The organism is Amycolatopsis thailandensis (genome assembly GCF_042723255.1).
Classification (GTDB): domain Bacteria; phylum Actinomycetota; class Actinomycetes; order Mycobacteriales; family Pseudonocardiaceae; genus Amycolatopsis; species Amycolatopsis thailandensis.
In genome coordinates this window covers 1-54,871 of sequence record NZ_JBHXJK010000028.1, presented here as the reverse complement: position 1 = coordinate 54,871, position 54,871 = coordinate 1, and the positions used below count along the sequence as shown (strand labels likewise).

The window sequence follows — 54,871 nt, the reverse complement described above, 5'->3', positions numbered from 1 at the left end:
CCATCATCACGAAGACCCGCGCCGTGTCGGTCGCGACGAGCCGTCCGGCCAGGCAGCAGGCGAACAGCCAGATGCTGGCGATCAGCAGTTCCGCGCGCAGACCGTGACGGCGGTACTGCTGGTAGAGGCCGTAGCCGAAGATCAGCCAGAAGAAGTGGAACGTGGTGAACAGTTCGACCTGGCCGGTGCCCTTGCCCGCGTTGAGCGCGAAGCGGATGTTGTCGAGCAGGCCGCTGTTGGACTGGCCCGCGCCGAAGCCGTAGTCGCCGCCGATGAGGTTCTGCGCCCAGATCCGGTAGCCGACGTAGATCCCGGCGGCGACCACGAACACGCCGATGCCCCCCAGGACATCGCGATCACGGAACGACCGGCCGCGCGTCCACGCGATCAGCGGGTACAGCGGAGCCAGCAGGAGCGTCGTCTCCTTGTTGATCGCGCCGAGCACGATGACGATCGCGAACGGGATCAGCTTGCGTTTGAGGATGAACCAGATCGCGAGCAGGTAGAGCAGGTTGTTGAGCGGGTCGACCAGCCACGGGTTGCTGAAGGCGTACGGCGCGTACCAGAACGTGCAGGCCAGCGCGACGGCGGCGAGCACCGACGTGAACAGCTGCAATTTCAGGTACGAGCGCAGGAATTCGAAGAAGACGATCACCGTGGCGAGCGTGACCACGAAGGTGAAGGCCACCCAGAGGACGTCGAGCGAGAGCCCGGTCAGCAGGTTGCCGCGGTGGATGATCCACGGGCTCAGCATCCGCAACGCGAAGGGGTTGTCCACGGCCGCGCCGGTCTGCTCCGACATGCGGTAGTAGTTCAGCGCGTCGCCCCAGGCCGCTTCATGCGGTTTGGGGAACTTCGGCATGAAGGAGATCAGATTGATCAGGGACACCGTGCCCAGCGCGAGGTAAGCCCAGAGGCGCTGAGCGCCGGGTCTTCCTCGCGGCATGAGCGTGATTTCGGTGGTCTCGTGCGTCACGAGCACATTTTAGGGCAGTGACCTGGGGTGATGACGTCAGCAGCCGCTTGTGACCTACGCGACCGTAGGTTGGTTACCCTACGGTAGCGTAACCTGGACGAATGGCCGAACTCGTTTACCCGCCCGTCATCATGGCGGCGAAGCTCATGTTCCGGGTGCTGGACAACCGCATCCGGGTGGAGGGGACCGAGCACATCCCGTCGACGGGCGGGGCGGTCATCGCCTGCAACCACGTCAGCTATCTCGACTTCATCTTCTGCGGGCTCGGCGCGCAGCCGGCGAAACGCCTGGTCAGGTTCATGGCGAAGAAGGAGATCTTCGGCAACCGGATCGCCGGGCCGCTCATGCGCGGTATGCACCACATCTCCGTCGATCGCGGCGCGGGGCTCGCGTCCTACCGCGAAGCCGTCGAGCGCCTGAAGGCCGGAGAGGTCGTCGGGGTGTTCCCCGAAGCCACGATCAGCCGGTCCTTCACCGTGAAGGACATCAAGTCCGGCGCCGTCCGGATGGCCGCCGAAGCCGGCGTCCCGGTCGTGCCGATGGCGCTGTGGGGCACGCAGCGGCTGTGGACCAAGGGCCGTCCGAAGGACCTCACGAAGCGCCACGTCCCGATCTCGATCCTCGTCGGCGAGCCGATGCACCCGAAGGCCGAGGAGGACGCCGAAGTCCTTTCGAAGGACCTTCGCGTGCGGATGTCCGCGCTCGTGGAGCGCGTCCAGGCGGACTACCCGGAGAAGCCCGGCTCCGACGACGAGCGCTGGTGGCTGCCCGCGCACCTCGGCGGAACCGCGCCGACGCCGGAAAAGGCCGCCGAGCTCGACCGCGAAGGCCGCTGATCACGCGAGTTCCGCCTCCAGACACGCGTGTTCCGCCTCTACGCACGCGAGTTCCGCCTGCAAGCACGCGAGACCCGTCCCCGGTCACCCTGACCGACGCGGGTCAGAACCAGCGTTCGAGCACCTGCGCGACGCCGTCCTCGGAGTTCGGCGCGGTCACCTCGTCTGCGACGTCCAGGACGTGACGGTGCGCGTTCGCCATCGCCACCCCGTGCCCGGCCCAGCCGAGCATCTCGATGTCGTTGGGCATGTCACCGAACGCGATCACCCGCCCGGCCGGCACCCCCAGCCGCTCGGCGACCTCGGCCAGCCCGGTCGCCTTCGTGATGCCGTGCGCGGAGACCTCGATCAGGCCGGAGTTCGTCGAGTAGGTGATGTCGACCGAACCTTCGAGCACCTCGCGTGCCGCCCGCGCCATCTCGTCCGAGGTCATCCCGCGCCTGCTGATCATCAGCTTGATCGCCGGATGCCCGAGCACCTCGGCCCGCGGCGCCTGCGTGCCCTCGTTGTCACCCCACGGGTTGTGGTAGTCCGGTTCGATCACGAAGTTGCGCATTTCCTCGTCGAGCGCGGACTCGCCGATCCGCTCGGCGGCGTACCGGCAGCCGGGAAGAGCGTGATCAAGAGCACTCACGGCGTCGTGCAGCAGCGTCGGCTCCAGCATGCCGTGGACGGCCACGATCCGGTCCGCCCCGATGTCGTACAGCACCGCGCCGTTCGCGCAGACCGCGTACCCGGTCAGGTCCAGCGGGTTCGCGATCGGGGCGATCCAGCGCGGCGGACGGCCGCTGACCAGCACGAAGGGGACTCCGTCCTCGGTGACCCGCCGGACGGTGCCGATCGTGCGTTCGGTCAGGGCCTCCATCGGGCCGAGCAGGGTTCCGTCGACGTCGGAGGCGATCAAGAGGGGTTTTTCCACTCGCGCATTGTCCCCGAAGATCCGCCCATCGGGCGAAGGGTCGGTCTGGACCAGTACCTTCCCCCGTGTGCGCGTAGGCATCGTGATCCTTCCGGAAGATCGTTGGTGGGCGGCCGAGCCGAAATGGCGGGCCGCCGAGGAATACGGCTTCGACCACGCTTGGACGTACGACCACCTCGGCTGGCGGAACCTCGTCGACGGCCCGTGGTTCAGTGCGATGCCAACGTTGACGGCGGCCGCCATGGTGACGTCGCGGATCAGACTGGGCACCTTCGTCGCGTCGCCGGTCGCGCGGCACCCGGTGCCGTTCACCCGCGAGCTGACCACCCTCGACGACATCTCCGACGGCCGGTTCGTCCTCGGCGTGGGCGCCGGCGTCCCGCACACCCACTACGACGCCGCCGTGCTCGACGGCCCCGAACTGTCGGCCAAGGAACGCACGGACCGCTTCACCGAGTTCGTCGAAGCGCTCGACGGGCTGCTGATGACCGACGGTTTCGACTTCGAGGGCGACTACTACCGGGCCAAGGGTGCCCGGAACCTGCCCGGCTGCGTGCAGCGGCCCCGGCTGCCGTTCCTGGTGGCCGCGAACGGCCCGCGCACGATGACGCTCGCCGCGCGGTTCGGCGCGGGCTGGGCCACCACCGGCATCAAGGCGGAGACCCAGGACGAGTGGTGGAAGGGCGTCGCGGAACTCGTGAAGACCTTCGACGAGCGGCTCGACGCCGTCGGCCGGGACAAGGCGGGCGTTCAGCGGTTCCTGAGCCTCGACTCGGCGCCCGTCTTCTCCCTCTCCAGTGTGGGCGCGTTCACCGACGCCGCCGGGCGGGCCGGTGAACTCGGGTTCACCGACATCGTCACGCACTGGCCGCGGTCCGGGGACTACTACGTCGGCCGCGAGTCGACGCTCGAAGAGGTCGTCAGCGACGTACTCCCGGTACTACAGGGCAGGAACGTCTAGGCCGATCGGGTGACATCGGCGGCTCCGCTCAACCAGGTCCGTTCAACGGTCGTCTGAGGGATGAGTACAGCGAGTGGGTGCGGCCCTTCAGCGGCTGCCCCTCATGGGTCACCCCGGGGGTGAATGGGGGACTGAGGCTCGCGTGGTCGCGGCAGGGGCAGTCCGCGACCACGCGAGCCTTGAACTTTCGGCCCGCGAGTCACGTCCCCAATCACGCGAGTGACGTGTCCGAGCACGTGAGTCACGTCTTCGAACCCGGCGATCGAGACGTTAGAGCTGTGGGCTGAGGCTCGACGGTGGTGTTTCGGGCGCGGTGGTGACGCGGCACGTCACTCGCGTGATCGAAGCCGGATCTCGCGTGATTGGAGCCGGATCTCGCGTGCTCAGCGGCGGAACACCCGAGTGCTGCATCCAGATACGCGAGGACGGTCAGAGCGGACCGGTGTTTACCTACCCACGCCTGAACTGGGCGAGAGTGGTGGCTCCGCGGCTGCCAGGGCGCGACGGTGAAGGAATTGGGACGTTGAACGTCCCAATTCCTACATCGTCGCCAGGGATGCCCGGTCTTGGACCTTGATCAACGGAGAATCCGGGACGTTCAACGTCCCGGATCCTCCACGCTCGCCAGCCCACACCAGTGGGTAGGCAAATACGCGTCCGCCAGAACCGTCCTCACCTCTCACGCGGCGAAGGGCGCTTTCACCGCGTCGCATGCGGGGAAAGCGCCCTTCAGCCCACGTCGACGGGTCAGGTCGTCTAGCGGGTCAGGGTGTAGATCGAAGCGCCCGCGTTGCCGAAGTCCTTCCGCAGGAAGTTCAGCCCGTCCAGATCCCGCAGCCCCGGCGCCGGCGGCTCGCCGATCTTGATCGGCGTGCTCCCGATCAGCACGTGCTTGATGTTCAGCCGCTTCACCGCGGCCTGCACCTCGGGGTCGGTGTCGTAGTCCCGGAAATGCAGCGCCAGGTACTTCGCGTCCGGCGGCGGCACACCGGGGTCGTAGTGCCCGGCGACCGGGTGGATGCCGGTGATCGCGTACAGCCAGGCCGTCCCGTCGAAGCGCTCGTTGAGCACCTTCTCGTCCGGGCCGATGTTCATCTTGGTCAGCTCGTTCATCGCGGCCAGTTCGTCGGCGCTGACCGGCGGCGTGACCTCGCCCTCGGGCCCGTTGTAGTACAGGAACGACACCGCGTGCGCGTTCGACTCGGTGTAGAAGCCTTTGGTCAGCACGGCCGACGCGGCCACGACGAACACGGCGGTCGCCAGCCCGAGCCGGGCGGGCAGCGCGGGACGGCTCTTCACCCAGGAGCGCCCGCTCGCCCACTTCGCGAACCAGCGTTGCAGCTCCGCCATCCCGTGCCCGGCCAGCAGGCAGAGCGGGATCGCGGCGAGCGCCATCAGGCGGTACCGGTCGTTCCACCACGGCCGCGACAGCGAGATCACCCACGGTTCCGCGCCGAACGAGGCGACCAGCACGAACAACCCCGAGAAGCCGATCGCGGAAAGCCCCACCCAGCGCATCCGGCCGAGCCGGAACAGGCTCAGGACACCGATCGCCAGCAGCACCGTCAGCCACACCTGCGGCGCGCTCAGCACCTGCCGGAAGGTCACCAGCAGCCCCAGCGACTTCAGCACCGGCAGCTGCGAGCCCCACGCGTAATAGGGGTATGAACCCGAAGTGAATTTCAGGGCGCCCAGGATGTGCGGCGCCGCGAGCAGCGCGCTCCCCGCCATCACCGGCACCATCTTGACGACGTCGCCGCCGATGACCCGCCAGCCGCCGCGGCCTTCCGGCACGCCGTCGAGCGGTTTGTGCCGCAGCGCGCGGTACCAGCGCTGCACCACCAGCGGGAAGGCGAACAGCAGCGCGCCGAACAGCGCCGACGAGTGCGCCGCCAGCAGCCCGACGGCGGTCAGCGCGAGCACGTAGCCGGTGTCCAGGCCCGGCCGCGCGAGGAACCGGGCCAGGGCGACCACGGCCAGCGGCGTCAGCACGATCCCGAGCGCGAACGGCAGCAGCCCGCTCGACACCGACTCGTACGCGCCGGTTGTGGCCGCGGCGGCCACCAGGGCCGTGCAGCCCGCGAACACCGCCCGCCCGCCGAGCTGGCGGATCAGGGCGACCATCGACAGCGCGAAGATCCCGGCGACCGGCATGGTGATGGCGTTCAGCGTGACCGGGATCGTCGTCCCCGAGATCGAGTACACGAGCGAGCCGACCAGGTGGTACGCGTTCGGATAGAACGAGCCGTCCGGGTACCAGTTGACGGTGCCCATGCCGGTCAGCGAGCCGTCGCCGGTCTCGGAGATGTAGCGGATGCCGTTCGCGTGGAACACGGTGTCCCAGCGCTGGAACACCGCCGTCGTCCCGCCGCGCGCCGAGAGCACCACGAGGATCGAGATGCCGACGGCCAGCGCGACACAGGCCGCGACGGCGTAGTGCGCACGCGGGTGCCACTTCGTCGGCGGATCTTCGGCGCCCGGCTTGATCCAGCCGCGGCTCTGCCCCAGCTTTCTGAGACCGAACCCGATCCCGGCGAGCACGGCCGTGACCGCCGCCACGGTCAGGGGGTTGTACGACACGCCAGCGAGTGCGAGCCACGGACCGGCCAGCCCGGTTACCGTGTAGGACAACAGCGGGGCCAGCCCGGCCAGGGCCCAGCCGCGCAGGCCCGCGGCCCGGCCGACGAGTCCGCCGGGGACCGCCAGCACGGCGAGGTACGTGATGGTCGCACCGAAATACGACCAGAAGGTGTCCGGAGTAGGCACTGCTTCCTAAATGTGTCTGTCGAAGGTGAAAACCGGTGCTCGGTGCAGGGCACGGAGGTGACCTGCGTACCCTCGACGCCCGTGAGCGCGCACACGAACCCCGACAAGATTACTGAAGCCGATTTCGCCGGCTACGACCTCATCGTGGTCGGGTCCGGATTCTTCGGGCTGACCGTGGCCGAACGGGCCGCGGCCGAGCTCGGCAAGAAGGTCCTCGTGCTGGAGCGGCGCCATCACATCGGTGGCAACGCCTACTCCGAAGCCGAGCCGGAGACCGGGATCGAGGTGCACCGTTACGGTGCGCACCTGTTCCACACCTCGAACAAGCGTGTGTGGGAGTACGTCAACCGCTTCACCGACTTCACGAACTACCAGCACCGGGTGTTCGGCAAGTACCAGGGCCAGGTCTACCCGCTGCCGATGAACCTGGCGCTGATCAACCAGTTCTTCGGCAAGTCCCACACGCCGGACGAGGCCCGCGAGCTGATCGCCAAGCAGTCGTCGGAGTTCGAGACCGCGAACGCGCAGAACCTCGAAGAGAAGGCGATCTCGCTGATCGGCCGCCCGCTGTACGAGGCGTTCATCCGCGGCTACACGGCCAAGCAGTGGGAGAACGACCCGAAGAACCTCGGCGCCGACATCATCACCCGGCTCCCGGTCCGCTACACCTTCGACAACCGGTACTTCAACGACACCTACGAGGGTCTGCCGGTCGACGGCTACACCGCGTGGCTCGAGAAGATGGCCGAGCACGAGAACATCGAGGTGCGGCTGAACGTCGACTACTTCGACGTCCGCGAGCACATCCCCGCCGGCACCCCGACCGTCTACACCGGGCCGCTGGACCGCTACTTCGGCTACTCCGAGGGCCGGTTCACCTGGCGCACGGTGGACTTCGAGTCCGAGGTCGTCGAGACCGGCGACTTCCAGGGAGCTTCGGTCGTCAACTACAACGACGAAGAAGTGCCCTACACCCGGATCATCGAGTTCCGGCACTTCCACCCGGAGCGCAAGCACTACCCGAACGACAAGACGGTCGTGTTCCGCGAGTACTCCCGCTTCGCCGGCGAGGCCGACGAGCCGTACTACCCGATCAACACCCCGGAGAACCGCGAGAAGCTCGAGGCCTACCGCGAGCTGGCGAAGGCCGAGGCCAAGGACAAGAACGTGCTGTTCGGCGGCCGTCTCGGTACCTACAAGTACCTCGACATGCACATGGCCATCGGCTCGGCGCTGTCCGCGTTCGACAACAAGATCGCGCCGCACCTGACCGATGGCGCGCCTCTTGACGGGTCCCTCGATGCTTGAGAAGGGCGCGCCCACGGGTGAAGTGGCCGTCCTGTCGAAGGTGCAGGGCGTCCTGAAGAGCGATGTCACGGTCAAGGCGGCGCGGGGTCTTTCGCACTTCGGCGAGCACAGCGCGGGATGGTTCGCGCTGGGGCTCGTCGGGGCCGCGGTGGACAAGAAGCGGCGCAAGGACTGGCTGGTCGCGGCGGCGGGCGTCGTCGGTGCGCACGCCGCCTCGATCGCGGTGAAACGCGTGGTCAGGCGGCCACGACCGGACCACGGAAGCGTCGAGGTCCTGGTCTCCACGCCGAGCAAGCTGAGCTTCCCGTCCTCGCACGCGACCTCGACTACGGCGGCGGCGGTGCTCTACTCCGGATTGACCGGGCGTAACCTGGTCCCGGCCCTGGTACCGCCGATGCTGGCCTCCCGGCTCGTGCTCGGCGTCCACTACCCGACCGACGTTCTGGCCGGAGCGGCCCTTGGGGGCGTAGTCGGCGGCTTGATACGTAGGAAGCTGAAGCGACGATGAGTGAAACGACCGAGAAGGCCGATTCCAAGCCTGACGACGTAGAACCCGTGGCCGAGGCCGCCGAACCGAAGAAGATCGCCGGCGGTCTCGTCGGCGGCATCATCAAGACGGCACGCCCGCGTCAATGGGTGAAGAACGTGCTGGTGTTCGCCGCGCCGTTCTTCGCCTTTTCGAAGTCGACGGACCGGACCGGCCTGCTGATCGCCGCGCTGATCGCCTTCGCGGCGTTCTCGCTGGTGGCCTCCTCGGTCTATCTCATCAACGACGCCGTCGACGTCGAGGCCGACAAGGCGCACCCGACCAAGCGGAACCGGCCGATCGCGGCCGGGATCGTGCCGGTCCCGGTGGCCTACGTCTCGGCGGTCGTGTTCTTCGCCCTCGGCCTCGGCATCTCGTTCTTCGCCAGCTGGCAGCTCGCGGTCGTGCTGGCGGTCTACGAAGCCGTCCAGCTCGGCTACTGCTTCGGGCTCAAGCACCAGCCGGTGGTCGATCTGGCCATCGTCGGCTCGGGCTTCCTGATGCGGTCGATCGCCGGTGGTGTGGCCGCCGGTATCGCGATGTCGCAGTGGTTCCTGCTGGTCACCGCGTTCGGCTCGCTGTTCATGGTGGCGGGCAAGCGCTACGCCGAGATCATGCTCTTCGAGCGCACCGGGGCGAAGATCCGGTCTTCGCTCAAGAAGTACTCGGCGAGCTACCTGCGGTTCGTCTGGGCGACGTCCGCGGCGATCCTGATCATGTCGTACTGCCTGTGGGCGTTCGAGATCCGCCAGGTCGAGCACGACTCGGTCTGGGCGGTCGTCTCGATGGTCCCGTTCGTGGTCGCGGTCCTGCGCTACGCCGTCGACGTCGACGGCGGCAACGCGGGCGAGCCCGAGGAGATCGCGCTCAAGGACCGCGTGCTCCAGGTGCTCGGCGCGAGCTGGGTCGTCACGCTGTTCCTGTCGTTCTACCTCTGATTCGACAGCTCGGACACAGCGCATCCACAGGTTGCGCACGCATCCTCGGTGGTGGGAGCGGGTAGGACACCTGCTCCCACCGACCTAGGAGCGAGAGATGAGCGACCCGCAGCGGCCGTCCGAAGACGAGGACAAGACGGTCGAGCAGCCCGCCGTCGGTGACGAGACAGCGAAGCCCGTCGAACCCCCTGCCGAAGCTCAGGCCGGGACGCCTGCCGCTGCCGGGCCTCCGCCCGGTTGGGTGCCCGCGCAGCAGGCTCCGCCGAAGAAGGGCGGTTTCCGGCGCTTCGCCGGGCACCGCGCGACACAACTGGTCGCGGTCGGCCTCCTCGGCTTCATCCTCGGCGGCGGCGTCATCGGCACCGCCGTCGGCCTGGCTTCCCGTGACGGCGACTGGCCCGGTTTCTCCCGTGAACACCGTGGTCAGGACGGTCCCGGCGCACACCGTGACTTCCATGGCGGCCCCGGTGACCGCGGCTGGCGTCACGACGGGAACCGATGATCATCCGTCCGTGGGACCGTCGCAGGTGACGAGTCCCACGGAGGGTAGATAACGGAATCATCACGGCAGCGTGTACCGTACTCGTGATGCGAAGCGCCTCCGCTGAACTGCCCCAGGCCTCCGGTGCGCTGCCGGGAGTCGCCGTCCTGACCCGCCCCTGGGTGCTGCCCGCCGGGGCGGCGGTCGCTTCGGCCCTGGTGTTCGTGCTGGTCAGCGGGCATTTGATCGACGACACGTACATCACGCTGTCGTACGCGAAGAACCTCGCCTTCCACGGCCATTGGGGCCTGATCGAGGACGGCACCGCCAACACCGCGACGTCGCCGCTGAACGTCCTCGTGCTGGCGCTGATCACGTTCATCGTCCGGGACGCCGTTTTCGCCGCCGGGATCGTCTTCGTCGCGAGCCAGGTGGCGCTCGTCCTCGGACTGCGCCGGATCGGCGCCGCGACCGGTCTCCCCGGCGGGTTCGCCCCGCTGGCGCTGGGCCTGCTGCTGGTGAACCCGCTGCTGCTGTCGTCGGTCGGCCTCGAAGTCGCCCTCGGCGCGGCGGCCGTCGTCTGGCTGATGGTGCTGCTGCACGAACGCCGTCCCGCCGCCGCGGGCGCGGTGATCGGCCTGATCGCGCTGATCCGGATCGACCTGCTGCTGATCGCGTTCGTGCTGTTCCTCGCGCGCCGCGAATTCTGGGTGGGCATCTGGCGGATGACGTTCGCCGCGCTCGCGGTGATGCTGCCGTGGTTCGGGTTCAGCTGGCTGACCCTGGGTTCGGCGGTGCCGGACACCCTGGTCATCAAGATCATGCAGCGCTCGTGGGGACCGTTCAGCTTCACCAACGGCCCGCTGCTGTACTGGCGCAACTTCCCGCTGGCGGCGACACTTTCCTTTCTGCCGCTCGTGATCGGCGGGCTCGCCGGTCTACTGTGGACGTTCCACTACCGGCGCGGTTCGGAGCGGGCGAAGCGCCTGGCGCCGTTCGCGACCCTCGCGATCGCCGGGGCGGCGCACTATCTGGCCTACTGCTGGCTGAACGTCCCGCCGTATCACTGGTACTACGCGCCGAGCATCGTCGGCGCGACGGTCTTCCTCGCCGCGGCCGCTTGCGCCGTCCCCGGCCGGGCCAGGCTCGGCGCGGGGATCCTCGCCGGCGCGTTCCTGCTCGTAAGTGCCTTCGCCTACGCCACTCCCGAGCTGCCGCGCCGGTTCGCGCCCATCACCAGTAACCACGCGGCGTCCGACGAGTACCGCCGGATCGGCTCGCAACTGGCCGAACTGACCCAGGGGCGCAAGGTGGAGAGCGCGGGCGAGGTCGGCGCGCTCGCCTACTCCTGCGACTGCGACATCGTCGACCAGTTCTCCGACCGCGGCTCGGTCGACCCGGCGATCACCGAGACGAAGAACCGCAGCAGCGAGCTCGGCAAGGCGCTGCTGGCGGCGAACTTCCGGTTCTTCGACCACAGCGTTCCGCCCGCGACCCCGGATCTGGTGCTGGCCACCACCCGCAAGACGCCGCCGGCGAACGCCCTCGCGACCTGGACGATCCACTCGCCTTGGATGGGCACCCAAAGCCTCTACCTGCTCTCGGCCCGCTAGCCCCCTTACGCATTTAGTCCTCTGAATGCGGTAGTTGGGTTCGCGAACTACCGCATTCAGAGGACTAAATGCGTGAGGTCAGCGGCGTGAGTGGGCGCGGTCGGCTCGCGTGACCGCCAGCAGGTCCCGCTGGTAGACCACGGACCCGTCGGCGAAGACGAACTGCAGCACCGGCCGCGGCGGGAAACTCCGCCCCAGGTACAGCGCGGTCACCGAACGCACGACCCCCGACGGCATCTCTTCGAAGGTCCGAAAAGGCTGGGCCGGATCCTCGCCCTCCAGCAGCTTCGCCGGGTACACGACGGCCAACCGCCGGTCGGACAGCGTCAGCCGCGCCTCACCCTTGCCCCCGGCGAGGTGGTCCGCGAGCCGCGCGGCTGTCTGCTCCGTCGAACGCGCGACGACCCAGTAGGCGATCGTCGGGTCGTCGGTCCAGTCGCCTTCGAGGACGTCCGGCGCGGGCAGCGGCCACCGCGTTTTCCCTGTCACCGCAGGGGTTTCCCGTGACGGCTCGTAGGGCAGCGTGAGCTTTCCGTCCAGCAGGAGACCCACGTGGCCGTGCGCGGGCGGGCAGCCGATGATCAGGCGTTCGCCGGGCGCGAGCCAGAACTGGTGCAGTTCCCGTTCGACGATCTCGTCGACGGACTTCGCGATCGGAAGGGTGTTCTCCATCAGTTCACCGTCACCGAATAGAGCCAAGCGAACTGCCGGGGATCGTCGCAGTCGAACAAGAAGTCCATCCCGGATCCGTCCACAAAGGACGCGCGCAGACACGGACGCTTCTTCTTGCCGTGTTCGGCGACCGCGAAACCGGCGATCCGATCGCGCGGGATCCCGGCGCGCGGCACCATCTCGTGCCGCGCGATCGGGACGCCCGCGGCGTTCTCGCCGTAGGTCTTCGTGGTCATGATCGCGGCGATGTCCTTGCCGAACCCGATCGCCTTCGACATGAACGACTTCTTCGAGGGCGTTTCCGGCGGCGGGACGACCTTCTCCAGCACGAGCAGCCGCGTGCTGGTCAACGCCCACAGCCGCGAAAGCGAACCGCTGGTGGACAGCTCCCGCACCGCCGCGTGCGCGATGCCGCCCTGCTCACCGAGGACGATGACCTGCGGCGACGGCGGATTCGACGCACCGCCGTCATCGCCACCGCCCAGCGCGGCGCTGACCATGTCCCCGGCGAAGTTCGCCGCGCCCGAGCCGAACTTCCCGAGCACGCTCTTCTTCGGGACACCCCAGGGATCGAGGCCGCGTACGTCGTAGTTCAGCGTGCGGCCGTACGCGGCCCACAGCAACCGTTCGCCCGGGTCCAGCGAAGGCAGGGCCTGCGACGCCGCCCCGAGCGGGTAGCCGAGATTCATTCTTCGATCGTGAACCCTCTGTCGGTCGCCGCGCGGCGCTCTTCCTCGGACGACGAATCCTGCGACTCGTTGTAGCCGGCCTTGACGCCTTGCTCGACGCCCAGCTCCGTCAGGTTACCGGCACTGCCGCGGAAAGCGGCCTTTCCGACGCTGGTCGTCCCGCTCATGCCCATCGCCCGGAGCCCGGCCTCGGTGAGGTTCGTGGTGAGCGCGTCCGAGCCCTCGCCGCCGACGCCGAACCGGTCCGCGAACTTGTTGGCCGTCTTCGAGGCCCCCGTCGTCGGGTTGGCCTTCGTGACGATCTTCGCGAGGGGGTTCTTGTCGATCTGGTCGGCCAGCCGCTTCTGCAGCCAGTTGCCGTCACGCAGGCCCTCGGCGCGCTCGACGACCTTCTTGAGCGGCCCGTTGCGGAGCATCTTCAGGATGTCTTCGAGCTTGTCGATCAACGGCTTGAGCTTGCCGAGCAGCTGCTTGACCTTCATCCCGAGCCGACCGCCCGTCACCGCGACCTGCCCCGCCGTGGCGGCGCCCGCCGCGCCGACCGAGGCGCCCGCCGTGATCCACGAGGCGGCCAGCGCGGCCAGCCACTCGATGATCAGGCCCATCACCAGTTCCTGGATGATGTCGATGACGATCTCGACGAACGCGTCGAACAGGTCGGCGGCGATCTCCAGGATCTGCTGCAATCCGCGGACGTCGTTCGCGAACGCCTTGGCGCCGCCCGAGAACTCGGTCATCTGGCCGCGGAACGCGTCGCCCGCTTGGCCCTTCCAGGCCTCCTTGGTGCCGTCGGCGCGCTTCTGCTCGTGCTCGGCGACGCCGTCGAGCCACTTGGCCGTCTGCTCCCAGCCCTTGGCGGTGCTGCGCATCTGCTCGGGGTCGCCGATCGCGGGCTCCAGCACCAGCTCGACCAGCGGACTGATCACGATCCCGATCAGGAAGCCGAGTCCGTTGTCCAAAAAGGACTGCCCAGGGCTCATCACGAGCTGGAGCTGTTCCATCCGCGCGTGCACGGCCGCGATCGCGACGTCCGGCGGGCTGCTCGCCCTGGCGACGTCCGAGGACGTGCTGACCCACGAGCTGCCGTAGCCGCCGTTCTGCTCCCAGAAGCCTTTACGGCCCGAGTCGCCCGCGCTGTTGAGGTCGCTCAGGCTGCCGGGGCCGCTGCCGCCGTCGTCCAGCCCGGCGCCGAGCCCGGTGATGACCTCGGCGGTGCCCTGGTTGTGCTCGAGGTAGGTCTTCGCCGCGGTGGTGGTCTTGTCGGCGATCTGGTCCATGAAGGACTTCGCCTGCTCGGCGAGGTCCTGACATTCCTGGAGACCCTCGAAGTACTTGAACGCCATCAGCTCGCCGAGCGGGCCGAAGCAGTCGTCGGAGACCCTGGCCTGCTCCAGCAGGCTCGCGAGGCTGCCGAAGTTCCCCGAGGCCTCTTTGGACCCCGTGGAGTGCGCGGTGAGCGCTTCCGTCTGGACACCGAAGCCGGTCATGAGTCCCTCCGCAGGATCGGGCCGCCGAAGTCTTCGTCGTCGCTGGGTGCCGGACGCGAGGGACGCTGGGTGCGGACAGGCTGCTGCTGAACGGGCGCGGCGGGTCCGGCGAGGGTTTCCGCGGGCGGGGGAGCACTCGGCCCGAGCGGTTCGACGTGGGCGTTGAACGCCTCTTTGAACTGCTCCGCGCGATCGCCGAGGATCGGCTGGACGGTCTGCTGCATCGCGGCCGCGGCCTGCTGCGTGGCTTCCCTGATCGCGTTCAGGATGTCCTGCTGCAGCGCGGTGTGCGTGCGGTTCATCGCCTTGGGGGACAGCTGGAGTCCCAGCAGCGCGCCGGACGGGGCGACGGTCACCGTCACCGAGCCGTCGGCGTTGCGCGCGGATCCGCGCAGCCCGGCGATCTTGTCCTTCAGTTCCGCTGCTTTGGCGGCCTGCTCCTGAAACGACCGGATGGCCGCGTCGAGCTTGGCTTCCTGGTCAGCCATCGATTCCTCTCAACCCGGGGACGGATTTTCTCCGTGCCCGGGTGAGACGAATCCAGGTGTGAGCTCGTTCCCTAGATCGGGAGTTTCCGGAAGATCGGCCGGGGGATGTGCCGCAGGGCGGACATGACCAGGCGGAACGGTGCGGGCGACCACACCAGTTCCTTGCCGGCCCGCGAGGCGGCCACCGAGGTCTCGGCGACCTGCTCGGCGTCGACCGTCAGCGGGGCGTCCTTCATGCCTTCGGTCATCTTGGTCCGGACCTGGCCCGAGCGGACGACGGTGATCTGCACGCCGAACTCCGCCAGCGCCTCGCCGAGGCCCAGGTAGAAGCCGTCGAAACCGGCCTTGGAGGAGCCGTAGACGAAGTTCGACCGGCGGACCCGCTCACCGGCGACCGACGACAGGGCGATGACCTTGCCGTGGCCCTGCTTCTTCAGCTTGTCCGCCAGCGCGACACCCACCGAAACCGCGGCCGTGTAGTTCACGGTCGCCGCCTCGACGGCCTTCGCGTGGTCCTGCCACAGCTCTTCCTGGTCGCCGAGCAGGCCGAACGCGACGACGGTGACGTCGATGTCGCCGCCCTCGAACGCCTTGTCCAGCACGGTGGGGTGCGAGTCCAGGGCCTTGGCGTCGAAGTCCACGGTGGCCACTTCGGCGCCCTTGTCCTTCAGGCGCTGCGCGGCCGCGTCGAGCCGGGGGGACTGACGTCCGGCCAGCACGACCCGGAGGGGGCGCTCGGCCAGGTACTTCTCCGCGATCGCGAGCGCGATGTCGGAGGTGCCGCCGAGCAGCAGCAGGGACTGGGGGTTGCCCACAGCGTCGATCACAGTTCCAACCTTCGGGACATGTCAGAGGCGAAAACGCCTTCGGGGTCAACGGAAGCGCGGACCTTGCGCCATTCCTCGAGACGCGGGTACATCTTCGCGAAGTTCTCCGCGGAGGTGCGCGAGTCCTTCGCCGTGTACAGACGGCCGCCGAGCGCGAGCACGTCTTCGTCGAGCTCCTGGCAGAACCGGCTCAGCCCGTCCTTGATCGGGAAGTCGAGGCAGACCATCCAGCCGGGGTGCGGGAACGACAGCGGCGCCGGGTTGCCCTCGCCCATCTGCTTGAACACGTTGAGGAACGACACGTGCCCGGAGTCCGCGACCTTCTGGATGATCCGGCGCAGCGGCTCGTGCGCGTTCAGCGGCGTGCTGAACTGGTACTGGAGGAAACCCTTGGAGCCGTAGGCGCGGTTCCACTCGCCGAACAGGTCGAGCGGGTGGTAGAAGGCGGTCAGGCTTTGGATCTGATCGCGCGCGTTCTTCGCGGTCTTGCGGTAGTACAGCTCGCCGATCGCGGAGAACGACAGCTTGTTCGCCAGCCCGTTCGGGAACACGTCCGGCAGGGTCGCCAGCGTGCCCGGGTTGAACTTGAGCGGGTCCGCCCGCAGCTTGGGCGGCAGTTCGTCCAGCTTGGCGAGCGAGCCGCGCTGGAAGGCCGCACGGCCGAGCTTCGCACCCCGGGAGATCGAGTCGAACCAGCCGGACGAGTACGTGTAGTTGTCCTCGGAACCGTCGGTGACCAGCGCCAACGTCTCGTCGAGGTTCGCCGTGCGCTGGATGTCGGCCTTGAAGTAGGCCGTCTCCGTCTTGGTCATCCGGATCTTGGCCCGGACGATGATGCCGGTCAGGCCGATGCCCGCCACGGTCGCCCAGAACAGCTCCGCGTCGGGGCCGTCCGGCGTGATCGTGCGCACCTGCCCGTCGGCGGTGACCAGGTCCAGCGACACCACGTGGTTGCCGAAGCTGCCGGCCGAGTGGTGGTTCTTGCCGTGGATGTCGTTGGCGATCGCGCCGCCGATGGTCACCTGGCGGGTGCCCGGCAGCACCGGGACCCACAGGCCGTACGGCAGCCCCTCGCGCATCAGCTTGTCGAGGCTGACCCCGGCGTCGAGGTCGACGATGCCGGAGTCCGGGTCGATCGAGTGGATGCGGTCCAGCGCGGTCATGTCGACGACCAGGCCGCCCGCGTTCTGCGCCGGGTCGCCGTAGGACCGGCCGAGACCACGCGCGATGACCCCGCGTTCCCCGGCCTGGGTCACCGCCTTGGCGATGGCCTCCACGTCGGGGGTGCTCAGGACGTCCGCGATGCTCGGCGACGTCCTTGCCCAGCCCATGAGCGACTGCCGCTGTGTCTTGGGTGCTTGGGTCACGCCGACCAGGGTAACCACGCCGAACACTGCCCGGAACGTGACCCTGAAGTGCTCGCTTCTACACTTTGCGCATCAGCCCCAGCAGTTTATGAGGTAGAGCAGTGGTGGCGACCGACCCGAAAGCCGGTGCGACGGCAGCAGAGCCGTCCTCCCCTGGGCTGCTCGGGCAGCTCATCCGCTTCGGCCTCATCGGCGGCTTCTGCGCCTTGGTCGATTTCGGCGTCTACCAGGGGCTCCGTGCCCTCGGAATGGACGCGACGCCGTGGGTGGACATCGCCCGCGCGATCAGCTTCATCGTGGGCACCACGACCGCGTTCTTCCTGAACCGCAAGTTCACCTTCGCCGGTGGACGCCAGGAAGGCGCACGTCAGATCGGTAGCTTCGTGGCTCTGTACGCCGTGACGTTCCTCGTCGCCGTCGGCGTCAACCGCACGATGCTGCACGTCCTGCCGGACTCGGCCTGGAAGGCCACTTTCGGTTGGGTCGTTTCGCAGGCAACCGCGACCGTGATCAATTTCGTCATGCTCAAGTGGGTCGTCTTCCGCGAGCCCCGCGCCACCGTCAGCACAGTCGTGTCAAGCACAGAGGAGAACTGAGGATTCATGCCCGGTAAAGCCGCCGTCACCGGAGAGGCCCCGAGCGCCATGGTGAGCACTGTCGACGACACCCGCTTCGCGGAACGCACCCCGCAGGGCCGTCTCACCGCGCAGCGCGGGCTTTACGCCGGCCCGGCCCCCATCGTCAGCAAGGACCTCTACGCCGAGCTCGAATGGGGCAGTGCCGTGCGCGAGCGCGCGGGCATCGCCATCGAGCCGGCGTCGAAGGTGTCCGGCAACACCTACTTCGGACGCTTCCCCGCGAGCTACTGGCAGCGCTGGACCGACGTGACCGAGGTCCAGGTCGAGGCCGTCGTCACCGGTGACGGGCAGCTGTCCGTCGGCGCTTCGGACATCGAGGGCGACTCGCGCGTGGTCGCCGCCGAGGTCGTCGCGGGCGCGAAGCAGCAGAAGGTGACGCTCGCCGCGAAGCTCGACAAGTTCTACGACGGCGGCGCGCTCTGGCTCGACCTCGAGACCGAGGGTGGCCAGTCGCTGCGTGTCGAGAAGGTCCGCTGGACGGTCGAGGCCCCGGAGAAGATCCGCCCGACCGCGGTGACCATCTGCACGATGAACCGCGCCGACGACTGCCTGTCGAACCTGCAGGCGCTCGCCGCCGACGTCTCCTCGCTGGAAACGCTCGACGCGATCTACGTCGCCGACCAGGGCACCGACCTCGTCGAGTCGCGCGACGGCTTCGAGCAGGTCGCGAAGGACCTCGGCGACAAGCTGCACTACATCAAGCAGCCGAACCTCGGCGGCGCCGGCGGGTTCACCCGCGGCCTCTACGAGGTCGCCGGGCACACCGAGACCGAGCACGCGAACGTCCTGTTCATGGACGACGACGTGCTGCTGGAGCCGGATCTGGTGATCCGGATGACCGCGTTCTCCAACCGCACGGTCAACCCGGTGATCGTCGGCGGGCAGATGCTGAACCTGCTGCACCCGAACCAGTTGCACGTCGGCGCCGAGTACGCCCGGCTGAACACGCTGGAGCCCGGCCAGCCGGTGACGCACTCGCTCTCGACCGCCGACCTGCTCGGCGTCGACGAGGAGACCCTCAAGCCGAACCGCCAGGAACGCCGCCTCGACGCCGGGTACAACGGCTGGTGGTCGTGCCTGATCCCGTACGAGGTCGTCAAGGCCACGGGCTACCCGCTGCCGTTCTTCTTCCAGTGGGACGACGCGGAGTACAGCTACCGCGCCCGCGGCGCGGGCTTCCCCACGGTCACCCTTCCGGGCGCCGGCGTCTGGCACGCCGACTTCCACTGGAAGGACTGGGACGAGTGGCACCGCTACTTCAACCTGCGGAACTCGATCATCACCGCCGCGCTGCACTCGCCGTTCAACCTGAACCTGCTCTCGCGCGTGCTCGTCGCGCAGCTGGTCCGGTACCTGCTCGGCATGCAGTACGGCCTGTCCGCCACGCTGATCAAGGCCGTCGAGGACTTCCTCGAAGGGCCGGAGGTCCTGCGTGACGGCGGCGTCGCCGCGATGAAGGAGATCCGCCGGATCCGCGACGAGTACCCCGAGACCAAGCGGCACAAGGCCACCGACGTCCCGGGTATCGCGTCGAACGACATCGGCATCATCAACAGCGCGCCGCGGCCCAGCATGCAGCGCCTGGTGCTGATCAAGCGGATCCTCGACCGGGTGCTCGGCCGCAGCCGTCACTCGCTCGGCGCGATCCCGATCGACGAGGCCCACTGGTGGCACGTCGCGACCTTCGACACCGCCGTCGTCACCGACGCTTCGCAGGAAGGTGTGCGGGTCCGCTCGTACGACCGCGCGAAGATGTTCGACCTGGCGCGGAAGGGTGCCAAGGTCATCCAGCGGCTCCGCAAGGAAGGCGCGGCGGTGCAGGAGCAGTACAAGCGCTCCATGCCCGAGCTGACGTCGCGGGACAACTGGAAGCGGCTCTACAAGCTGTAGTCCGCTTCGCTCCAGAGAGTGTCATGAGGGGTCCCCATAGGACGAAATTCGTCCCATGGGGACCCCTCATGACATCCGGAGGTACCCCACGGCCGAGTAAAGTTAGGGTAGCCTTACTTCATGACGGATCCGGTCGCCCGTGCCCAAGCCCTCGCCGATGACCTTCTCTTCCCGGCAGCCACCGAAGTCGACCTCAAGGGCGAAGTCCCTTCAAGTCACTTCGACGCCCTAGCCGCCGAAGGCTTCTACGGCCTCGCGGCGCCCCAGGAAGCCGGCGGCCCCGGCGTCGACCTCCCGACGATCGTCGGAGTACTCGAAGCCCTGGCGGGCGGCTGCCTCAGCACGATGTTCACCTGGGTCCAGCACCACGGCCTGGTCGCCGGGCTGTCCGCCACCGACCGCGCGGACCTGCGCGAGCGCTACCTCCCGGCCCTGCTCAAGGGGGAACTCAAGGCGGGCGCCGCGTTCGCCGCGGTGATCCCGACCCCGCCCAGGCTGCGCGCGGAACGCGTCGAAGGCGGCTACCTGCTCGACGGCGAAGCCCCGTTCGTCAGCGGCTGGGGCGTCATCGACCTGCTCCAGCTGTGCGCCCGGGACGGCGACACCGTGATCAGCGCGGCCGTCGACGCGGTTGCGGCGGAGGGAGTGGAGGTCCAGCCGCTCGACCTCGTCGCCGCGCAGGGCACGTCCACCGTGCACCTCGGCTTCACCCGCTACTTCGTGGCCGACGACCGCGTCTACGGGAAGACCCCGCACGCGGAGTTCGTCGCGGGCAACACCTTCCCGTCCCGGCTCAACGGCTGCGCCCCGCTCGGCCTGGCCGCCCGCGCCGCCCGGCTCATCGACGACCTCGGGAAGGGCGACGTCGCCGCCGGGCTCAGGGCCGAGATCGACGCCGTCCGCGGTCGGCTCGACGCGGGCCTCGCCGACCCGCCGTCCCTGCCCCCGGCCCGGGCGGCCGGCGCGGAACTCGCGTTCCGTGCCGCGGGCGCGCTGGTCGCGGCCAACGGCAGCACGTCGGTCCTCGGCGGACGACACCCCCAGCGGCTCGTCCGGGAAGCCACCTTCCTGCTCGTCGCCGCCAGCCGCCCGGAGATCAAGACAGGTCTGCTGGAGCTGTTTTCCCGGAGTTGACGGCCGGGGCGAAGGCGTGACTCGCGTGCTCAAACCCGGAACTCGCGTGTTTGGAGCCGGAACTCGTGTGTGCGGTGTCCAATCACGCGAGTTCCGTCTTCAGACACGCGAGTTCCGTGTCCGATCACGCGAGTGCGGCGCCGCCACCCGGGCACCGCCGGCGCTAGTGGAGGCCGAACACCCGGGTCTTGCGGTTCAGGTCGTCGATGTAGGCGGCGGCGACGTGGGAGAAGTTGATCGCCACCTCCGACTCGTCCTTGGTCTGGATCGTCTGGACCGAGCCGGTCCGTACGAAGTGCGAAAGATCCTTGGCGAGCCGTTCGGTTTCTTCCGTCGTGAGCGCGAAGAGGAGCGGCTCGCCACCGGCGGCGAGATGGAGTACGAGCGCGGGTTTCTGGTCTGCCATGAACCCATGGCACCAGCACTGATCACGGCCGGGCAAGCGGGTTCGCTGCGGGCGTACCGGGTGCGTGGACTACGTTCATCCCGACGAACAAGACACCCGCGGGGGGAAATGGCGATGCCGCATTCGTTCTCGTTGTCGCTGGCGGCGGTGGACATCCTGCTCGAACACGGCCGGTTCGGCCCGGCGCCGGTCCCGTTCGAGGTCCCGCACATCGGCACCACGACCGATCAGCGCGCGATGGTGCGCGAGGCCGTCTTCCGTGACCTCGAAGGCCGCGGCATGATGCGCGGCGGAAGGCTCGACGCCGATGTCGAACTTGCGCTCGCCACGTTCGTCCAACCGCAGCTCGCCGTGTGGGCGGTCGCGCAGATGGACAAGGACAAGCAGCTGTTCGCGAGGTCCGCGACGAACGGCCAGTTCGCTGTCGTCGTGCGCCAGGACGAGAACCTCCTCGTGTTCGAGGAGACCCGGCCGACCGCGATCGTCGCCGCGATCGTCGACCTGCTGCCGCTGACCCCGGCGGGTCCCGGGCAGTCCGTCACCATCGCGAAGCCGGCGAGTGCGCCGAAGCGTCCTCGCAACGACGACGCCTACGACCCCTTCGCCAAGGTCAGCGGTCCCCGTTCCCACGGGTCGAACCCCCAGCAGCGCCATGTGGAGCGGATGTTCGAGAAGCCGAAGACACGCGTGGGCCAGTTCAGCGTGTTCATCCGCGGCGGCCAGGCCTTCCCGCCGCTGGCGTGGTTCGACACCGAAGCCGGCCGGTTCATGATGACCTCGCGTCAGGCGGCCGACGGGCAAAGCTGGCTGACCTACGCTCCGGCCGACAACGCGAGGATCGCGCAGCAGCTGTACACCCAGCTCGAAGGCCAGTTCTGAGCAGCCGGGAACCGGGGTGAAGCCCGTTTCGTCACAGTTCGGGCGCGTTCCGCGGTGATCGGCGAATAGGCTCGATCGGCGTTGCGCCGAGTGCTCGGCTAGTAGACTGCCGGGCGGTACGCACGGGCGAGCAGACGATGCAGTGGGGCGGACGATGGCTTTCGAAGCGGACGGCGGACAGGCGGCACCGAACTTCTCGATCGGCGCCGCCGTGGGCGCGGCGGCCAACTACGTGGCGGCGGGTGGCCTGAACCAGGCCGCGATCGCCAAGGTCAGCGCCGAGACGCAGAAGCTGGTCTCGGCCGCCAAGAGCGGCGGCTTCAAGATCAGCGAAGAGGGTGTCAAACCGCTTCGCGAGGCCCTGGCGAACATGTCGGAAGAGCTCAGCGCGCTGAAGATCAAGACCATGGCGCTCAACGACGCCCCGAAGCTGGGTGGCCACCCCTACGGCAAGGCCGTCGCGGCCCACGACCACAAGGGCGCCGCCCAGTCGGCCAACTCCGCGAACGCGATCATCGGGCAGTTCGAGCAGGTGGTCAAGGACGCCGACGAGGCGCTGGCCAGGGCCGCCGGACTGTACAAGGGCGTCGAAGACCGCGCGATCGACGCCACCAAGAAGATTCAGGCCTGAGGACGATGAAGAAGCTCTACGTGGTGCCGCTCGCCGCGGCCGCCCTGGTACTGGCCGCGTGCTCCAGCGAGAAGCCGGGGAGCGCCAGTCCCGCGCCGTCGGCCCCGCCCGCGCAGTCGAGCGCGTCCAGCGCCCCGGCCACCTCCGGCGGGGACACGGCGTCGGTCGACCCCTGTTCGCTCGTCAGTGCGGCGGACCTGGCGTCCTATGGGACGTTCAAGCCACCGACGAACGAGAACGCGGGGGGAGCCCGCCTCTGCACGCTGAACAAGGAAGCGGCGTCAGCCTCGGAAAGCCTCTCGATCGGTATCGGCGTCCGTGACACACAAGGGCTCGACTCGGTGAGCGACGCCGGGAACGGCAAGACCACCGGCAACGTCAACGGGCGCAAGGCGATTCTCGCGCCCAGGCCTCCGGGAGGGTGCTTGATGGCTCTCGAACTCTCGGCGTCGGCACGGGTCGACGTCCTGATCGCGGGCGGAGACACCGAGAAGGCCTGCGGGACCGCCGAGAAGGTCGCCGACATCGTCGAACCGAAGCTTCCGAAGGGCTAAGGGGGAATCAGGATGACCACGAAGACACCGAACCTGAGCGAGAAGCAGGTCTCCGACCTTTCGCCCGCGGCACGCGACGCGTACTTCCAGCAGAAGGCCCAGGAGGGCGTCGACCCCGGTGACGGCTGGCTGTTCGGCGCGGTCAAGCAGTTCATGGCCTCCGGTAAGGCGCACCAGCAGTCCCAGGAGGTCGGCGACAAGAACGTCGATCAGCTGACCAAGGATGGCGACGTCAAGTACGTCGAGGGGCTGGAGCCGTCGAACGCGGACTACCAGGGCTACGACCACACGAAGCTCGAACAGTTCGTCAACAGCGATCTGAACGTCGAGCAGGTCACCGAGGTCTCCACGGCGTACCACGACCTTCACAAGGCGTTCAACACTTTCTCGACGACCATGGACAAGGCCGTCACGGCGTCGCAGGGCACCTGGGAAGGTGACGCAGCCGGCAACGCGCAGGGCTACTTCAAGAGCCTCAGCAAGTGGTCCGAGGCGAACTCCCAGAACGCGAAGCTCGCCTCCGAGACGATCTACGACCAGGGCACCGCGGCTTCGACCGTGAAGAACACGATGCCCAAGCCGATCCCCTTCAGCTGGAAGGAGGAGGTCGGCGGCTGGATGACGTCGAACCCGTTCAACCTGGGCGACAACATCGACAAGTCCATCCAGAAGCAGAAGGACAGCCAGGACGCGCACACCGAGGCCGCCTCGGCCATGCACAGCTACGACAAGGCGCTGTACGACGCCGCGTCGAAGCAGCCGGCGTTCGCCGAGCCGCCCAAGTTCGGTGTGGACGGCGGCGGTGGCGGCGACGACACGGGCAGGTCCGGTCGCTACGAGGTGCCGCCCGGCTCGTCGACCCCGCCCGGGTCCGGCTCGAACCCGCCCGGCAGCACCTACATCCCGCCGGGCAACGGCGGTGGTGGCGGCGGCGGGGGTAACGGTGGCGGAGGAGGCGGCGGTGGCGGCAGCCACATCCCCGGCCCCGGCAGCAGCACGGGTGCGGGCAGCATCCCGTCGAGCACGACGCCGTCGGGCTTCCAGGGCAACCAGCCCCCGATCAGCACGCCCGGCCCGAACAACACCATGAACTCCATGCCGATGGGCCCGATGCCGATGTCGCCCATGATGGGCGGCGGCATGGGCGACTCGGAATACAACGGCCGAGGCGGCCGCAGCGGCGGCGGAAGCGGCTTCGGCCCCGGTGGCGGTTCGGGCTCCACGCCCGGTTCGGGTTCCGCGTCCGGCGCGGCCCGTCCTGGTGGCGTCGGCGCCGCCGAAGCCGCGGCGGGTCGCGGTATGGGCGGTCTCGGCGGTGGCGCCGCCGGCCGTGGCGGACCGGGAATGGGCGGCGGCATGGGTGGTCGCGGTCAGCACGCGGACGGGGACGAGGACACCGAGCACCAGCGTCCGACGTACCTCGTCGAGGGCGACCCGGACGAGGTCTTCGGCACCGACATGCGCACCGCGCCGCCGGTCATCGGCGAGTAGGGCAGCGCCTCGGCAAAAACTGAGATGAAAGGCCCCTTCATTGCAAAATTTGCAATGAAGGGGCCTTTCATCTCAAAAAGGGGAGGCTGCCTCAGTAGCGGTAGAACTTCTCCTTGCGGCCCTGGCGCACCAGCTTGAGCCACTGCAAGAAAGCCTTCGGATCCCGCTTCACACCGACGAAGTACAGCCCGAACCGCACCACTTCGAGCGCACCGATCTTGCGCATTCCCGGCTGCGACAGCAGGTACCCGCGGTTGCGGTAGGTGTAGTAGCGCTTGACCTCGTTCTCCGGGTCCTGCGCGTGGAACCGGCCGCCCAGCATCGGCTTGAACTCGTCCGAGCCGTCCGGGTGCAGGTACGCGGTCTTGAGCGACGTGCCGAACGGCAGCCCCGAACGCACTAGGCGCCGGTGCAGTTCGACCTCGTCGCCGCGGAAGAACAGCCGCAGGTCCGGCACGCCGACGACGTCCAAAGTGGACGCGCGGAACAACGCGCCGTTCATCAGCGAGGCGATACCGGGCAGGAAGTCGACGCCCAGTTCCGACGACGAACGCTTCCAGGTCAGCCCGCGCCGCAACGGGAACGCGAGCTTGTCCGGCGCGTCGATGTTGGACACCACGGGGGAGATCTCGGCCAGATCCCGCTTTTCGGCCTCGTCCAACAGGATCGCGAGGACGTTCTCGTCGGCGGGACGGCCGTCGTCGTCGGCCAGCCAGATCCAGTCCGCGCCCAGCGAGAGCGCGTGCAGCATGCCGAGCGCGAACCCGCCCGCGCCACCGAGGTTGCGGTGCGAAGGCAGGTACGTGAAGGGAAGCGGGTAACTCTCCACGACGTCCCGCGCCGACTTGTCCGGCCCGTTGTCGACCACGACGAGGTGGTCGACCGGCCGCGTCTGCGCGGCGATCACCTTGAGCGAGTCCGCGAGCAGTTCCCGCCGATGGCGCGTGACGACGACGCCGACGACAGCGCCTTCGGGCAACTGCCGGGTCTCGCTGGTCATCCTTGGCCGCCGTTCGTGAGCGCCACTGCCTCGGGCTCGGGCTCGATGCCGAACCGCTCCAGTGTCTCCTTGCTCATGTTCTCGAACGGATCGCGCCCCTTGTAGCCGGTGAGCACGTCACGCAGCGAACCGCGCTGCTTGACGTGTCCCTCGTCCATCCAGATCGCGGAATCGCAGAGCTCGAAGAGGAACTCGTCCGAGTGGCTGGCGAACACCAGGATGCCGGACCGCTTCACCAGATCCTTCAGCCGGTCCTTGGCCTTGTTGAGGAACGCCGCGTCGACCGCGCCGATACCTTCGTCGAGAATCAGGATCTCCGGGTCGATCGAGGTGACCACACCCAGCGCCAGGCGCACCCGCATACCGGTCGAGTACGTCCGCAACGGCATCTGCAGGTAGTCGCCGAGTTCGGTGAACTCGGCGATGTCGTCGACGCGGGACTCCATCTGCTTCGCGGTCATCCCGAGGAACAGGCCGCGGATGATGATGTTCTCCATCCCCGAGATCTCCGGGTCCATGCCGATGCCCAGGTCGAAGACCGGTGCGATCTTGCCGGAGATCCTCGCCGAACCTCGGGTGGGCTCGTAGATGCCGGACAGCAGGCGCAGCAGGGTCGACTTCCCGGCACCGTTGTGACCGACGAGACCGACACGGTCACCTTCGCGGAGCTGGAGACTCACGTCATGCAGGGCCTCGATGATCGGCACCTTGCTCTCGGTGCCGATCTTGCCGCCGACCTTGCCCAGCACCTTCTTTTTCATGGAGCGGGTCTTCGCGTCGAAGATGGGGAAGTCGACGTAGGCGTTGTGCACATCAATGCTGACCATCTGTCACACCCAATAAGAGACGCGGGAACGGTAATTACGCATCGCGACCAGGGCGAGGCCCCAGCCGACGACTGTGATGCCGAGCACCACGTACCAGCTGTTGATGCTGACCGCTTGTCCGATCAGCGGTGCACGCACGATCTGGATGAAGTGGAAGAGCGGGTTGGCGTAGACGAACGGCAAGGCTCCCGAAATGCTGTCACGGGCACCGCCTGCCATCAGCTGGTCGATCGGCCACACGATCGGCGTCATGTAGAAGAGCAGCTGGATGAGCGAGTTGATCACCTGCGGGATGTCGCGGTAGCGAGTCGAGATGATGCCCAGCAGCAGGGTGACCCAGCCGGCGTTCAGTGCGAGCACCAGGATGCCGGGGATCGCGCTCAGTGAGTACCAGCCGATGCCGGGGTGGCACAGGACCTGCCCGACGCATTCGCCGCTCATCGCATACGGCTGGTCCAGGCTGGTGAAGAAGATCGCGACCACGATGACGTAGACGATCAGGTTGTGCGCCAGCATCAGCGTCTGCCGCCACACCGTGCGGAGGACGTACACCGAAAGCGGGGCCGGGAGCTGTTTGATCAGCCCTTCGTTGGAGATGAAGGTCTCCATGCCCTCGGACAGGCAGCCGCTGATGAAGCCCCAGATGATGAAGCCGGTGCTGATGTAGGGCAGGAACGTCGCTGTCGGCAGAGCGAACAACTGTGAATACAGCAGTCCGAGGCCCAGCGCGATGATGCCCTGGCTGATGGTGATCCAGAACGGGCCGATCACCGAGCGGCGATAACGCTGCTTGATGTCCTGCCAGCCGAGGTGTCCCCACAGCTCTTTGGCGGCGAACCCGGTCTTGATGTCGGCGAACGCGCGCGAGAAGGTCTTGCTGTCCGAAATCGGCGGAACCGAGGTCGGCGCAGCACCGTCGGCGGCGTGAACCGTGCTGGTGGCATGCACGGGAACGAGGGTACCGATGGGGCCGATGGTGCCTGGGCCACCCCGCCCGACCACGGAAAGCTACCGACGGCTTCGCACTCGAATGCGGTGCGTGTCCTGGTATTTTCTGCCCTCATGACTGCTGCACTCGGCGACGCGAGCCTGATGGTCAATCTGCTCGCCGCATACGCCGACCGGCCGGAGCCCCGTTCGGTGGCCGTGGTCGGGAACCAGCCGCTTCCTCCGGACCCCCGGCGGGCGAAGGCCATCGACGCCTGCGACCTCGTGATCCGGGTCAACGGCTTCGTCGTGGACGAACCGGGCGGACCCGAAGCCGTCGGCAGCCGGGTGCACGTCGTCGTGTTCAACCGCGCCGTCCGCGCCACCAAGCACGTCTTCCGTGACTACCGCAAACGGCTCTACCTGCTGGTCGAGCCGGGGCGGATGCACTGGGAGCCCGAAGACATCCCGGGCTGGTGGCCCGGTGACCTCGGTTACGTGCCGGTGCCGAACCGTGAGGTCGTCCTGCCGCTCTCGGACGCGCTCGGCCTGCCGAGCCGCGAGGAGGGCCTGTGGTCGACCACCGGGACGCTCGCCGCTTGGATCGCGCGCACGTCTTTCCCGCACGCCAACCTGGTCCTGTCCGGGTTCTCGTTCATCGACGACCCGGCCCAGACCCACTGGGAGCACGCCGCCGGCGACTCCTGCATCGTCGGACCCGAGCACCGGATCGCCGCCGAGGGCAGGCTGCTCGACTCCTGGACGAAGACCGGCGAAACCGAACTCCTGCGCTGAATCGCAGCCAGCTCACCCGAGAAGGAACCACCCATGGCAGTGCAGAAACTCCGCAGCGGCGTGATCAGCCGGATCGCCAGGCTCATCGACTTCCGGATCGACGAGCGGCTCCGCGACCTCAACGGCCGCGTCAACGACCTCGAACACGCCACCGCGGACCACCGCCGTCGGCTCGACGGCGCCGAGGGAGGCCTCGAGCACGCGCGCGGCGACCTGCGCTGGACCCGCGCCGAGCTGGACCGCCTGATCCCGAGCGTCGCGGCCCAGGAGGCCCAGCTGGAGGACCTGCGCGAGTCGCTGTCGCTGCCGGCGCACGCAGACAAGCCCGAACTGGCCGAGGCGCGCAGCCTGATCCAGGAGATCCAGCGCCAGCACGCCCAGATCCGTGTCCGGCTCGCCGGGATCGCCCGGTACGAGGACCGGCTGCGCCGTCTCGAAGAGACCATCACCGTCCCGGCAGGCGAATGACAGGCCTGCTGGTCGAAGCCGGGGAAGACGATCTCGACCGGATCCGGCGGTGGCGCAACCACCCGTCGGTCCGCCGGGTCAGTTTCACCACGCACGAGATCGGTGCCGAAGAACACCGTCGCTGGTTCGACGCGGCCCGGGCCGATCCGAGCCGTCGCGTGCTCGTCTACCGGCACGGCGGCGTGCCCGCCGGTGTCGTGCTGTTCAGCGACATCGACGTCGAGGCCGGTAGCGCGGAATGGCACTTCTACCTGGACGTCGAGGGGCTCGGCAGGGACACCCTCCCCGCCTGGCTGAAGCTGGAGGGCGCGGCCGTCGACCACGGCTTCGACGTTCTCGGCCTGAACCTGCTGGGTGGCGCGACGCTCGCGGACAACCGGCAGGTCCTGCAACTGCACAAGCGATTCGGCTTCACCGAAACACGCAGGTATGTTCGAGAGGTCGACGGCGAGCCGCGCGAGGTCGTCTGGACCGAATTGCGCGCCGCCGACCGCCGGACCAGGAAGAAGAGGTAGTCCCACCCCGATGACCGCCAGCGAGGTGCGCATCGGCGCACATGTCCTCTCGGCGGCGCACCCGCCGTTCGTGATCGCCGAAATGTCCGGTAACCACAACGGTGATCTCGGCCGGGCGCTGGAGATCGTCGACGCGATCGCCGGAACGGGCGCGCAGGCGGTCAAACTCCAGACCTACCGGCCGGACACGATCACCATCGACGTGGACACGCCGGACTTCCGGATCGGCGACTCGCATTCGCTGTGGGGCGGCGAGAACCTCTACAAGCTTTACGAGCGCGCCCACACACCGTGGGAGTGGCACGAGCCGCTGTTCGAGCGTGCCCGCGCCCGCGGTCTCGAGATCTTTTCCAGCCCGTTCGACCCCACCGCCGTCGACCTGCTGGAGTCGCTGGACGCGCCCGCGTACAAGATCGCGTCGTCGGAGATCGTCGACCTGCCACTGATCGAACTGTGCGCGAAGACCGGCAAACCGCTGATCATCTCGACCGGGATGGCCAGTGTCGCCGAGATCGACGCGGCGGTCCGGACAGCGCGTGAGGCTGGCAACGAGCAGATCGTCGTGCTCGGCTGCACGGCCAGCTACCCGGCGTCGCCCGCCGAGAGCAACCTGCGTGGCCTGCCCGTCCTGGCGGGCGTGACCGGGACACTCGTCGGCCTGTCCGACCACACGCCCGGCATCGGCGCCCCGCTCGCCGCCGTCGCGCTCGGCGCCGTCGCCATCGAAAAGCACGTGACGCTGGCCAGGAACGACGGCGGCGTCGACTCGGAATTCTCGCTGGAGCCCGCCGAACTGGCCGCGTTGGTGACCGAGTCACATCGCGCGTGGGAGGCGCTGGGCGCCGCGGTGATCGGGCCGCGTGAGAGCGAGAAGGAAGGCCTGCGGTTCCGGCGCTCCCTTTACGTCGTCGAGGACGTGCGCGCCGGGGATACGGTGACGCGGGAGAACGTCCGGTCGATCCGGCCCGCCGGCGGTCTGGCGCCCGCCGAGATCGTGAACGTGCTCGGCCGCACGTTCGCCTCCGATGTCCCGAAGGGCACCGCGCTCACCTGGGGACTGATCTAACGGAATTGTCGGGGTGGGCTGGCACCATCGCGCGGTGACCATCTCGTTCGCCGAACTGCTCGGCCCACCGCCTCCCGATCCGATCCCCGTCGATTGGCCCGGTGTTCGTCGGCGGGCGTCTTTGGCTGAAAGCTCCCGTCGCCCGTGACGATCGCTTCGACTACGCGGGCGAACTCGCTCACTCGCACAAGCTCTGCGGCGCGCTGTCGATGGATCTTCCCATCGACGACAGGCCCAGATTCCATCCGAAGCCGGGTGGTCTGCTCGTCTGGGGGAGCACCACTTTCTCGGAGCATTTGTTCTGGGATACCGGCGCTTCGGACGATCCCGAGCACTGGCCGGTCGTGGTCTTCGGGCAGAGAGCGCTCGACCGGGGAAAGAATCCTTGGTTCGACTTGGAAATGCCCTTCGAGGAGGCGCTGGTCGCCATAGTCCGGAGCGGAGTCCGGCTCTCCGATGCCACCTTGGGGCCATTGGCGCCGACGGTCGAACGGAGCTCCGACTATCTGAAGGCGCGTTCCTGGGCCGTGCCACCACCTCCTGGACCGAAGCCCGCTCCGGATCCGCGAAGGCTCGCCGCGTTCACCCAAGGGACCGGGTTGGACGCCTTGTGTGAGTTGGTTCCTCCTCCGGAGGCGCCCTACCTCGGCGAGGGTTCGTGGGACGAACTCTTCGAGCGGCTGGGCACGCGGTTGCCCACCGAGTTCGTCGCCTTGATGGAGCGATACGGCTACGGACTTTTCGCCGATTGGCTCCACTTTCCAGCGCCTCTTCGCTCGGACCATCGCGGATTGGCCAAGTCGGTGGAGGAGTCGTTGTACAACTATCGCGACCTTCGTGACGACTTCCCCGACTATCAGCCACTCGCGGTGTGGCCGGAACCTGGCGGGTTCCTTCCCGTCGTCGACACCCAGGGTGGTGACGAAATCGGGTGGCTCACGATCGGCGAGCCGGACGAGTGGCCGGTCATCGTCTACCCACGCCACAACGACCAAGGGCCGCCACTCGACGGACGGCTCACCGATCGCATCCTCGAGTGGCTTCGCGGGAACTTCACCACGGACGGCTTCGTCAGGCTGTTCGTGGATGAAGACGATCCCTTCGAAACGATTCGTTTCGAAGGGATGAGCCCCGCCCCCGAGCAGGTCTAGCCGAAGAAGCCGTGGACCTCGTCGATGACGCGGTCCACGTCGGCGTCGGTCAACGCCGGGAACAGCGGCAGCGAAAGTTCCTGGCTGTAGTACAGCTCCGCGTTCGGGCACATCCCGCGCTGGTACCCGAGGTCCTCGAACACCGGGTGCCAGTACGCGGGAATGTAGTTGACCTGCACGCCGATTCCCTTGGCGCGCAGGTGATCGAACAGCGCGCGACGACGTCCTTCGAGGACTCGAAGCGGGTACAGGTGCCAAACCGGGTCCGCGCCGTCGCGTACGGCGGGAGTCAGTACGCCGTCCAAAGAGGACAGTGCGGCAGTGTAACGAGCGTGGATCTCCGCGCGCCGCTTCTTGAACTCGGCGAGTCGACGGAGCTGGCTGCTTCCCAAGGCGCACAACACATCCGGCAGCCGGTAGTTGAGGCCGAACTCGTGCACTTCCTGGTGCCACGCGCCTTCGTCCGGATACCGCTGCGCGGCTTTGTCCCGCACCAGTCCGTGGTTGCGGAAACCGCGAGCCCGCGCCAGCAGCTCGTCCGAACCGGCGACCACCGCGCCACCTTCGGCCGTGGTGAGGTTCTTGGTGGGGAAGAAGGAGAACGTGGTGAGGTCGGCGAGCGAGCCGACCGGCCTGCCCTGCCAGCTTCCGCCGACGGAATGCGCCGCGTCCTCCAGGAGCAGCGCGCCGTTGTCGCGCGCGATACGGCCGAGTTCGTCCAGTTCCGCCGGGTGGCCGGCGTAGTCCACGGCCGCGACGACCTTGGTCCGCGGCGTGACGGCCGCCGAAGCCGCCGCCGGATCGAGGTTGCCGGTGTCCGCTTCGACGTCGGCGAAAACGACCTTGCCACCGAGCAGCGCGGCCGTCGCGGCGGTGGCGACGAACGTCATCGGCGAGGTGACGACCTCGTCCCCGGGGCCGATCCCGGCTGCCGCGTACGCGACGTGCAGCGCGGCCGTGCCCGAGGTGACGGCCACCGCGGGCGTGCCGCCGGTGTGCTCGGCGAGGTCGGACTCGAAGCGCGTGACGGCGGGACCGGTGGTCAGCCAGTCGCCGCGCAGCACCTCGGTGACCGCGGCGATGTCGTCGTCCGAAACCGACTGGCGGCCGTAGGGGAGGAAGTCAGCCATACTGCTCGACCAGGCTGCGCAGCTCGTCCGCGTCGAGCCACAGGTCGTTGGTGTCCGAGCGGTACGCGAAGTTCTCCGGCACGGCTTCGCCGTCCGACGGCGGTTCGTAGCCCCAGCCCGCGATATGCGGTTGGACGACGTACCGGTCGCTCAAGCGCACGGTCCGGCGGGCGTCGTCGGGGGCGATCATCTCTTCGTGCAGCTTCTCTCCGGGCCGGATGCCGACCTCGTGCATCGGCGAACCGGGCGCGATGGCCTGCGCGAGCTCCACCAGCCGCATGCTGGGGATCCGCGGCACGTAGAGCTCGCCGCCGTTCATCTGGTCGAAGGAGTCGACCACGAACTGCACGGCCTGCGGGAGCGTGATCCAGAAGCGGGTCATCTCCTTGTGCGTGATCGGCAGCGACTCACCCTTGGCCGCGAGCGCGCGGAAGAACGGGATCACGCTGCCGCGCGAGCCCATCACGTTGCCGTAGCGGACCACGGAGAACCTGGTCGGATGTGTCGCGGCGTAGTGGTTCGCGCTGATGAACATCCGGTCGGCGCACAGTTTCGTGGCGCCGTAGAGGTTGATCGGGCTGGACGCCTTGTCCGTCGAAAGCGCGACGACCTTCTTCACACCCGTGTCGATCGCGGCCTCGATGACGTTCTGCGAGCCGACGACGTTGGTCTGCACGAATTCGAACGGGTTGTACTCGCCCGTGTCGACCTGTTTGAGGGCGGCGGCGTGCACCACGTAGTCGACGCCGTGCATCGCGCGCTCGAGGCGGCGGCGGTCCCGGATGTCGCCGATGAACCAGCGCAGCCTCGGGTCGTCGCCGAACTGCTGGCGCGCTTCGTACTGCTTGAGCTCGTCGCGGGAGAGCACGACCAACCGTCGCGGGTTCAGCTCGGCCAGGGCGTAGGTGATGAACGCCTTGCCGAACGAACCGGTCCCGCCGGTGAGCAGGATGCTGGAGCCATCCAGCTCGGACATCGTTGACCTCCGCGTTTCGGTGCTACTGCCGCAGGACATCATGTCACCCATGGATCCAGACCCCGGGGCCCACGTGGTCAACGCCGTCATCCAGGCACGCGCGTCGTCGACCCGGCTGCCCGGCAAGGTGCTCCGCCCGCTGGCCGGCCGAAGCGTGCTCGGCTGGGTCGTCCGCGCCGCCGCGAGTTCGCCGGGAATCGACAACGTCGTGGTCGCGACCTCGACCGAGGCCGACGACGACACGGTGGCGGAGGAGGCCGCCCGGCACGGCGCCCTCGTCGCCAGGGGGCCGCTCGACGACGTCCTGGCGCGCTTCGCGGTGGCCGTCGAGTCGTACCCGGCCGACGCCGTAGTGCGGCTCACCGCCGACTGCCCGCTGCTGGACCCGGAGCTGATCGGGCAGCTCGTCACGCTGTGGCGGGCGACGCCGTCGCTGGACTACCTGAGCACGACCCTCGTGCGCACACTGCCCCGAGGCTTCGACGCGGAACTCGTGCGCGCGGAAGTGCTGGCCGAGCAGGTCGAGACCGCCCGCGGCGCCGACCGGGAACACGTCACTTCGGGTATCTACTCGCGGCCGGAGACGTACTCGTGCTCCGGTGTCGTGGTGAGCCCGCCCGCCGACGACCTGCGCGTGACCTTGGACACCGTCGAGGACTGGGCGGTCATCGAGGGTGTCGTGGCGGAGCTGGGGGACCGCGTCGGCGACTGGCGTGAGGTGGCCGCGGTGCTGCGCTCCCGGCCCGATCTCGCGAAGCTCAACGAACACGTCGAGCAGAAGAAGGTGGCCGGGTGACGAAGCTGGTGTTGCGGGCCGACGCCTCCGGGACGATCGGCGCGGGTCACGTATCGCGCATGGTGGCCTACGCCGAACGCGCCGTCGCTCGTGGCTGGGAGGTCGCGTTCTCGGGTTTCGTGGACAACGCGGAATGGCTGGCCGCCCGGTTCGGCGAGCTGTCCGTGCCGGTGCTCGACTCCAGCGTTCCCGGCGCGCTGGCCGAAGACTTCGACGTGGTGCTCGTCGACCACTACGGCATCCGCCAGCTGCGCCGGGAAGTCAACGCCGCCGGCGCGCTGCTGGTGTCCATCGAGGACGACGTGTTCGGCAGGCGCGCGGCGGACCTCGTCGTCGACTGTGGTTTCGCACCCGCGCCGCGGCCCGACGACGGCTCCGGCGAGTTGCTCAGGGGCGTGGCCTACGCGCCGATGCGAGACGTCGTCCGGGCCGCGCGCGAAAAGCGCCACGGCCGCGAAGAGGCCGTGCGGCCGCACGTGACCGTGGTGCTCGGCGGCGGGACCGAATGGGCGAGCACGGTCAGCGCGCTGCTGCACGCGTTGCGCGACACGGGGCTGCCGTTCGTCGCCGACGTGCTCGTGCGCGGCGAACCTGTCGTACCTGAAGCGCTGCCCGGGCAGGAGTTCCGTGTTCAGCCGCCTGGCCCCGGCCTGCTCGACCTGCTGGTGGAGACGGACGTGGCGGTGAGCGCGGCCGGGGTCACGCTGCTGGAGCTGTGCTGTCTCGGTGTGCCGACGGGCGTCGTGAAGCTGGTCGACAACCAGGAGACCGGGTACAGGGGCGCGTTGGATCTCGGCCTGGCGGCCGGGCTGGGAAGCGCGGCGGCTCTGGACGACGACGTCGTCGAGACGCTGCGGACGTTGTTGAGCGACGCGGAGGTGCGGCGGCGGTTCTCGGAGACGGCGTCGTCCGTCGTGGACGGCCACGGTGTGGACCGCGTGCTGGACCGGGTGGAGCGTGCCCTGCCCGCGGGGGAGAAGGCGCCGACCATGGGGGTCAGCGAAGACTTTCGCGCCAGGCTCCTCGCGGTGTATGCCGGAGAAGAAGATTCGGCCCCTCGGTCCTTGCTCGTCGCCGAGCTCGAACGGGGTGTCTCGCGCGCGAAGCTGTATCAGGCGCTGATCAGCACGATCTTGTTCCTCCGTGATGAGGGCAGGGAAGCGGAAGAAGAATGGGTCGAGGACGTCGCCGAGCTGATGACGGAATGGGCTCCGTTGGAACGTCGAGTCTGACCTGATCGAGGACCGCCGGTGTCCTCGATCCTCCCTACCGTCGTTCCCATGACCGACGAAATCACGCCGTTCAGGATCGCCGTCCCGCAGCGTGACCTCGACGACCTCACCGCCCGGCTGGCGAACACGCGCTGGCCCGACGAGATCGACGGCATCGGCTGGGGGCTCGGGACGCCGCTCGGGTACCTGAAGGAACTCGCCGAGTACTGGCGTCTTCGCTACGACTGGCGCGCCCACGAGGAGCGACTCAACGGTTTCCCCGGGTTCTTGACGAACATCGACGGCGCGAACGTCCATTTCCTGCACGCCCGGTCACCGGAGCCGGAAGCGATCCCGCTGGTGCTCACGCACGGCTGGCCGGGGTCCATTGTGGAGTTCCTCGACGTCGTCGGGCCGCTGTCCGACCCGCGGGCGTACGGCGGCGATCCCGAGGACGCGTTTCACGTCGTGGTGCCGTCACTGCCGGGGTTCGGCTTTTCCGGGCCGACGACCGAGGCGAACTGGGGTCCCGGCCGGATCGCCGGCGCGTGGCCGGTGCTGATGTCGCGGCTCGGGTACGAGCGGTTCGGGCTGCACGGCGGTGACTGGGGCGCGATCGTTTCGCGGCAGGTGGGCGTCCGGTGCCCGGAGCGGGTGATCGGCGCGCATCTGACGATGTTGCCGCACGCGGTACCGGAGACCCAGGGCGAGCTGGGCTACGCGATGATCCAGGCGACCAAGCCGCAAACGCTTGCCTACGGTCTCACCGACTCACCGGCCGGGCAGCTCGCGTGGCTGGTGGAGAAGTTCAAGTCCTTTTCGGACTCGCGTGACTTCCCGGAAGAGGCGATCGATCGCGACGATCTGCTGACCAACGTGATGCTCTACTGGCTCACCGGCACGGCGAACTCGTCCGCGCGGATCTATGCCGCGGCGGGCCCGGCTTGGGGCGAGGAACCGCCGAAGTCCACTGTGCCCACCGGCGTGGCCGTGTTCCCGAAGGACACCGGCCTGCCGATCCGCCGTCTCGCCGAACACACCGACAACATCGTGCACTGGTCCACTCCGGACCGCGGGGGCCACTTCCCCGGGCTGGAGGTGCCGGACCTGCTCATCGGGGACCTGCGGACGTTCTTCCGCCCGCTGCGCTGACCCTCCGGAACGCTATGAAAGGTCCTTTCCTTGCGAAATTTGCAAGGAAAGGACCTTTCATAGCGCGTGTCAGAGGTACTGGCCCGGCCCGTGAGCGTCGCCGCCCGCACCGTGGCCGCCCAAGGCGCCACCAGCGGAAGGACCGGCCGGGAGCCCCCGCCGCATCTGCTCCAGCTGCACCCGCGCGGCCATCTGCTGCGCGAACAACGCGGTCTGGATGCCGCTGAACAGCCCTTCCAGCCAGCCGACCAGCTGGGCCTGCGCGATCCGCAGCTCGGCATCGGACGGCGTCGAGTTCTCGGTGAACGGCCGCACCAGCCGCTCCAGCTCGTCCTGGAGCTCCGGTGCCAGCGCCTGCTCCAGCTCCCGGATCGAGGTCTGGTGGATCTCGCGCACGCGCGTGCGGCTGGCGTCGTCCAGCGGCGCGGCGCGGACCTCCTCCAGCAGCTGCTTGATCATCGTGCCGATCCGCATCACCTTGGCGGGCTCTTCGACGAGGTCGCCGAGCGATTCCTCCTGCGTCCCCTCGCCGGAGTCGGAACCGGAGGCGAGCCGGGCGGTGCCGACCGGGACGCCGTCGGGCCCGACGACCACCACGTGGGGTGAGGAGTCCCCGCCGCCGTCACCGGGGGTGTTCGATTCGCGGGAAACTGGGTCGGTCATGTGCTCCATCCTGGCCTACGTCGGGCACGAAGCGCAGTGTGGTTTTCGGCGCCGTCTCCGAGCGTAGCGGGAATCGTCGCACCGCGTGGTCGGCTGGCCAACCCCGGGTAAAGCGCCAAACCGCACGTCCGTACGGTGTCCCCCATGGCGTTCGACGTCGCTCGTATCCGTGGGTTGTTTCCCGCGCTGGGTGACGGCTGGATTCACTTCGACGGCGCCGCCGGAATGCTCGTACCTGAACAGGTCGCTTCGGCCGTATCCACGGCCATGCGCGCTCCGGTGTCCGGGCCGGGTGGAGCGTTTCCGGCCTCCCAGCGTGCGGAAAGCATTGTCACGGCCGCTCGCCGGGCGGTCGCCGACCTGGTCGGCGCCGACCCGGCCGGAGTCGTGCTCGGACCCAACGCGCCCGACCTCATCCGCCGTCTCGTCGACGCGATGGCCGACCGCTGGACGATCGGCGACGAGGTCGTCGTGTCCAGGTTGGACGAAGAGGCCAACCTCGCGCCGTGGCGCCGCGCCGCGAAACGCGTCGGCGCGGTCGTGCGCTGGGGCGAGATCGACATCGAGACCTGCGAGCTGCCCGCCTGGCAGTACGAGAACCTCGTCTCCGCGCGCACCAAGGCCGTCGCGGTCACGCTCGCGTCCGGTTCGGTCGGCACGCGGCCCGACGTCCCGACGGTGATCGAGTTCGCCAAACGCGTCGGCGCGCTGGTCGTCGTCGACGCGACGTACGCGGCGCCGTTCGTGCCGCTGGACCTCAACGCGCTCGGCGCCGACGTGATGGTGGTTTCGGCGCAGGCCTGGGGCGGGCCGTCGGTGGGGGCGCTGGTCTTCCGCGATCCCGAACTGCTCGAACGCCTGCCGTCGGTCTCGCTCGACCCGGCCGCGCGCGGCCCGGCCCGGATGGAACTGGGCCCGCACGCGTACCCGCTGCTCGCCGGGCTGATCGCGTCGATCGACTATCTGGCCGGTTTGGACGACGCGGCGATCGGCTCGCGGCGCGAGAAGCTGGTGACGTCGCTGGGCTCGGCGAAGTCGTACCACGCGGGACTGCTGGCGCAACTGTCCACGGAGTTGCGTTCGCTGCGGCACGTGATGGTCATCGGCGACGCCATGCGCCGGATCCCCGCGCTGGCCTTCGCCGTCGCGGGCAAGAAGTCGCCCGAGGTCGCGGAGTATCTCGCGTCCCAGGGGCTTTGCGCCTTCGCCGACGACGGCACGAGCGGGGTCTTCGGCTCGCTCGGCGCCGCCGAAGTCGGCGGCGCCGTCCGCATCGGACTCGCGCATTACTCGAACGTCTTCGAGGTCAATCAGCTCGTCCGGGTGCTGGAAGAGATCCGCTAGCCCTTGGCGGCGAGGAGAACCTTGCCGAAGACCGTGCCTTCCTCCAGCGCGCGGTGCGCCGAAGCGGCCTCGGCCATCGCGGCGACCTGACCGACGATCGGCTTCACCGAACCCTGCTCGACCAACGGCCACAGCCGCTCGCGGACGTCGGCGACGATCGCCGCCTTCTGGTCCAGCGGCCGCGACCGCAGGCCGGCGCCGAACACGCTCGCGCGTTTGCCCATCAGCTTGCCGAGGTTGAGCTCGCCCTTGACCCCGCCCATCATGCCGATGACCACGAGCCTGCCGTCCATGGCCAGCGCGTCGAGGTTGCGATCAAGGTACTTGGCGCCGATGTTGTCGAGGACGACGTTCGCGCCGCCGGTCTCGGCGCGCAGGACCTCGACGAAGTCCTGCTTCTTGTAGTTGATCGCGAGGTCGGCGCCGAGCTGGCGGCAGCTCTCCAGCCGCTCGTCCGAACCCGCGGTCACCGCCACCGTCGCGCCGAGCGCCTTGGCGACCTGGATCGCGTGCGTGCCGATTCCGCCGGCGCCACCGTGGACGAGCAGGACCTCACCCTCGGACAGACCGGCGTGCATGACGACATTCGCCCAAACCGTGCACGCGACTTCGGGCAGTCCGGCGGCCGCGAGCAATTCGACTTCGGCGGGCAGCGGAAGCAGTTGTCCGGCCGGTACGGCGACCTTTTCCCCGTAGCCGCCACCGGCGAGCAAAGCACAAACCTCGTCGCCGATTCGCCACCCTTCGACGCCTTCGCCGATTTCGGCGATCGTGCCCGAACATTCGAGCCCGAGAATGTCGCTCGCACCCGGCGGAGGCGGATAGTTTCCCTGGCGTTGCAGCAGGTCAGCCCGGTTGACCGCACTCGCGGCGACCTCGATGACGACTTCGCCTTCACCCGCTACCGGATCCGGGACCTCGGTCCATTCGAGAACATCGGGATCGCCGGGCTCACGGATGGTGATCGCGTACATACAGGCGACCCTATAACGGTGAAGGTAAGTCCGCCGAACGTCGGTTGACCTATGACGTAAACCACACAAAGGTGACGCCCATGTCATATTCGCGAAGAAGCATTGTTCCCTCGATCGTGGTGATGGCCACCGCCGCGCTCACGGTCGGAATGGCTCCCGCTGCGACGGCCGCGCCGAAGCTCGACGGCCCCGCTCTGGCCAAGCAGCTCGTCAACAAGGTCGACGTGAACAACGTCAACCGGCACCTGATCGCGTTGCAGCGGATCTCGGACGCCAACGGTGGCCGCCGCGCCGCCAGCACCGAGGGCCACAAGAAGTCCGCCGAGTACGTCGCCACGAAGCTGGAGCAGGCGGGCTTCACGGTCACGCGCCAGGAGTTCCCGTTCACCTACGCGGAGACCCTCGCGGAGAAGCTGACGGTCGCGGGCGCCGACGTCCCGATCATCATCATGTCCTACAGCCCGTCGACGCCCGCCGGGGGAATCACCGCCCCGCTCGCGGTGGTCCCGGTCGACGACACGAGCGGCTGCGAGGCCGCCGACTACGCCGGCGGGGTCACCGGCAAGATCGCGCTGATCCAGCGCGGTGGCTGCTCCTTCGCGCAGAAGCAGGCGACCGCCGCCGCGGCGGGCGCCGTGGGCGCGATCGTCTACAACAACGTCCCGGGCCCGGTCAACGGCACCCTGGGCGACCCGGCCGCGGGCAAGATCCCGACCGGTGGCATCACCCAGGCCGACGGCCAGGCGCTCGCCGGCAAGGCCGGCGCTTCGGTCACCCTCGACCTGCGTGCCTTCCAGGAGGCGCGCACCAGCTACAACGTCATCGCCGAGACCAAGACCGGTCGCAAGGACAACGTCGTGATGCTCGGCTCGCACCTCGACAGCGTCACCGAGGGCCCCGGCATCAACGACAACGGCTCCGGTTCGGCCGCGCTGCTGGAGACCGCGCTCCAGCTGGGCAGCAAGCCCAAGGCCAACAACGCCGTCCGCTTCGGCTGGTGGAGCGCCGAGGAGTTCGGGCTCGTCGGCTCGACGTACTACGTCAACTCGCTGAGCTTCGAGCAGCAGCTCGACATCGCGCTCTACTACAACTACGACATGATCGGCTCGCCGAACGCGGCGTACTTCGCCTACGACGGCGACAACTCCGACGGTGAAGGCGCGGGCGCCGGCCCGTACGGTTCCGCGCAGCTCGAGAAGACCCTCGTCGACTACCTCCAGGACGGCAAGGGTGTCCCGGTCGAGGGCACGGACTTCACCGGTCGTTCCGACTACGGCCAGTTCATCGCGGTCGGCATCCCGGCCGGTGGCCTGTTCACCGGCGCCGAAGGCGTGAAGACCGCGGCTCAGGCCGCCAAGTGGGGCGGTAGCGCCAACGTTCCTTACGACAAGTGCTACCACCAGGCCTGCGACAACCTCGGCAACATCGACCGCGTCGCGCTCGAACGCAACTCCGACGCCGTCGCCTGGGCGCTGGGCGTGTACGCGACCAGCACCGAGAACATCAACGGTGTCCCGGGTGGCAAGGCCGCGAAGGCGAAGTCGCTTCGCGCGGCCGAGCGGTCCAAGCAGAAGAGCATGAAGGCGTCCATCCACGCTGACGACCACCACGGCGCCGTCGCCGCGTAATTCAGTCCCAAGTACATGAAGGCCCCCTTCCTTGCGCTAGACGCAAGGAAGGGGGCCTTCATGTACTCCGGGGAGGGGCGGCGGTCACGTGTTCAAGCACGCGAGTTACGTCTTGAAGCACGCGAGTTACGCCTTCGCCCCCGGCGAGCGGGCCCACGCGGTACCGGAGCGGCTCAGCCCAGGCTGTTGGTCGCGAAGGTGTCGCACCGCGCGGGCTGGCCGGTCTGGAAGCCGGTGGTGAACCACTTCTTCCGCTGCGCCGAAGTGCCGTGGCTGAACTTCGACTCGTCGACCCGGCCCCCGCCGAGCTTGGACTGGATGTAGTCGTCGCCGATCCGCGAAGCGGTGTCCAGCGCGGAATCGACGTCCTGCTGGCTGACCTCGCTGAGCAGCGGCCGCCCGGTTTCGGTCGGCGTGGTCGTCGCGTGGTTCGCCCAGACCCCGGCGTAGCAGTCGGCCTGCAGTTCGAGCCGCACCGAACCCGACGTCGGCCCGCTCCCGGTGCCCTTTTTGGACACTCCGGTGAGGTTCTGCACGTGGTGCCCGTATTCGTGGGCCAGCACGTACGCCTCCGCGAACGGCCCGCCCTCCGCGCCGAACTTCGTGCGGAGTTCGTTGAAGAACCCGAGATCGATGTAAACGTTGGAGTCGCCGGGGCAGTAGAACGGCCCGACGTCCGAAGTAGCGCTGCCGCAGCCCGTGTTCACGCCGCCGTTGAAGAACTTGGTGACCGACTTGCGATAGGTCGACCCGGACCGCTGGAATTCCTGGCCCCAGTAGTCCTGGATCGAGTTGATGATCGCGACGATCGCGCAGTCGTGCTTCCGGTTCGCGTCGGCGCCGGTCTTGCACTCCTGTGACAGCGAGGTGTTGTCCACCTGCTGCCCTGAGCCCACGCCGCCGAGGCTGCCGATCCCGCCCGCGGACGGGCCCAGGCTCACGCCGCCGAACTGGGAGATGAGGAAATAGATGACGAGTCCGACCACGCCGAGCCCGCCGCCGCCGAGTGCCACCCGGCCGCCGATACCGCCACCGCCACCGCCGCCTCGCAGGTCCTCGACTTCGGAGGTGTCCAGGCCCGCGCCTTCGTCGAATCGCACGGGGGAAGCGTAGCCGGAAGGACCCGTATATGCCTGGGTGCGGCCACGCAGAGCGGCCGCACCCAGGTCTACCGAGGTTGTCTTTTGATCGCCGGTTGGCCGCGATCACCGGGCCGGCGCCGGGCGCTGCCGAGGCGGTCGAAGAGGCCGCGAACCCGAAACAGGCCGGAGTGACGCCGAATGCGCGAGAATGGTCGAGCGCATCTGAGATGCCCGCGCTCGTCGCTGTTCACAGTCGCGACCGACCCGGTTCCTTCCGTTCCGATCGCGGGGACACAGCAGGCGGTCAACCGCGAGAATCACCCGCCATACCACCACCTGACCTTTCCCGGCTGGGAGCAGGTCCGGCGACCTTCCGAGGAGTTCGCCCGATACTTGCCCGAACCATCCGCTGACAAGCAGCTTGCGCCTTTTCGCGCCGAGTCTCAACCTTTTCGTAACCCTCCTTCGGGCGAATGTTCCCGCGGATTTTTCAGGGCCGAAAAGTGACCGGTGGGTATGCGCCTTGTGCGATCAACGCTCTACCCTGCGTGGATGGCGGTGGAGCAGAAGGAAGTGCGCTGGCTGTCCGAGTCCGAGATGATCGCTTGGCGCTCGTACATCGTCGCCACCATGCGGCTGCGACAACGCCTGCACCGGGAGCTCTCCGAGCGGCACGACGTCACGCTCGCCGACTACGAGGTCCTGGTCTGCCTTTCGATCCAGCCAGACAACCGGATGCGGATGACGGAGCTGGCGATCATGCTCGGCTCGACCAAGAGCAGGCTTTCGCACCAGATGGTCCGGCTGGAGGCCGAGGGCATCATCCGCCGCACCCGCGACCCGGCGGACAAACGCGGTGTCGTCGCCGAGCTGACCGGACGCGGCGCGGAACTGCTGGAGGGCGCGGCGCCGACGCATGTCGAAGGCGTCCGCGAGCACCTGATCGACCTGTTGAGCCCCGAAGAGCAGCGGGTGCTGGGGCTGGCTTTCGGGCGGGTGCTGGAGCACCTGTCGGAGATCGACGGGCTCCCGCGCCTGCCGCCGGTCACTTCCTGAGGGCGTTGATCCGCGCGGCCTGACGCGTCAGGTGGGCGCGTTCGGCCAGGTCGGCCGCCTTCCCGGCGGCTTCGACGTAAAGCCGTGCCGCCGTCACCAGGTCGCCGTCGCGTTCGTGGAGGTACGCCGCCACCGCCGCGTACCGGGGCAGCGAATCGTCCAGTTCGGCGAGCGCGGCCAGCCCCGCGCGCGGTCCGTCCGCCTCGCCGACGGCCACCGCGCGGTTCAGCCGCACGATCGGGCTGCCGGTCAGGCGCGCGAGTTCGTCGTACCACTCGACGATCTGCACCCAGTCGGTCTCCTCGGCCGCGGGCGCGTCGGCGTGGAGCGCCGCGATGGCGGCCTGTGCCTGGAACTCGCCCAGGCTGTCGCGGGCCAGCGCCGCTTGCAGGATGTCGACGCCCTCGGCGATCAGGCGCGTGTCCCATGCGCCGCGGTCCTGTTCGGCGAGCGGCACGAGTTCGCCGCCGGGCGCCGTCCGGGCGGCGCGCCGGGCGTGGTGGAGCAGCATGAGCGCGAGCAGGCCCGCGACCTCGGGATGGTCGATCGCGGCCGCGAGCCGCCGGGTGAGCCGGATGGCTTCGGCGGCGAGGTCGACGTCGCCGGAGTAGCCCTCGTTGAAGACCAGGTAGAGCACGCGGAGCACGGTGGCGACGTCGCCCGCCTGGTCGAAGCGCACCCCGGACACGGTGCGCTTGGCCCGGCTGATGCGCTGCGCCATGGTCGCCTCGGGCACCAGATACGCCTGGGCGATCTGGCGGGTGGTCAGCCCGCCGACGGCGCGCAGGGTGAGCGCGACCGCCGAAGACGGCGTCAGCGAAGGGTGCGCGCACAGGAAGTAGAGCTGCAACGTGTCGTCCACCCCGGGGGCGGGCCCCGGCTCCGGTTCGTCGTCCACGACGTCTTCGCGACGGCGCCGGGCGGCGTCCGACCGGGCCATGTCGAGGAATTTGCGCCAGGCGACGGTGACGAGCCAGCCCTTCGGGTCCTTCGGCCGGTCGCCGGGCCAGACGCGGACGGCCTCGATCAGCGCTTCCTGCACGGCGTCCTCGGCCGACGCGAAATCGGCTCCGCGGCGGACGAGGATCCCGAGGACGTCCGGGCTGAGGCTCCGCAGCAGCGCCTCGTCGAGCTCGGCGTTCACTCCGTGATGATCAGCTGCTCGCTGAACAACGGACGCAGTTCGAGCCATTCGTGGATGGGCTTCCCGCCCGCCCCCGGAGCGGCCGACAACTCGCCCGCCAGTTCCAGCGCCCGCTCGTAGCTGTCGACGTCGATCATCATCCAGCCGGCGATGAGGTCCTTGGTCTCGGCGAAAGGACCGTCGGTGACCGGCGGTTTGCCCTCGCCGTCGTACCGGACGAAGGTGCCTTCGGGGGCGAGAGCCTGCTCGCCGACGAACTCGCCGGTCTCGACGAGCCGGTTCGCGAAGTCCCTCATGTACTGCATGTGCGCCGTGATCTCCTCCGGCGCCCATTGGTCCATTGGGATGTCGTTCACCGCAGCCGGAGCGCCGCGGTAGTGCTTGAGCAGCAAGTACTTGGGCATGGCGGAAGAGTATGGCAGTCTGCCGGTTTTTCTGCCTGGTGGTCTATACATCCGACCTCTAGCCTTTTTCTCGCGACAGTTCGAGAAGTGTGCGTTTCTTCATCGCGAAAGGAAGACACTTGTCCAGAACGAAAAGACGCTTCGGTGGAGTGCTGGTGACCGCCGGTCTCATCTGCGGTCTGCTCGCGGGTGAGACCGCGGGAGCCACGGCATCGGATGACTCCACCGCCTTCAGCGCCTTCACCGCCCGGCCACTGCCGCCCGGCGCGACCCCGGTGGCCCCGCTCGCCGCCTCCGTCGCCGAGGCACAGATCGCCGCCAACCCCGTGGTCTGCGAAGGCGACGGTGTTTCCGGCAAACGCATCGAGCTCGTCTATGTCCGGGAAGCCGCTCAGCCCGACCGGTACACGACCGTCGCGCCGTCCCTGCGCGCCTACGCGTCCGGGATCGACGACGGGTTCAACGACAGCGCCGCCGTGACGGGCGCCAGCAGGCACGTCCGGTACGTGACGACCGCCGGCGCGGGCTGCCAGGTCGCCGTCGCGAACCTCGTGGTGCCCGACGGCACGTACCTGTCCGGCGCGATCCGCGACCGCGCCATCCAGGCGGGGTACTACAACGCCGACCGCGACTACATCCTGTTCTCCGACAACCCGCACACCTGCGCGGGCACCTGGGGTGACAGCGACGATCAGCCCGGTCCGGCCAACGCCTTCAACAACGGCAGGCACTACACGGAGATCGCCGTCCCGTGCTGGGGTGTCAACGCGACCGCGCACGAACTGGGGCACATGCTCGGCGCGGTCCTGCCCGGGGCCCCGCACTACCAGGGCGGCGGGCACTGCTCCCAGGAATGGGACCTGATGTGTTACGGCGACACGCAGTCCTTCGACTGCACGGCGCGCGATTTCGACCGGCTGCTGGACTGCGGCAACGACGACTACTTCAGCACGAACCCCGTCCCCGGCAGCTGGCTCGCCACGCACTGGAACGTGGCCAACAGCGCCTTCCTGATCAAGAACAGCACTCCCGACAACGACGACGGCCACGCGCAAGGCGGGAAGACCTACGTCATCACCGGCGCGAACGGTGACGCGATCGACGTCATCGGTTCTTCGACCGGCGGCCTCGTCAACCTCAGCAAGCGGGCCCGGACCGACTCCACGAGCCAGAAGTGGATCCTCGGCTACAACACCGGTCTGCAACTCGTGAACGCCAACAGCCAGCTGTGCGCCGACAGCGCCCAGAGCGGAACGGCTCCGGGGACGCAGATCCTCCAGTACAACTGCAACGGCCAGAACGGCATGCGGTGGGCGTTCCAGCCGCTCGGCAACGGCAAGGTGGCGATCTTCAACTACCTGACGGGCTACGCGATCACCGACGGCGGCGCGTATCCGGCGCCGCTCGTGCAGCAGCCCTACACCGGGGCGGCCAACCAGCAGTGGACCCTGAACCCCGTCGCGGACCCCGGTCCGCAGGCGGCCAAGAAGTACTACCTCTCCGTCGCCACCAACGGCAACAGCGCGGCCGTGGTCGACGGCTCGACGGCCGCCGGGGCGAAGATCACCCACGTGGCCAGGCAGGACGACAACGGCCAGAAGTGGAGGCTCACCGACGCGGGCGGCGGGTACTGGAGGATCAGCAACGAGCGGAGCGGCCAGTGCCTGCGGCCGGTGTCCGGCAGCACCGCGGACGGCGCGCAGCTCGAACAGACGCACTGCGGATCGGCCACCAACCAGCAGTGGAAACTGCTCCGCAGCGCCGACATGCGCTACGGACTGGTGAACCGGGCCAGCTCGCTGGCGGTGCGACAGGCTTCGCTCCTGGAGCAACGGCCCTTCATGGGCGGCCGTAGCGACGAGACCGTCTGGGCCCTCGTGCCCGCGTGACGAAAAGCGCCCCAGGTCCGCGGACCTGGGGCGCTTTCCGTTTTCAAGAGTGGCGGTAGCGGTGGGATTCGAACCCACGGAGGACAGAGCCCTCGCATGTTTTCAAGACATGTTCCTTCGGCCGCTCGGACACGCTACCGCTGTCGAGGGTATCCGACGGTCCTTTGCCGGAACGCTTCGGATCTGGTCGAAGTCCGCTAGTCGAAGTCCCAGTCGGTCGCGATGCCGACGATGACCAACAGCAGGGCGAGACCGACGACGATCGCGACGCCGAGGTAGCCGATGATGATCGCCGCGAGCGCCATCCCCTGGCCGCCGGCTTCCCCGCGTTTGGCCTTCGAATGCGCGATGTGCCCCATGATCACGCCGATGACCGACAGCAGCCCGGTGCAGACGACGAGACTGGCGATCGACACGACCAGGGCGGCGATCGCCAGGCCCTGGTCCTGCGGCGGCTGAGGCGCGCCGTAGCCGTATCCATAACCCGGCTGCGGGTACGGCTGGCCGTACGGGGGTTGCTGGCCGTAAGGCTGCTGTTGACCGTAGGGGTCTTGCGGATATGTCACCGGCTCACCGTAACCGCCGATGCTTGGTTCAGGAGGCCTGGCTCTTCGCCGCCTTCGCGGCGATTCGCGCCTGGACCTCGGGACGGCGCAACGGCGGCACCGTCGTCGGCGGCTGACGGCGGGCGGGCAGTTCGGACAGCAGCCGCCTGGTGACCGCGGTGATCTCGGCGACGGCGGCCTCGAAGGGCTCGCGGGTGGCGTCGGACAGGCTCTGCACCCCGGACACCTTGCGGACGTATTGGCGGGCGGCGGCCTCGATCTCGTCCGGCGTCGCCGCCGGCTCCAGGCCTCGAAGCGTGGTGATGTTCCGGCACATGCCCCGATCCTACGTCCGCCCACCGACGTTTCCGGGCGCTTCGATCACACAGTCGGTTAGAAGCTGCCCCGGTTCGTTGACGACGGAAAACGTGCGAAGGCACCCTCGGCGGAGTGCCCCTCAGACCCCGCTCTCTTCGCCGTGCGCCCGTCGAGCCGATCCCCGAACCGGCCGAACCTTCCCCGATCCCGGAACAGGTGTGGCAGCGCGTCCCGATCGACGCCCTGATCGATCTCGTCACCGAGGTCTTCACCGCGCACGACCTGCCGTGGTCCCGTGCCAGGATGGCCGCCGAGGCGCTGTGCCACGGCGATCTCACCGGAACCCCGGAATCGGGGGTCGCCGAACTGACCCGGCTCCATCTGCCGATGCTGGTCAACGGCCTGGTGCGGCCGAGGGCCGAACCGCTGATGATCGCCGACCGCGGTGCCGCCGCCTTGATCGACTACCGCCGCGCGCCGGGGCTGTGGGCTGTCGGCGACGCGATGGACCGGGCGGTGTCCCGGGCGGGCCGGTACGGCGTCGGGCTCATGTCGGTCCGCGGCGTCGGGCCGTTCGGCCGCGCCGGGCACCATGCCGCGAGGGCGTTGCCGCATTCGATGATCGGGCTGGTCATGGCGGCGGGCGGGGAGCGCGGGATCGCCGCGAACCCGCTCGGCATGGCCGCCCCCGCCGGCGCGTACCCCGAATTCGTCCTCGACATGGACACGCTGGCCGACGACACCGCCAGCGCCTCGATCGCCGGTTTCGCCCTGCTGGTCGAGATCTTCGCCGGGGTGCTTTCGGGCGTCGGCGACCACGATCACGACACCGGGCTCATGGTGATGGCCATCGCGCCGACGACGTTGCGCAGCGCCGACGGGTTCTACAAGGCCGCGAGCGCGTTGTTCGGCAGCCTGCTCGGCTGGGAGGGCGGGAACCCGGTCCGCTACCCCGGCTGGCGTGAGGCGCAGTACCTCGAACAGTGCCAGGCGCTGGGTGTGCCGCTGAACGAGCCGGTGCACCGCGAACTCGAAGACCTCGCGAAGGCGCTTCGCCTGGCGCCATTAAAGGGCCGCTAGGCGAGAACGACGCGGCCGCCTTCGCCGCCGACCTCCACGACGTCGCCGTTCGTCAGCTGACGTCCGCGCCGGACCTCCACCTCGCCGTTGACCGTGACCTCTTCGGCGTCGAGGAGGTCTTTGGCGTGCGAACCGTCTTCGGCCAGGTTGGCGAGTTTGAGGAACTGGCCGAGGCGGATCGGCTCGCCGGTGATCGGGACGTCGTGGATGCTCATGGGGAGATCATCCCCGGGCGTCCATCTTGCGGTACAAGGTGGCGACGTCGGTGTCGAAGTAGCTGCTGTAGGACGTGTCCGGGTCGTCCCCGCCGTACAGATAGCCGCCGATCACGCCGACGACGGTGCCGAGTCCGGTCTTGGGGTCGGGGTCGACCACCCACGGGCCGCCGCTGGTGCCGGTCGTGAAGCCGGGGCAGCCCACGCGCATCTGGTAGGTGTCGGCCTGGCTGCTGGTGCCGTGGCAGACGACCGGCGCCTCCCGTTCGTCGGGATACCCGGTCAGGGTGATCGGGTGGGCGAATCCGCCGCCGGTCACCAGGGTGTTGGCGCCGGTGACGCTTTCGAGGGTCTTCGTGCTGCCCGCCTGGCGGGCCGTCGCGAACCCGACATCCAGGTCCGGATCAGACGAAACGGCCCAGCCGTCGGGAACCTGCGGATCGGAGACGTCCCAGTAGCCGTAGGGCGCGACGCCGTCGTGATAGCCGGGCGCGAACGAGATCCCCGTCGCGTACTCGCCGCCTTCGCCGTCGTGGAGGCAGTGTGCCGCGGTGAGCAAGAGGTCTCCCGGGCCGCTGTGGACGACGCTGGCCGTGCAGAAATGCGTCCCGTCGAGGAAGAGCGCGCCGATCGCCGGATTGGTTCGCGGCGTGGCCGGGGTGACCGCCACCGTCGCGGGGGTGTCCCCGGGCTCGGTTTCGGCGGGTTCGGACGCGGCGGAACAACCGGTCAGAACGAAACAGAGCGCGAGCAGCAGGGCGCGGCGCATCCTCTTCCTTCCGGTCGTCCACGGCTGTCCTGGTTACAGATCACCATAAGCGGTCCACGAACACAGCCCGAATCGATCAACGCACAGCAAGCTCACAGCCGTAGTATGTGTTACCTCCGGTAACAGTCGAACTTGGGAGCGGGTATGAAGTCGTTCACGGACAAGGTCGCGGTGATCACGGGCGCGGGCTCGGGAATCGGCAGGGCGCTCGCGATCGAACTGGCGGGACGCGGGGCGAGGCTGGCGCTTTCCGACGTCGACGCCGTCCGCGTGGCGGACACCGTGGCGTCGTGCGAGAAAGCGGGCGCGACCGCGAAGGCCTACGCGCTGGACGTCGCCGATCGTGACGCGGTTCTCTCGCACGCCGAGGAGGTCGCCGTCGATTTCGGGGGCGCCAACCTCGTGGTGAACAACGCCGGGGTCGCGCTCGGCGCGACGGTCGAGGAAATGACCTGGGACGACTACGACTGGCTGATGGGCATCAATCTCGGCGGTGTGGTCAACGGCACGAAAGCCTTTCTGCCGCAGGTGATCGCTTCGGGCGACGGCCATATCGTCAACCTTTCGAGCGTGTTCGGCTTCATCGGCGTGCCCACGCAGAGTGCCTACAACGCGGCGAAATTCGCGGTGCGGGGCTTCACCGAGGCGCTGCGGCAGGAAATGCTGATCGCCCGGCATCCGGTCGCGGTCAGCTGCGTGCATCCCGGTGGCATCAAGACGAATATCGCCCGCGACGCGCGGGGTGGCGTCGAGCGGGACATCGACAAAGCCGCCGAAGGCTTCGAAAAGATCGCGAGGACGACGCCGGAGAAGGCCGCGCAGACCATCGTTCGTGGTATCGAACGGGGGACGGCACGCATCCTGATCGGACCGGACGCCTATGCCATCGACGCGATTCCCCGCGTGCTCGGCTCCTTTTACCAGCGGCCGTTGGCGCTACTGGGGCGCTTGGGGATGAAGAACCTCTGAACGGAGTAACCCTCCGTGGTCCGGACGGCTCGGGATAACTCGATCGGGGTGCGTTACTTACGGCGGCGTCGGAAATGCACCACAATGCTCAAGTTCGTGATTCCGCTTCCGGAGGTCCCCATGCCGCGCGCCGCCCAGCGCCGTACGCCGACCGATGCCGCCCTCAGCGCGAGTGTGCCCATCGAGACAGCCGAGTTGCTGGACCGGACGGGGATCATCGCGGCGAGTCTGCCGAAACGGCGGCGCAGCCCGGAGAACGAGATCGAGCCCGAGCCGGTGCCGGTCCGGGCCCCGGTCTGCGAGCCGGTCGTCGACAAGGATCTGCGGCCCAAGGCCGTCGTCATCCATCGCCGGGCCAGGTCCTGGCTGGTCGGTGGCACCGGGGTGGCGCTGCTCGCGATCGGCTGGTTCGCCGGCACGTTCACCCTCGCGCCCGTCGACGACACCGCCTTGCCCGAGCGGCCGCTGCCCACCGTGGCGACCCAGCAGGCCGCGCCGCCGGTGGTCCAGCCCACGCAGCCCGCCCCGGTGACCGTCTACGTCCCGGTCACCGTGAAGCAGAAAGCGCCCGCGACGACGAAGAAGACGCCCGCCAGGGAACAGGTCGTCGCGCTGCCGCCCGCCGAGCCCCGGCCGACGGAGCAGCCGCGCTCCGACATCACGGCGCAGAACAGGGCCACCGAGGACCTGCGGAACATGATGGACCCCGTTATGGCCGGTTCGCTGGCGATGGAAATGGCGCAGGGGATGATGGGTTACGGCACGGGGCGCTGACCTCGCGAGATCGTCTCTCCACAGTGGACGGTACCGGACGTCGTGGGCCGGATGGCCGCTGACAGTGCGGAAGTGATCCATTACCGTGAGCCAAGGGGAGGGGCTCATGGAGAAAGGGGACTCCGCACGGGACACCGGTTTCAAGGCCGCTTTCGCGGTCGGTGAATTCCGTGCGTTGTGGGCGGCCGAGGCGCTTTCGCAGGCCGGTGACCAGCTGGCCAGGGTCGCGTTGTCGGTGCTGGTCTGGGAAAGAACGGCGTCGGCCGGGCTGACCGGGCTCACTTACGGATTGACGTATCTGCCGACGCTGATCGGCGGCACCTTGTTCGCCGGATTGGCGGACCGGTATCCACGGCGGACCGTGATGATCGCCGGTGATCTGGTGCGCGCGGCGCTCGCGATGCTGATGGCCGTGCCGGGAACGCCTTTGCCAGTGCTGGCCGGGTTGCTGGTGGTCCTGACGATGGCGGGCGGACCGTTCCGGGCGGCGCAGCTCGCGTTGCTCCCGGACGTCCTCGAAGGCGAACGGTACGTCGCCGGGCTCGCGGTCCGCACGATCACCATCCAAACGGCACAGCTGGCCGGATTCGGCGGTGGCGGACTGGTGATCGGGCTCGTGACGCCCTACTGGGGACTGGTGATCGACGCGGTGACCTTTGTGGTCTCCGCGCTGCTCGTGTCCACAGGGGTGCGTCGACGCGGGCCCGCCGTCACGGAATCATCGGTGAAAAGCCGTGTGGCACGGGCTTTCAGTGGTGAAGGCGCCAGAGAACTGTGGCGGGGCAAGGGAATCCGCGTGCTGTTCGGGTTGAAGATGCTCGCCGGGTTCGCCATCGCGCCCGAAGGGCTCGCGGCACCGCTCGCCAACGGTCTCGGGGCGGGGAGCTTCGCTGTCGGGCTCATTCTCGCGGCGGATCCGGTGGGTTCGGTAATAGGATCGTGGATCTTCACGAAATGGGTTCCGGCGCGACGGAAAACGCGAATGGTCGGCATTCTCGCCATTGCATCCGTCGTTCCTTTGCTTTTTGTCTTCTTTCGCCCTCCGCTGCCGGTCTGTCTCGCGCTGATCGGGCTCAGCGGGGCCTTCGCGGCGCCGTACCACCTCCAGGCCGTCGCGCTGATGGCCCGCGCGGTGCCGGACGGCGTCCGGGCACAGGTGATGGGCCTGACCTCGACGAGTTTGGTCACGGTGCAGGGAATCGGGATCATGCTCGCGGGCGGCCTCGCCCAGTTGACCGGTCCGTTCGTGGCCGTCGGGGTGGCCGCCGCGGTCGCCGTCGCCGCGGCGGGCCCGATGGTGATGGCATGGAAACGCGCCATCGCCACCGGGCCCGATGTATGGCTCCCGGCCGGGAGCCGGGCCGGCTGAATTGGTGGGATCAGTCCTCGCGACCGTTCATGATGGTCCTCCCTCCCACTGCTCCATCTGTGTGTTCCGGAAATGACTCGAGCCACCCTCAGTACTACCTCGGATACATTGAATTGTGTACGGAAGGGGGACCGGTGACGATGATTATGGGGGATGTGGAACTCGCCGGAGAAGGGACCGGTACACGTCTGAGAGCCTGGGTCCGACACTGGGAGTTATGGTCCGGACCACGTGGCGTACCTGCGATTTTTCTTGTGGTGGAAGGACTTGCGGCTACAGTCGCCGTAATCGCCTTGCTCCGATCGAACTACGAGACTACGGAATTCGTCCGATTTGGATCACTGCTCGGCCTTGCTTTCCTGCAAGCCGAGCTTTCCCGGTCGGTGGAACGGTTGCGGCGGACGCTGTGTGACCGACCGCACATCAACATGACTTCGGTGTGGACTTTCGCGGGGGTGCTCGTCCTGCCGCCGGGGCTGGCGCTGGCCCTCGGATTGCTCATCTACCTGCATCTTTGGCTCCGGGTGTGGCGGGGGATGAGCCACCGCCCGGCGTACCGCGTCGTCTACTGTGCGGCGGCCATCGTGCTCTCCTGCCTGGCCGGGGGAGCGATCGTGGCCGGGTGGAACGGCCTGCCGGTGGGGTTCTCCGGCTCGCTGCGGATCGTCGAGGCGGCGGCAGTGTTCACCGCGGCCAACGCGTTCATCGTGGCGCTGTCGGTCTACCTGCACACCGGGGGCCGGTCGCCGCGTTCGCTGTTCGGCACCGGGGACGACAACCTGCTGGAGGTCACCACCCTGGTGCTCGGGACCTCGACCGCGCTGGGCATCGTGCACGCGCCCGCGCTGGTCCCGTTCGTCCTGCTGCCCGTGCTGGTGCTGCACCGCAGTGTGCTGGTGCGGCAGCTGGAGATCGCGGCGAACATCGACGGCAAGACCGGCGTGCTGAACGCGCACGCGTGGCACGTGCTGAGCGAGCGGGAGCTTTCGTCGGCGGCCAGGGCGAAGAGCAAACTCGGGGTGCTGATGCTCGACCTCGACCACTTCAAGCAGGTCAACGACGTCTACGGGCACCTCGCGGGCGACGCTGTGCTCAAGGTCGTCGCGACGACGATCTCCGAGCATGTACGCGACTACGACTCCGTCGGGCGCTTCGGCGGCGAAGAGTTCGTCGTGCTGCTGCCCGGTGCGACGGAGACCGAGGTGATCCCCGTGGCCGAGCGGGTCCGGCAGGCGGTGATGGCGATCGAGGTCGAGGTCGTGACGGCGTCAGGACCGCGGACCGTACGAGGACTTTCGGTGTCGATCGGCGTCGCGGTCTACCCGGCGGGCGGGCCGGTGCTGGAACGGCTGCTGCACGTCGCGGATTCCGCGCTGTACCAGGCCAAGCGGAGCGGGCGGAACCGCGTCGTCTCCCTGGCGGCCGCCTGACCCGGTCGCGTGCGAACTTCGGGTGTCGCGAAAGCCTGTTTCACCTCGTCAGATGTGGGGAGTCTATCGAGCCTGGAAGTCCGTGAAGGCCTCCTTCCCTACCTTGAAGGTCAGGGTTCCGGCAAAGTCGCGTAAATGGGTGTCGTGAGTGGCGTTTCGGGTTCTGACGGACTCGTATTTGCCTACCCACTGGTGTGATCGGCGGTCGCGTGAAGCCGGTGCTGGGGCCGGTGTGGCCGACGGGGGAAGATTTCGGACGTTGAGCGTCCGGAATCTTCCCCGTCACCGGTCGCGTCTGGCGCGACGTTGATCAAGATCCAAGACCAGGCATCCCTGGCGACGATGAAGGAATTGGGACGTTCAACGTCCCAATTCCTTCATCGTCACGCTCTGGTAGCCGCGGAACCACCACTCACGCCTGGTCAGGCGTGGGTAAGTAGACACCGGTCCGCTCTAACCCGAAACGCCACTCACGACCACCTGGACCGACCTGCGTGTGGGTGGTGTCGGGAGGTGTGTCGCGAAAGCCACTTTCACAACCTTCACCGTTGCGAAAGTGGCTTTCACAACCTCCCTGACCAGCGGAAAGGCGACTTCGCCGAGACCCTGACCTTCAAGGTAGGGAAGGAGGCCTTCACGGACTTCAGCGTCTGACGATGGTTGTGAAGGGCCCCATTGCCCGGGTCCGAACTACATGAAGGCCCCCTTGCTTGCGCCTGGCGCAAGC

Annotated in this window: 54 protein-coding genes, 1 tRNA gene and 1 pseudogene (1 of these 56 cut by a window edge); 31 read left to right on the top strand and 25 right to left on the bottom strand. The window is 68.3% G+C overall.

Features of this window, described 5'->3' with window-relative positions; all coding sequences use genetic code 11:
* On the bottom strand, window positions 1-976 hold the 5' portion of the coding sequence (locus tag ACFWMR_RS13990) for a hypothetical protein (protein WP_378378610.1). 278 nt of this gene lie to the left of the window's left edge; the window shows 976 of its 1,254 coding nt (coding positions 1-976); the start codon lies at window positions 974-976; its stop codon lies off the left edge, out of view.
* A 101-nt stretch (window positions 977-1,077) separates the two neighbouring features.
* On the opposite strand from ACFWMR_RS13990, the gene ACFWMR_RS13985 reads away from it, so the two are divergent.
* Window positions 1,078-1,812 (top strand): lysophospholipid acyltransferase family protein, encoded by a 735-nt coding sequence (locus ACFWMR_RS13985; protein ID WP_093936356.1) that lies wholly within the window; start codon window positions 1,078-1,080, stop codon window positions 1,810-1,812.
* A gap of 103 nt (window positions 1,813-1,915) precedes the next feature.
* Here the strand turns inward: ACFWMR_RS13985 and ACFWMR_RS13980 are convergent, their stop codons facing one another.
* Window positions 1,916-2,716 (bottom strand): HAD family hydrolase, encoded by an 801-nt coding sequence (locus ACFWMR_RS13980; protein ID WP_167406263.1) that lies wholly within the window; start codon window positions 2,714-2,716, stop codon window positions 1,916-1,918.
* 82 nt (window positions 2,717-2,798) lie between these two features.
* Between ACFWMR_RS13980 and ACFWMR_RS13975 the strand changes: the two genes are divergently transcribed.
* A complete protein-coding gene (locus tag ACFWMR_RS13975; RefSeq protein ID WP_378378609.1) occupies window positions 2,799-3,692 on the top strand; it encodes an LLM class flavin-dependent oxidoreductase in 894 nt (297 codons plus the stop codon).
* Window positions 3,693-4,448: 756 nt separating this feature from the next.
* Here the strand turns inward: ACFWMR_RS13975 and ACFWMR_RS13970 are convergent.
* Window positions 4,449-6,458, bottom strand: a complete 2,010-nt coding sequence (locus ACFWMR_RS13970) for a DUF6541 family protein (protein WP_378378608.1) — start codon at window positions 6,456-6,458, stop codon at window positions 4,449-4,451.
* Between the two features lie 81 nt (window positions 6,459-6,539).
* Here ACFWMR_RS13970 and glf point away from each other — a divergent pair, with 81 nt between their 5' ends.
* From glf to ACFWMR_RS13945, 5 genes are all read left to right on the top strand, one after another.
* Window positions 6,540-7,766 carry a UDP-galactopyranose mutase gene (gene glf / locus ACFWMR_RS13965; RefSeq protein WP_093936411.1) on the top strand — a complete coding sequence of 409 codons (1,227 nt, stop codon included), beginning with the start codon at window positions 6,540-6,542 and terminating at the stop codon, window positions 7,764-7,766.
* Complete coding sequence (locus ACFWMR_RS13960) at window positions 7,759-8,274, top strand: phosphatase PAP2 family protein (RefSeq protein WP_093936412.1); 516 nt, start codon at window positions 7,759-7,761, stop codon at window positions 8,272-8,274. The genes glf and ACFWMR_RS13960 overlap by 8 nt, the downstream gene beginning before the upstream one ends.
* Window positions 8,271-9,230, top strand: a complete 960-nt coding sequence (locus ACFWMR_RS13955; RefSeq protein ID WP_093936354.1) for a decaprenyl-phosphate phosphoribosyltransferase — start codon at window positions 8,271-8,273, stop codon at window positions 9,228-9,230. Before ACFWMR_RS13960 ends, ACFWMR_RS13955 begins: the two co-directional genes overlap by 4 nt.
* Window positions 9,231-9,327: 97 nt before the next feature.
* Window positions 9,328-9,732, top strand: coding sequence for a hypothetical protein (locus ACFWMR_RS13950; RefSeq protein WP_378378607.1), 405 nt, complete (start codon window positions 9,328-9,330; stop codon window positions 9,730-9,732).
* Window positions 9,733-9,818: 86 nt separating this feature from the next.
* Complete coding sequence (locus tag ACFWMR_RS13945; protein WP_378378606.1) at window positions 9,819-11,324, top strand: hypothetical protein; 1,506 nt, start codon at window positions 9,819-9,821, stop codon at window positions 11,322-11,324.
* Window positions 11,325-11,402: 78 nt separating this feature from the next.
* Here the strand turns inward: ACFWMR_RS13945 and ACFWMR_RS13940 are convergent, their stop codons facing one another.
* The 6 genes from ACFWMR_RS13940 to ACFWMR_RS13915 form a co-directional block, all read right to left on the bottom strand.
* A complete protein-coding gene (locus ACFWMR_RS13940; RefSeq protein WP_378378605.1) occupies window positions 11,403-11,996 on the bottom strand; it encodes a hypothetical protein in 594 nt (197 codons plus the stop codon).
* Window positions 11,996-12,685: a hypothetical protein gene (locus ACFWMR_RS13935; RefSeq protein ID WP_378378604.1), complete on the bottom strand. Its 690-nt coding sequence runs from the start codon at window positions 12,683-12,685 to the stop codon at window positions 11,996-11,998. Before ACFWMR_RS13935 ends, ACFWMR_RS13940 begins: the two co-directional genes overlap by 1 nt.
* The gene (locus tag ACFWMR_RS13930) at window positions 12,682-14,172 is read right to left on the bottom strand and encodes a WXG100 family type VII secretion target (RefSeq protein WP_378378603.1); all 1,491 of its coding nucleotides are present in this window, start codon (window positions 14,170-14,172) and stop codon (window positions 12,682-12,684) included. The genes ACFWMR_RS13935 and ACFWMR_RS13930 overlap by 4 nt, the downstream gene beginning before the upstream one ends.
* Window positions 14,169-14,660 (bottom strand): YbaB/EbfC family nucleoid-associated protein, encoded by a 492-nt coding sequence (locus ACFWMR_RS13925; protein ID WP_378274812.1) that lies wholly within the window; start codon window positions 14,658-14,660, stop codon window positions 14,169-14,171. Before ACFWMR_RS13925 ends, ACFWMR_RS13930 begins: the two co-directional genes overlap by 4 nt.
* 71 nt (window positions 14,661-14,731) lie before the next feature.
* Entirely contained in the window at window positions 14,732-15,487 is a 756-nt protein-coding gene (locus ACFWMR_RS13920; protein WP_378378602.1) for a decaprenylphospho-beta-D-erythro-pentofuranosid-2-ulose 2-reductase, read from the bottom strand.
* On the bottom strand, window positions 15,484-16,854 hold the full coding sequence (locus ACFWMR_RS13915) for an FAD-binding oxidoreductase (protein WP_093936409.1): 1,371 nt from the start codon (window positions 16,852-16,854) through the stop codon (window positions 15,484-15,486). Before ACFWMR_RS13915 ends, ACFWMR_RS13920 begins: the two co-directional genes overlap by 4 nt.
* Window positions 16,855-16,955: 101 nt before the next feature.
* Between ACFWMR_RS13915 and ACFWMR_RS13910 the strand changes: the two genes are divergently transcribed.
* The 3 genes from ACFWMR_RS13910 to ACFWMR_RS13900 all read left to right on the top strand — a co-directional run bounded on the left by ACFWMR_RS13910 (window position 16,956) and on the right by ACFWMR_RS13900 (window position 20,516).
* A complete protein-coding gene (locus ACFWMR_RS13910) occupies window positions 16,956-17,450 on the top strand; it encodes a GtrA family protein (RefSeq protein ID WP_378378601.1) in 495 nt (164 codons plus the stop codon).
* A 6-nt stretch (window positions 17,451-17,456) separates the two neighbouring features.
* Complete coding sequence (locus tag ACFWMR_RS13905) at window positions 17,457-19,382, top strand: glycosyltransferase (RefSeq protein ID WP_093936346.1); 1,926 nt, start codon at window positions 17,457-17,459, stop codon at window positions 19,380-19,382.
* A 120-nt stretch (window positions 19,383-19,502) separates the two neighbouring features.
* On the top strand, window positions 19,503-20,516 hold the full coding sequence (locus tag ACFWMR_RS13900; RefSeq protein ID WP_378378600.1) for an acyl-CoA dehydrogenase family protein: 1,014 nt from the start codon (window positions 19,503-19,505) through the stop codon (window positions 20,514-20,516).
* 163 nt (window positions 20,517-20,679) lie between these two features.
* Here ACFWMR_RS13900 and ACFWMR_RS13895 read toward each other — a convergent pair whose 3' ends face one another.
* On the bottom strand, window positions 20,680-20,922 hold the full coding sequence (locus tag ACFWMR_RS13895; RefSeq protein ID WP_378378599.1) for a hypothetical protein: 243 nt from the start codon (window positions 20,920-20,922) through the stop codon (window positions 20,680-20,682).
* Window positions 20,923-21,036: 114 nt separating this feature from the next.
* On the opposite strand from ACFWMR_RS13895, the gene ACFWMR_RS13890 reads away from it, so the two are divergent.
* The 4 genes from ACFWMR_RS13890 (at window position 21,037) to ACFWMR_RS13875 (ending at window position 24,477) form a co-directional block, all read left to right on the top strand.
* Complete coding sequence (locus ACFWMR_RS13890; protein ID WP_167406260.1) at window positions 21,037-21,801, top strand: ESX secretion-associated protein EspG; 765 nt, start codon at window positions 21,037-21,039, stop codon at window positions 21,799-21,801.
* Between the two features lie 154 nt (window positions 21,802-21,955).
* On the top strand, window positions 21,956-22,432 hold the full coding sequence (locus tag ACFWMR_RS13885) for a hypothetical protein (protein ID WP_378378598.1): 477 nt from the start codon (window positions 21,956-21,958) through the stop codon (window positions 22,430-22,432).
* A 5-nt stretch (window positions 22,433-22,437) separates the two neighbouring features.
* On the top strand, window positions 22,438-22,986 hold the full coding sequence (locus tag ACFWMR_RS13880) for a DUF3558 family protein (RefSeq protein WP_378274809.1): 549 nt from the start codon (window positions 22,438-22,440) through the stop codon (window positions 22,984-22,986).
* Between the two features lie 12 nt (window positions 22,987-22,998).
* Window positions 22,999-24,477: a hypothetical protein gene (locus ACFWMR_RS13875; protein ID WP_378378597.1), complete on the top strand. Its 1,479-nt coding sequence runs from the start codon at window positions 22,999-23,001 to the stop codon at window positions 24,475-24,477.
* Window positions 24,478-24,568: 91 nt separating this feature from the next.
* Here the strand turns inward: ACFWMR_RS13875 and glfT1 are convergent, their stop codons facing one another.
* Genes glfT1 through wzm form a run of 3 tightly spaced genes read right to left on the bottom strand, consistent with a single transcriptional unit; the run spans window position 24,569 to window position 27,252 of the window.
* Window positions 24,569-25,477, bottom strand: coding sequence for a galactofuranosyltransferase GlfT1 (gene glfT1, locus ACFWMR_RS13870; RefSeq protein ID WP_378378596.1), 909 nt, complete (start codon window positions 25,475-25,477; stop codon window positions 24,569-24,571).
* Window positions 25,474-26,304, bottom strand: a complete 831-nt coding sequence (wzt, locus tag ACFWMR_RS13865) for a galactan export ABC transporter ATP-binding subunit Wzt/RfbE (RefSeq protein WP_378274807.1) — start codon at window positions 26,302-26,304, stop codon at window positions 25,474-25,476. The genes glfT1 and wzt overlap by 4 nt, the downstream gene beginning before the upstream one ends.
* A 3-nt stretch (window positions 26,305-26,307) precedes the next feature.
* On the bottom strand, window positions 26,308-27,252 hold the full coding sequence (gene wzm, locus ACFWMR_RS13860; RefSeq protein WP_167405943.1) for a galactan export ABC transporter permease subunit Wzm/RfbD: 945 nt from the start codon (window positions 27,250-27,252) through the stop codon (window positions 26,308-26,310).
* 144 nt (window positions 27,253-27,396) lie between these two features.
* Here wzm and ACFWMR_RS13855 point away from each other — a divergent pair, with 144 nt between their 5' ends.
* From ACFWMR_RS13855 to ACFWMR_RS13835, 5 genes are all read left to right on the top strand, one after another.
* Window positions 27,397-28,026, top strand: a complete 630-nt coding sequence (locus ACFWMR_RS13855) for a hypothetical protein (protein ID WP_378274821.1) — start codon at window positions 27,397-27,399, stop codon at window positions 28,024-28,026.
* 33 nt (window positions 28,027-28,059) lie between these two features.
* Complete coding sequence (locus tag ACFWMR_RS13850; RefSeq protein WP_093931742.1) at window positions 28,060-28,494, top strand: hypothetical protein; 435 nt, start codon at window positions 28,060-28,062, stop codon at window positions 28,492-28,494.
* Window positions 28,491-29,009, top strand: a complete 519-nt coding sequence (locus ACFWMR_RS13845; protein WP_378378595.1) for a GNAT family N-acetyltransferase — start codon at window positions 28,491-28,493, stop codon at window positions 29,007-29,009. The genes ACFWMR_RS13850 and ACFWMR_RS13845 overlap by 4 nt, the downstream gene beginning before the upstream one ends.
* Window positions 29,010-29,019: 10 nt before the next feature.
* A complete protein-coding gene (gene pseI, locus ACFWMR_RS13840; protein WP_378274803.1) occupies window positions 29,020-30,075 on the top strand; it encodes a pseudaminic acid synthase in 1,056 nt (351 codons plus the stop codon).
* Window positions 30,076-30,176: 101 nt separating this feature from the next.
* Complete coding sequence (locus ACFWMR_RS13835) at window positions 30,177-31,226, top strand: SMI1/KNR4 family protein (RefSeq protein ID WP_378378594.1); 1,050 nt, start codon at window positions 30,177-30,179, stop codon at window positions 31,224-31,226.
* Here ACFWMR_RS13835 and ACFWMR_RS13830 read toward each other — a convergent pair.
* Together ACFWMR_RS13830 and pseB are read right to left on the bottom strand one after the other, a co-directional pair.
* Window positions 31,223-32,356 carry a DegT/DnrJ/EryC1/StrS family aminotransferase gene (locus tag ACFWMR_RS13830; protein WP_378378593.1) on the bottom strand — a complete coding sequence of 378 codons (1,134 nt, stop codon included), beginning with the start codon at window positions 32,354-32,356 and terminating at the stop codon, window positions 31,223-31,225. The genes ACFWMR_RS13835 and ACFWMR_RS13830 overlap by 4 nt on opposite strands.
* Window positions 32,349-33,332, bottom strand: coding sequence for a UDP-N-acetylglucosamine 4,6-dehydratase (inverting) (gene pseB / locus ACFWMR_RS13825; protein WP_093931748.1), 984 nt, complete (start codon window positions 33,330-33,332; stop codon window positions 32,349-32,351). Before pseB ends, ACFWMR_RS13830 begins: the two co-directional genes overlap by 8 nt.
* Window positions 33,333-33,381: 49 nt before the next feature.
* Between pseB and ACFWMR_RS13820 the strand changes: the two genes are divergently transcribed.
* The 3 genes and pseudogenes from ACFWMR_RS13820 to ACFWMR_RS13810 all read left to right on the top strand — a co-directional run bounded on the left by ACFWMR_RS13820 (window position 33,382) and on the right by ACFWMR_RS13810 (window position 36,491).
* Window positions 33,382-34,128: a cytidylyltransferase domain-containing protein gene (locus tag ACFWMR_RS13820; protein WP_378378592.1), complete on the top strand. Its 747-nt coding sequence runs from the start codon at window positions 33,382-33,384 to the stop codon at window positions 34,126-34,128.
* Window positions 34,125-35,087 (top strand): annotated as a pseudogene (locus ACFWMR_RS13815) (spore coat protein); the annotation flags it as partial. The gene ACFWMR_RS13820 and the pseudogene ACFWMR_RS13815, both read left to right, overlap by 4 nt.
* A gap of 321 nt (window positions 35,088-35,408) precedes the next feature.
* A complete protein-coding gene (locus ACFWMR_RS13810; RefSeq protein WP_378378591.1) occupies window positions 35,409-36,491 on the top strand; it encodes an epoxide hydrolase family protein in 1,083 nt (360 codons plus the stop codon).
* A gap of 69 nt (window positions 36,492-36,560) precedes the next feature.
* Here ACFWMR_RS13810 and ACFWMR_RS13805 read toward each other — a convergent pair whose 3' ends face one another.
* The gene (locus ACFWMR_RS13805) at window positions 36,561-37,163 is read right to left on the bottom strand and encodes a bacterial proteasome activator family protein (protein ID WP_378378590.1); all 603 of its coding nucleotides are present in this window, start codon (window positions 37,161-37,163) and stop codon (window positions 36,561-36,563) included.
* 135 nt (window positions 37,164-37,298) lie between these two features.
* On the opposite strand from ACFWMR_RS13805, the gene ACFWMR_RS13800 reads away from it, so the two are divergent.
* On the top strand, window positions 37,299-38,498 hold the full coding sequence (locus tag ACFWMR_RS13800; protein WP_005149639.1) for a cysteine desulfurase-like protein: 1,200 nt from the start codon (window positions 37,299-37,301) through the stop codon (window positions 38,496-38,498).
* On the opposite strand, the gene ACFWMR_RS13795 is transcribed toward ACFWMR_RS13800, so the two are convergent.
* Window positions 38,495-39,472, bottom strand: coding sequence for an NAD(P)H-quinone oxidoreductase (locus ACFWMR_RS13795; RefSeq protein WP_378378589.1), 978 nt, complete (start codon window positions 39,470-39,472; stop codon window positions 38,495-38,497). The genes ACFWMR_RS13800 and ACFWMR_RS13795 overlap by 4 nt on opposite strands.
* Window positions 39,473-39,552: 80 nt before the next feature.
* On the opposite strand from ACFWMR_RS13795, the gene ACFWMR_RS13790 reads away from it, so the two are divergent.
* A complete protein-coding gene (locus ACFWMR_RS13790; RefSeq protein WP_378378588.1) occupies window positions 39,553-41,100 on the top strand; it encodes a M28 family peptidase in 1,548 nt (515 codons plus the stop codon).
* Window positions 41,101-41,273: 173 nt separating this feature from the next.
* On the opposite strand, the gene ypfJ is transcribed toward ACFWMR_RS13790, so the two are convergent.
* Entirely contained in the window at window positions 41,274-42,200 is a 927-nt protein-coding gene (ypfJ, locus tag ACFWMR_RS13785) for a KPN_02809 family neutral zinc metallopeptidase (protein ID WP_378378587.1), read from the bottom strand.
* Between the two features lie 534 nt (window positions 42,201-42,734).
* Between ypfJ and ACFWMR_RS13780 the strand changes: the two genes are divergently transcribed.
* The gene (locus ACFWMR_RS13780) at window positions 42,735-43,238 is read left to right on the top strand and encodes a MarR family winged helix-turn-helix transcriptional regulator (protein WP_378378586.1); all 504 of its coding nucleotides are present in this window, start codon (window positions 42,735-42,737) and stop codon (window positions 43,236-43,238) included.
* Here the strand turns inward: ACFWMR_RS13780 and ACFWMR_RS13775 are convergent.
* Both ACFWMR_RS13775 and ACFWMR_RS13770 read right to left on the bottom strand, forming a co-directional pair.
* Window positions 43,228-44,430, bottom strand: coding sequence for an RNA polymerase sigma factor (locus tag ACFWMR_RS13775; protein WP_378378585.1), 1,203 nt, complete (start codon window positions 44,428-44,430; stop codon window positions 43,228-43,230). The two genes, ACFWMR_RS13780 and ACFWMR_RS13775, sit on opposite strands and share 11 nt — an antisense overlap.
* Window positions 44,379-44,786 (bottom strand): YciI family protein, encoded by a 408-nt coding sequence (locus ACFWMR_RS13770; protein WP_093931757.1) that lies wholly within the window; start codon window positions 44,784-44,786, stop codon window positions 44,379-44,381. Before ACFWMR_RS13770 ends, ACFWMR_RS13775 begins: the two co-directional genes overlap by 52 nt.
* A 155-nt stretch (window positions 44,787-44,941) precedes the next feature.
* On the opposite strand from ACFWMR_RS13770, the gene ACFWMR_RS13765 reads away from it, so the two are divergent.
* Entirely contained in the window at window positions 44,942-46,675 is a 1,734-nt protein-coding gene (locus ACFWMR_RS13765; RefSeq protein WP_378378584.1) for an RICIN domain-containing protein, read from the top strand.
* A gap of 50 nt (window positions 46,676-46,725) precedes the next feature.
* On the opposite strand, the gene ACFWMR_RS13760 is transcribed toward ACFWMR_RS13765, so the two are convergent.
* The 3 genes from ACFWMR_RS13760 to ACFWMR_RS13750 all read right to left on the bottom strand — a co-directional run bounded on the left by ACFWMR_RS13760 (window position 46,726) and on the right by ACFWMR_RS13750 (window position 47,557).
* A tRNA-Ser gene (locus ACFWMR_RS13760) sits at window positions 46,726-46,814 on the bottom strand.
* Between the two features lie 58 nt (window positions 46,815-46,872).
* Complete coding sequence (locus ACFWMR_RS13755) at window positions 46,873-47,241, bottom strand: DUF4190 domain-containing protein (protein WP_378378583.1); 369 nt, start codon at window positions 47,239-47,241, stop codon at window positions 46,873-46,875.
* 28 nt (window positions 47,242-47,269) lie between these two features.
* Window positions 47,270-47,557: a DUF2277 domain-containing protein gene (locus ACFWMR_RS13750; protein WP_093931760.1), complete on the bottom strand. Its 288-nt coding sequence runs from the start codon at window positions 47,555-47,557 to the stop codon at window positions 47,270-47,272.
* A gap of 113 nt (window positions 47,558-47,670) precedes the next feature.
* Here ACFWMR_RS13750 and ACFWMR_RS13745 point away from each other — a divergent pair, with 113 nt between their 5' ends.
* Window positions 47,671-48,618 (top strand): Ldh family oxidoreductase, encoded by a 948-nt coding sequence (locus ACFWMR_RS13745; RefSeq protein ID WP_378378582.1) that lies wholly within the window; start codon window positions 47,671-47,673, stop codon window positions 48,616-48,618.
* Here the strand turns inward: ACFWMR_RS13745 and ACFWMR_RS13740 are convergent.
* A complete protein-coding gene (locus ACFWMR_RS13740) occupies window positions 48,615-48,833 on the bottom strand; it encodes an RNA-binding S4 domain-containing protein (RefSeq protein WP_005149665.1) in 219 nt (72 codons plus the stop codon). The genes ACFWMR_RS13745 and ACFWMR_RS13740 overlap by 4 nt on opposite strands.
* A 7-nt stretch (window positions 48,834-48,840) precedes the next feature.
* Window positions 48,841-49,602, bottom strand: a complete 762-nt coding sequence (locus ACFWMR_RS13735) for a trypsin-like peptidase domain-containing protein (RefSeq protein WP_378277234.1) — start codon at window positions 49,600-49,602, stop codon at window positions 48,841-48,843.
* A 144-nt stretch (window positions 49,603-49,746) separates the two neighbouring features.
* Between ACFWMR_RS13735 and ACFWMR_RS13730 the strand changes: the two genes are divergently transcribed.
* The 4 genes from ACFWMR_RS13730 (at window position 49,747) to ACFWMR_RS13715 (ending at window position 54,144) form a co-directional block, all read left to right on the top strand.
* A complete protein-coding gene (locus ACFWMR_RS13730; RefSeq protein ID WP_093931763.1) occupies window positions 49,747-50,571 on the top strand; it encodes an SDR family NAD(P)-dependent oxidoreductase in 825 nt (274 codons plus the stop codon).
* A gap of 96 nt (window positions 50,572-50,667) precedes the next feature.
* Entirely contained in the window at window positions 50,668-51,345 is a 678-nt protein-coding gene (locus ACFWMR_RS13725; protein WP_378378581.1) for a hypothetical protein, read from the top strand.
* A gap of 106 nt (window positions 51,346-51,451) precedes the next feature.
* Window positions 51,452-52,714, top strand: coding sequence for an MFS transporter (locus tag ACFWMR_RS13720; RefSeq protein ID WP_093931765.1), 1,263 nt, complete (start codon window positions 51,452-51,454; stop codon window positions 52,712-52,714).
* 293 nt (window positions 52,715-53,007) lie between these two features.
* A complete protein-coding gene (locus ACFWMR_RS13715; RefSeq protein ID WP_378378580.1) occupies window positions 53,008-54,144 on the top strand; it encodes a GGDEF domain-containing protein in 1,137 nt (378 codons plus the stop codon).
* Window positions 54,145-54,871 lie beyond the last annotated feature (727 nt).

Excerpts from the sequence above, each read along its gene's own strand:
- wzt (WP_378274807.1), bottom strand. The coding sequence starts at position 26,304 with ATGGTCAGCATTGATGTGCACAACGCCTACGTCGACTTCCCCATCTTC.
- ACFWMR_RS13985 (WP_093936356.1), top strand. The coding sequence starts at position 1,078 with ATGGCCGAACTCGTTTACCCGCCCGTCATCATGGCGGCGAAGCTCATG.
- ACFWMR_RS13875 (WP_378378597.1), top strand. The coding sequence starts at position 22,999 with ATGACCACGAAGACACCGAACCTGAGCGAGAAGCAGGTCTCCGACCTT.
- ACFWMR_RS13780 (WP_378378586.1), top strand. The coding sequence starts at position 42,735 with ATGGCGGTGGAGCAGAAGGAAGTGCGCTGGCTGTCCGAGTCCGAGATG.
- ACFWMR_RS13800 (WP_005149639.1), top strand. The coding sequence starts at position 37,299 with ATGGCGTTCGACGTCGCTCGTATCCGTGGGTTGTTTCCCGCGCTGGGT.
- ACFWMR_RS13880 (WP_378274809.1), top strand. The coding sequence starts at position 22,438 with ATGAAGAAGCTCTACGTGGTGCCGCTCGCCGCGGCCGCCCTGGTACTG.
- ACFWMR_RS13935 (WP_378378604.1), bottom strand. The coding sequence starts at position 12,685 with ATGAATCTCGGCTACCCGCTCGGGGCGGCGTCGCAGGCCCTGCCTTCG.
- pseI (WP_378274803.1), top strand. The coding sequence starts at position 29,020 with ATGACCGCCAGCGAGGTGCGCATCGGCGCACATGTCCTCTCGGCGGCG.
- ACFWMR_RS13805 (WP_378378590.1), bottom strand. The coding sequence starts at position 37,163 with ATGGAGCACATGACCGACCCAGTTTCCCGCGAATCGAACACCCCCGGT.
- ACFWMR_RS13895 (WP_378378599.1), bottom strand. The coding sequence starts at position 20,922 with ATGGCAGACCAGAAACCCGCGCTCGTACTCCATCTCGCCGCCGGTGGC.
- ACFWMR_RS13930 (WP_378378603.1), bottom strand. The coding sequence starts at position 14,172 with ATGACCGGCTTCGGTGTCCAGACGGAAGCGCTCACCGCGCACTCCACG.
- ACFWMR_RS13830 (WP_378378593.1), bottom strand. The coding sequence starts at position 32,356 with ATGGCTGACTTCCTCCCCTACGGCCGCCAGTCGGTTTCGGACGACGAC.
- ACFWMR_RS13740 (WP_005149665.1), bottom strand. The coding sequence starts at position 48,833 with ATGAGCATCCACGACGTCCCGATCACCGGCGAGCCGATCCGCCTCGGC.
- ACFWMR_RS13850 (WP_093931742.1), top strand. The coding sequence starts at position 28,060 with ATGGCAGTGCAGAAACTCCGCAGCGGCGTGATCAGCCGGATCGCCAGG.
- ACFWMR_RS13890 (WP_167406260.1), top strand. The coding sequence starts at position 21,037 with ATGCCGCATTCGTTCTCGTTGTCGCTGGCGGCGGTGGACATCCTGCTC.
- ACFWMR_RS13810 (WP_378378591.1), top strand. The coding sequence starts at position 35,409 with ATGACCGACGAAATCACGCCGTTCAGGATCGCCGTCCCGCAGCGTGAC.
- ACFWMR_RS13720 (WP_093931765.1), top strand. The coding sequence starts at position 51,452 with ATGGAGAAAGGGGACTCCGCACGGGACACCGGTTTCAAGGCCGCTTTC.
- ACFWMR_RS13730 (WP_093931763.1), top strand. The coding sequence starts at position 49,747 with ATGAAGTCGTTCACGGACAAGGTCGCGGTGATCACGGGCGCGGGCTCG.
- ACFWMR_RS13925 (WP_378274812.1), bottom strand. The coding sequence starts at position 14,660 with ATGGCTGACCAGGAAGCCAAGCTCGACGCGGCCATCCGGTCGTTTCAG.
- ACFWMR_RS13845 (WP_378378595.1), top strand. The coding sequence starts at position 28,491 with ATGACAGGCCTGCTGGTCGAAGCCGGGGAAGACGATCTCGACCGGATC.
- ACFWMR_RS13950 (WP_378378607.1), top strand. The coding sequence starts at position 9,328 with ATGAGCGACCCGCAGCGGCCGTCCGAAGACGAGGACAAGACGGTCGAG.
- glfT1 (WP_378378596.1), bottom strand. The coding sequence starts at position 25,477 with ATGACCAGCGAGACCCGGCAGTTGCCCGAAGGCGCTGTCGTCGGCGTC.
- ACFWMR_RS13945 (WP_378378606.1), top strand. The coding sequence starts at position 9,819 with ATGCGAAGCGCCTCCGCTGAACTGCCCCAGGCCTCCGGTGCGCTGCCG.
- ACFWMR_RS13775 (WP_378378585.1), bottom strand. The coding sequence starts at position 44,430 with ATGGCTCGAACTGCGTCCGTTGTTCAGCGAGCAGCTGATCATCACGGA.
- ACFWMR_RS13940 (WP_378378605.1), bottom strand. The coding sequence starts at position 11,996 with ATGGAGAACACCCTTCCGATCGCGAAGTCCGTCGACGAGATCGTCGAA.
- ACFWMR_RS13750 (WP_093931760.1), bottom strand. The coding sequence starts at position 47,557 with ATGTGCCGGAACATCACCACGCTTCGAGGCCTGGAGCCGGCGGCGACG.
- pseB (WP_093931748.1), bottom strand. The coding sequence starts at position 33,332 with ATGTCCGAGCTGGATGGCTCCAGCATCCTGCTCACCGGCGGGACCGGT.
- ACFWMR_RS13955 (WP_093936354.1), top strand. The coding sequence starts at position 8,271 with ATGAGTGAAACGACCGAGAAGGCCGATTCCAAGCCTGACGACGTAGAA.
- ACFWMR_RS13900 (WP_378378600.1), top strand. The coding sequence starts at position 19,503 with ATGACGGATCCGGTCGCCCGTGCCCAAGCCCTCGCCGATGACCTTCTC.
- ACFWMR_RS13790 (WP_378378588.1), top strand. The coding sequence starts at position 39,553 with ATGTCATATTCGCGAAGAAGCATTGTTCCCTCGATCGTGGTGATGGCC.
- ACFWMR_RS13735 (WP_378277234.1), bottom strand. The coding sequence starts at position 49,602 with ATGCGCCGCGCCCTGCTGCTCGCGCTCTGTTTCGTTCTGACCGGTTGT.
- ACFWMR_RS13795 (WP_378378589.1), bottom strand. The coding sequence starts at position 39,472 with ATGTACGCGATCACCATCCGTGAGCCCGGCGATCCCGATGTTCTCGAA.
- ACFWMR_RS13820 (WP_378378592.1), top strand. The coding sequence starts at position 33,382 with ATGGATCCAGACCCCGGGGCCCACGTGGTCAACGCCGTCATCCAGGCA.
- ACFWMR_RS13885 (WP_378378598.1), top strand. The coding sequence starts at position 21,956 with ATGGCTTTCGAAGCGGACGGCGGACAGGCGGCACCGAACTTCTCGATC.
- ACFWMR_RS13770 (WP_093931757.1), bottom strand. The coding sequence starts at position 44,786 with ATGCCCAAGTACTTGCTGCTCAAGCACTACCGCGGCGCTCCGGCTGCG.
- ACFWMR_RS13855 (WP_378274821.1), top strand. The coding sequence starts at position 27,397 with ATGGTCAATCTGCTCGCCGCATACGCCGACCGGCCGGAGCCCCGTTCG.
- ACFWMR_RS13905 (WP_093936346.1), top strand. The coding sequence starts at position 17,457 with ATGCCCGGTAAAGCCGCCGTCACCGGAGAGGCCCCGAGCGCCATGGTG.
- ACFWMR_RS13960 (WP_093936412.1), top strand. The coding sequence starts at position 7,759 with ATGCTTGAGAAGGGCGCGCCCACGGGTGAAGTGGCCGTCCTGTCGAAG.